Origin of the sequence: uncultured Sunxiuqinia sp. (assembly GCF_963974515.1) — a bacterium.
Taxonomy (GTDB): Bacteria; Bacteroidota; Bacteroidia; order Bacteroidales; family Prolixibacteraceae; genus Sunxiuqinia.
Genome location: NZ_CAXBDD010000005.1, coordinates 1 through 57,671, shown reverse-complemented (window position 1 = coordinate 57,671; position 57,671 = coordinate 1). Strand labels below are relative to the sequence as shown.

Sequence of the window (57,671 nt, the reverse complement as noted above, 5' to 3'; positions counted from 1 at the left end):
CTGCTGGTGCTGATGATCCTGCCGTCTTTAATATTGTTGAAGAGATGCCGGAGTTCCCGGGAGGTGAGTTGGAACTGCGTAAATTTATCGCACAGCGTGTCAAATATCCTGTTATTGCTCAGGATAACAGGATTCAGGGAAAAGTATATGTAACCTTCGTGGTTGAAAAAGACGGTTCGGTTGGACGCATTAAGATAGCCCGAGGAGTTGATCCGTCGTTGGATGCCGAAGCCATGCGCGTGGTGAACGAAATGCCAAACTGGGCGCCAGGGAAGCAGCGGGGTGTTAATGTTGCGGTGGCTTACACCGTCCCGATTGAGTTTGTTTTGCAATAGAACTTAAAGTTTGGTGTAAGCCCACGCAAAAGGTCATTCTGAACTTGTTTCAGAATCTTTCCGTGGTTTACACCAAACTTACTTTAAAACAATAAAGCCATGTTCAGAAAATTAACCGTTGCTTTTTTGCTGTTTCTTCCGGCGGTGTGTTGTGCCCAGGATGAAGTCGATTTGTTGCTGTTAAAACAGGAATACACCAAAGCAATTGATCTGATCGATCAGAAACTTCAGACTCAGCCAAGCGGGGACTTGTATTTTAAGAAAAGCCTCGCGCATAAACAACTCATGGATTATCCGGCAGCCATAGCTGATTTGGATTCGGCCTTGAGCAAAGAACCACTAACTGTGACTTATTTGTCTAATAGGGCAGATCTTTTGCAAGCCTTGGGGAACCATCACGAGGCATCGGCTGATTTTGAGCGGGCACTTTCATTGACACCTGACGATTTGCTGCTAAAGTATGCGTTGGGAAAATCCTGGTTATATCTGAATGACTACAAAAAGGCACACAGCACCTTTGCCGAAATACTGCAGGTTGATTCTACAAATGTGATGTATAAAAAGTACGGTGCATTGGCGGCTTACAAAGCGGATTCATTTAAGGTGGCAGCCAGTTTGTACGAAAACTACCTGCGGCAAAACCCCAATGACCTCACGGCCTACTTAAATTTGGCGAGTGTATACGAAAAGTTGAAGGAAAAGAATCGGATGATGATGACTTTATACCGGGCCGGTCGTCAGTTTCCAAATAACCGGACGATTCAACTGAAAACAGCCAATGCTTCCTTCGAAAATAAGGATTTTCAAATGGCTCAGCGTTTGTACCATCAATTTATGACCCGTCACGATACACTTTTACCGGTTCTTCTAAATTATGGGATTTGCCTGTACCACAATAAATACACCGAGGATGCCATTGAGATTTTGGAGAAATGCTACTCCGCGGCGCCCAATGATGTTTATGTGAATTTTTACCTCGGCGTGAGTCACAAACGGTTAGATCATTATGAGCTGGCTTCCAATTACCTGGATTTTGCCATTTATATATCTGTTCCTGAATTTCATCCGGAAATGTACCACCATTTGGCGCAGGTTTACGGTTCACTGCAGGAGTATGAAAAGTCGATTGAATGTTACCAAAAGGCCTATGATCTGGATTCACGGAAAGTTGAGGTTTTGTTTGAAATTGCTACAACCTATGAGGAATATAATTTCAATAAAACACTGGCCATAAATTATTATCGGTCGTATTTGTTGGAAGCGGGCGAAAAGGCCGAAAATGCGGACTATGCGCTCGACCGGATCCAGCGGATTAAGGAGGAATTGTTTTTTGAAGAATAGATATCCGCAAGATTACCTCATGTCATGAAAAAGTCATTCAGTTGTTATTAGGTGGTCATTCAGTGTTTTTAAATTGATCAATAACAATAAAATGATCAGGAATGACAATAATTAACGGCTATGACCAAACAAACAGGTTAAACAGACAATGCTATTCGAATAACAGCCTACGAAGCTTCAGCCAGAAGTTGAATGGCTTCCTGCTTTAGAACCGGGGGCAGTTGAATTTTGCGCCGCTCGATACTCAGCAGCCACTTGCGGATTTCTTCACTATCCAAGGTATAAAGCACATCGCGAAATTCATCAATTTGTTCGTCGCGGTATTCGCTTGGATTAACCCCTTGAAAACGGTCCAGTTCTTGATCTTCGAAATAAACAATTTCATCGGGGTTTTTAAGCATCTCTTCAAAATCACATACCTCGTGTGCGCCGCAGCAATCCAGGGCCACGTTTACTCCATCATTCGTTGTATCGCTTTCCGGGTCTTTTTTGCCAAATCGGTTCGAAAGCCAGGTTCCAACTACGAGCAACACGAAAAGCGCAACAATAATTCCTACTAAAACCAGCATAATTTTAACCCTTTCTCCATCAACCTAAACAACTCAAACCAAAGAGCGTTGAAAGCCAAGCTCTATTTTGAATGAATTGGCTGGCAAAGTTAGCATGAAAAATAAAATTCCGGATGAAATGATCTTCTGAATTAACGATTTATTTCCATGCTGGTTTTTACTGATTTTCCCGGAGATGAATCCAAGTGGAGCTTTAGAATCCTGAACGCCGGTTTAAATTAATTTTTTTAAATGAATCCAGTGTGAAAGTCAGGCGGATTCGATCTTTGAATGGCCCGGTTTCTGACTTGATGTTGTTGCTGATGAACAAGGGGATGTAAAACTCGATGAGGTTCCAGTAGCCTGTTTTTACGCCAGCTTCGAAAAAAACAGTCGGCTTATTTTGGAACTTGCCCCTGGGCTCATTCAGTAAAACCGTTAGAAAAGGTTTTATGGGGAGTTTTTCGATTTTGCGAGGCAAACTGCTTGTTAGTGTCAATGAAAACAGCCAGTTGCTGTAGCCAAGTATGCTATTGGAGGGCGAAACCAATCCTCCTTCGTTCATGGTCATTTGTCTTGACCAGAATGTTGATGGAAACGGACTGAAACGGTCGGGATAAAATCCTTGGTAAAAGTATAATTCGCTGCCACTTCGCCCGGCCGGAGCAAGGTCGTATAGCGGAGCATCTGAAGATTCCTTCAGCATCGCTCCTGAAAACAGGCGGAAGTCAAGCCCTCGATTTTCCCCATAGTAACTTAGCCGGTAATTTAATTCTGCAGTTATTTTCTGATGGAACCGGGAGTGTTCAATGCTACTGTGCAAATAAAACGGATTGATTCTGCTTTGTTTCTTCAGGTGGTATCCGAACTGTACAAAGGAATTATGTTCGGCCTTTTCCTCCCTGTTTAGCTGAGACAAGTTGGATGCTTGGACGTAATTTCCGTAAATGCTTTGGGAGAAGGTTTTTTGGGGATTTGATCTAAAAAAGAGCGCCACACCGGTTTTTAACGTTTGGAAGTGTTGGTTGCCGGGAGCTCCAAACTGACTGCCCTCAATAGAAAAGGTAGCCATTCGAACCCGCTTTTGAAAGGGCGTAATGCTGTAGGATAGTTTTGCGTAGCCAACAAGTTTGGAACGTTCAAATCCATAGAAAGGCATGATGAAGTATTCCAGCCGTTTTGGAATAACAAATCCATTGTTCAAAGCCAGTCCAAGCATCACGCCGTCTTCCCTGGTCCAACTGACTGATGGAAAATACATGAGGTTATTTTTTTCCTGATCTTCGAGTGAAAAATAAAGCTGAGGTTGAATCGGATCTGCCTTTCGGAAGAGCCCGTGGGTTCGGATGTTGTTATTTTTTCTGAATATTTCAGGCATCACATGGTTTGGATCAATTTTGATGTCAGTATAATTACCGGCAGGAAGCTGAATCCATTGTTGCCCCAGAAAACCCTCCACCCATTTTTCAAAATAAACGGAATCTTCATCCAGTCCGGAAATGGCCAACGGCGAAGCCAGTTCTCCCTTGTTCGATACAAGAAGTCTCAGGTCTTCTAAACGTTCAATTTCATAGTCGAGCCGTTTGGTCGTTCCCAGAAAATCCTCAAAGAACCAACGGAGATCTTTTTCGGTGTACGATTCCATCACCAACCGAAAATCGTCAGGTTGCGGGTGCTTGAATTTCCAACGGCGATAGTATTCATTCATGGCAGAATCAAAGAGAGAATCACCCAGGTAAGCACGCAGGTAATTCAATCCACGCGCTCCTTTGTAGTATAACATCAGACCGTAATTGGTCTCGTTCAACTCTGTTGCGCTGAGATTGATTGGTTGCTCCAGATTTTCGCGGGCCAGGCTCAGCCAGTAGTATTCTTCCGCCTCTTGCGCATGTTGTTTATCAAGACTAAAGAATTTCGCCAGTTTCTCATTTTTAATGTAAATCTCCCAGAGCTTTGTATCGGGATACTTTTCAAGCATGTATCGTGCCGTATAAGCGCTAGTGAGCGACTCGTCCAGGTAGGGATGCAGCCGTTCGTTCGAAGCGAGGGCACTGTAAAACCAATTGTGACCAATTTCGTGGGTAATGACTTCATCAAGGCTGTAGGCATCGCTTGTATTGCCAATAACTGCAAAACCCGGATATTCCATTCCAAGCCCTGATTTCAGTGTCGTTTGAACAACCGTCAAGCTGGGGTAGGGGTAATCGCCAATCCATTCGGAAAAGGTGAGCAAGGCCTCGGACACGCTGGGTAGGGCATTTTTCCAGAGCTGGGCCTGCTGCTTGGTATAAAAAACGCAGATAGTCACTGCCTTCCCGGATCCAGGCAATATTACCGTTTTTTTTTCGAGTTGAAAGTCGGGGTCGGCAAACCAGGCAAAATCGTGCACGTTTTTGCTGGTATACTGAATTGTTTTGAGTTTTGTTGAACCATGCGGTTCACCACGATCTTCGCTTGCAAACGTATCGAATTGAATGGGCTTGTTGGCTAATCGTTCTAACCGCTGTCTTTCCTCTATGGTTTTTAGCTCTCCTGTTGCAGCAACGACGTAGTCTTCGGCCAGCGTGATCGAAACCTCATAGGTTCCGAATTCAGAGTAGAATTCCCCCTGATCCAGGTAGGGCATGGGATGCCAGCCGTCTGTGTCGTAGACTGCCGGCTTTGGATACCACTGCGAAATTTGATACGATTTTCCGTTGGATCCAAATCTAGAGAGTTCGCCCCTTGGAATTTTAACCCGAAACGGAGTACTAATGGATATTGTATCGCCAGGTTTCAGAGCCTCATTTAGGTGTACCTGGCAGATGTCCTCGTGGTGCTTAAGGAAATTCCAGCGAACTTCCAGGTTGTTGGCCTTGAAGTCGATTGAATCAATCCATCCGGCTAACTCGGGATTGTCAAAGAGTGCTTGTTTGCCGTACAGTTGGAATAGCTGTTTCGCTAAAGCTGTTTCGTTATTGGAATAGGCATTTGGCCAGAGATGAAGGTAAAGAACACGAAGGGTGTCGGGTGAGTTATTGATGTACTGAAAAGTCTCGTGGCCCCGAAGGACGTGATGTTGATCGTCAAGCGTGACTTGTATTTCGAAATTCACTTCCTGCTGAAAATAATCTTGTGCAGCAGCTTTGCGGGCAGAGATAAACGAGAGGAAAATTAGAACAAAATGTCCTGTCCTGAAGAAATTTAAGATCGTCCTGAACTTGACAATTGTCCTGTATTTATGTTTCATTTCTTTGGATTGAAAATCTAGCTTTCAGGACTCGATTCCAATTTTTGCACCATGGTTTTGTTTGGATCTGAAAGCAAAGCTGCTCCAATGATTTTTCACTTCACACCTTGAAGTCAAAACACGGTAAGCCAGTGCATTGGTTCCAATGCGCGCATCGAATTCAAGTTTGAATCGACTACAAAAGAATGATCAGAAGGATAATGATCAGAAGCGTACTTCCACCGATGTAAATAGTTCCGTTATGCTTCTTTACGGTCTCCTTTATCTCTTTCACTTCTTTACGTAAAACACGTTTTTCCTTGGAGGTCATTTCCGATTTATCGATCTCGCGGATCTCTTCAATACGTTCTACCAGCTTTTTCACCTCTTCATCTGATAGTTTGTTTTCCATTTTTGCCTTAGTCGCGTCGCTTTCGGATGTTGAATTTTCTTCCGCACTATTCGCCAATACTGGGGCTGCGCTGAACGCAAGAATCAGTACAAATACAAAAAAAATAGTCTTTTTCATTTTGTTGAATTTTAAGGTTCATGAACAAATGTGTTAATAATTAACAACTTACATTCGAAATTGTTGGTTCGTTTGTTAATTGAATTGATTTTGAGCAAAGAATCTTACTACTCATAGGCATACTTTGACTTGAATATGAAACCTGATCTGGTGGAACTTTGCAGTGGACGACAGCTTCTTCAGCTTAAAATTGCCAATCTCTCCTCCTATGAAAGACAGGTGTGATAAAATATAACGAACTATTTAGCTGTTTCGAACAGAACAGCATCCTAGCATGTCCATATTTGCTAAATTTAGACATCTGTAATCTCTTTGCAAGATAAAAAATTGGACCCCATGAATAGTAAGTCTATAAAAAAGCAAGAACAGTACTTTGCGACGCAACTATCAAGCGAGGACTATCAGAACTTCAGTGAAGTAGTTCGCGAAGCCCTGCGCATGCATGAATTGTACCGCAACAAAGTATTGACGAACTACGTGCTGAGATCGCTAAGGGATGGGACAGCCCTTCAAGTAAGCGCAGCGTGGAGGACATCGTAAAAGCCAAGACGAAAGCGCATAAAAAGAATAACTCAAGTCCGTTTCACATACAGGCTTTCCCAAGAGGGCGATCGGGACTTGGAAGATATATTGAATTACACTGTTCGGGAATTCGGAATTGATCAGGCTATTGTCTATGTCAGTGGGTTTGAGAAGTTTTGTCAAAGAAAGCCATATCCTCTTCTGCCGCGTCCGGAAAAATCATATCCATATCGTCCGGATACTGCATGCTTCCGGGGATATAATTGAGTTTTTATGGTGCAGAATGGGCGGTGAGACAATCCATTAAAGAATGGAATTTTCAGCCTGTTATTAATCAAATCGTTGCGCTTTGGTTGGACTGAGATTATTGAATTAATGCGATTCCTGCCTTATACTCCGGAATGATTTCAAAATCATTAACCTTTAAATATTTGCCATCTACGAATTCCGGAATCGATTTCAAATCTTTCAGGTAAGGGTAATCTGGATACATCGGATGAAAAATCAACACCATTTTGTTGTTCTTTAGCTGTGAAGTAAAACTTTTCAAGCCGATTTCCCACTTCCGTTCCTGATAAAAATGATCCGTGATCATCCCTCCATTAATGAATGCCAGTCCTCTATCCCCGACATAGTCGATATGGATAAATACATCGTTCAGCTTCGCCATATTTGTGTTTACTTCCAAGGTATACTTTTGGGAAGTAATCTTCTCGATGATCACCTCCGGCTCCAATTTTTCGAATTTCACAGAATAGGCTTGAAAACCAGCAACCTGCGATTTCTCTTCGGCTACACTTGCCGAAGAATCGGTTAGCTTTATTTCTCCTTCTGGAAACACATGGACAATATTCTCGGCGCTTCGGCTAATCAACTGAAGGCCGTTGGAGTCTTCTAAGATCAGCGCATCAGAAATGAAAAGCTTGTCATCAATTTTCGTTGCATTCATCGCCATGTCCTCTGGGATGATCAGAAAATTAACCCCGTTGGCGGTAAAAGTGAAGGGAGCCGCTGATTTTGCTTGGACGCTTTTTATTCCACCAGCCACTCTTACGGAAGCATTCTTTAATTCTGAAATACGCACTTCCGTTGAAAAATTTAGCTCAGGTTCCATCCCGTTTACGGAACTAAAAAGGTAATAATTTTGATTGTCGCTATGTAAAACAGTGAGTGGTTGTACTGTTGCTGATTTCACCGTCGCCCGATCAAGTGTCAGATTGAACGGCAAAATGGCGCTGGTCGCTTTGGGAATGTCGAACGTTCCATTGGAGGGAAAGGAAATAGTCTCGCTGCCGGTTTCAACTTGGATAGCAACATCCTTTATTTCCTTGACTTCAACATGATCCTGAAAATTAATTACAAACAGGAAGCCGGAATCACCATACGAGCGTACCGCATATCGCAGGACATCGGTATTTGCGGGCGTAATCTCCACATTGGTCTCGGGCAAAACGGTCTTCATCGGAGCCAGCCTGTCGCTGTACGCTTCGAGAAACATATGTAGCATTCTCAAGTGCTTGTAATGACAGCGAACCTGCCCATACTGGCCAATGGGAGCTTGAAAATCGTAATTTATGCGAGGGATGCCATTGACTTCTTCGTTGTAAAACGTCCCATCAAACTTGGGCGTTGAGCCTCCGTGATACATGTAGTAGCCTATGCCGTTCGAACCGCTGCCAATAATTCGAACCATCATTGGATGCAGACTTTCGTATGGAACAATGGGCCTGCGCGAAAACTTCGCCTGAATTCCCGGGCCGATTTCTGCGGGGATCGAAGGGTACAAATCGGTTTCGTAGCTCACCGGGCTGTAGTCAGGATTTTTATGAATGTCCTTGAAAAGATAGAAAGGTGAAGGACTTGGCACTGCCCAAAACGGGTAGGCATAACCAGCCGTTACCGGCAAACTTCCTTTCTCGACAATGGTGGCGTTGCCCCATCCGGTGGCTGTATATAAAGGCACATCGATCCCGTGTTTTTTCGCCATTGCTTTCAGATTGGCCATGTGTTTCTTGCCGTATTCCGACCATGGATTTTTTCCGTCGGTAACGGTAATTTGCTCGTGTGTCAACGCTGCATCCCGGTTAGCAACGGTATATTCCACTTTGCTGCCCGGGTAAGTGAACTCCCAGGGAGCCGCGGAATGCTGGAATTCGTTTTCCAATTGAACACCCACTACAGGTCCCCCGTCCTTGTATAGCAACCCTTTGATCTGTGCAGCAATTTGCCCATACAAACGATCAACATATCCGAGGTATTCTGGATCATTGCTGCGAACTTCAAATGACCTACCGTACAACCAGTCCGGGAGTCCTCCGTTTCTCATTTCTCCGTGACAAAACGGCCCCATGCGAACGATGGCATATAGTTGATGTTTCGCCACCAGCTCGACAAACTTTCGAAGATTAAGATCACCACTCCAGTCAAATTCACCCTGTTGGCGCTCGTGGATGTTCCAAAACACATAAGATGCAATCACATTAATCCCACCGGCTTTCATTTTCAGAATTGATTCTTCCCAGTAGGCTTCCGGATATCTCGAAAAATGAAATTCACCAATGACCGGAAAAAAAGGCTTTCCATCGTGTTCGATGTAATAACTATTTACCGAAATTTCCTCACCTGCGGAATTGCTTCCTCCCAAATCAAGATGACCCCGGATAATTTCTTTTTCCGGTCTGTCAATATTGACTATGTAGCTTGTTTGCGCCTGCATGGCCAGTGATGTCAGTACTCCGATAAATACGATAATTGATCTTTTCATTCCCACTATTTTAAAATTGAAATCCATTCGTTGCTTGATCCTTGCGGCTAAGTTTTTTTCACAATCTGCTTCGTGCTGAATAGGTGATCCTGCGCTCCAACGTGCATCGCATTGATTTGAAGCACTTCAGCAAACAACTCCAAGGCTTTTGTTTTGTTTCCAAGGCCTAATTCAGCCAATCCAATTAAGTATTTAGATTCCAGCTTATTTCTTTTCTGCAGATCTTCTTCGAACACCAGCAACAAGGGGAGCGAGGTCGCAAAATAATCGATCCGGGCCTCTTGGGTTAGCTTCTCTTCACCAAACTGACGAATCTTCTTCAACAAGCCAAAAGCCTCGTCCGATTGCCCCAATTCCATCAACGACATGGCTTTATAGTACGACAATTCGGAATACGCGCTAACTGCCATATCGACAAAATCGCCTTCTTCATGGGAACTATGCAGAAAACAGTCGTTGGCTTTTTCCTGCTGGCCCAATGCTTTGCAGGCCATTCCTTTCCAATAGTTGATGTGCGCTACAGCCTGCAACGGATGATACTTTTCGCCCAGGTTGTCGGGTGTATCCAGCGATTTTTCAAAAAAGGCCAGTGCCTTCTGCGGTTCATTGTGCTGTAAAGCCTTTTGTCCAAACTTCAAACACGAATAGGTATATTGACGCAACACCTGTCCTTCACCTCCCTCCCAAGGGTGAAAGCTTTTATTCTGAAGCAATTCAAGCGCTTTCTCATGCTGCCCGGTAAAATTATACAAGGCGGCCAGTTCGACACTGAAATCATCGCGTGTCAATATCTTTTCGTTTAATGTTTCGAGGTAAGCCAAACGTTCAGCTGGATTGTCGTTCAACTTTTTCCGTAGTTGGTCGAACTCGTATTGGATGCGCATATCTTCGGGCGATAGCATCACTGCTTTTTCGAAAGCCTCTCTCGCCTTTTTGCCGTCGCCATAGGTGTTCCAATACGCAATGCCCAAGTTTCGGTACAATGTGCCATAGCGGCAACCAGCACTGGCTGCTTTTTCCCAGCTACGGATGGCATCTTCGTGGCGTTTCAGATTGAAGTAGTAATTTCCAAGCCCATAAGCTGCCAGCGAAACGGCTTCGTTTTGCTGGATGGCCCATTCCAGTACCAATTGTTCTTGAATTCGTGAAGGAAAAAAGTAATCGTAGGAAGAAGTTGAGAGTTCTTTAAGTGCGGATTCCGATTCCGCTTTCTTGCCTGCCTTTTCAAAAAGCCAGGCTAAAATAAATCGGGTCATTACCGTTTGTTTCAGCGGATTTGGCACGGCACAGTCGGCAGGCTCATGTGTATGGTGCAGTTCAATGAGCTGAATAGCCTCCTCATAAAAGCCGGCTTCACAATAGTCGAAAGCGATATCAACGATGGTTTGTCCATCATTCCTGGATGATCTTAAGAACTCATCATCATTTCCTGATAAAGTTGCCTGAACATGTTTAGCCCATTGATCCAATGAGTCTGTTTTCAGGAGTGAGGTGAGTGTTTCTCCGGCTAGCTTATCGTTGCCCAAGCGTTTGTTTATAACTGCTTTTAGTACAAAAGCTTTGTTGTTCTGCCTGTTTGTATCCAGCGAGGCTTCCAGATGTTCCAGTGTTTGTGCATAATCCTCCCGGAGGCAATCGATTAGCGCCAGACGATAATAGGCAGCTGATCGCCATTCGTAATTCCATGTTGATTTATAGAGTAGGGCATAGGCTTCATCCATTCTATCCAGATACATGGCGGTCAATCCAGCAAAATAATACGCTTCGCCCGATGCCGGGTTAGGATGGTGGCTGGTTTGGATTTCAATGGCTGCTCGAAAGTGTGCCTCAGCTTTGCTGAAATTGCCTTTTTTAAGTTCCGAACGGCCAAGAGAATAAAATGCTTTATGGTTTGCCGGGTCACGCTTGATAGCTTCCTCCCAGTAAGGTTCGGGATATCGTGTTGGATGCCTGTAAAGTTCGAGATGTTCGCCGATCAACTCCAATTCGAAGCTACTCTTCACATCCGTAGGCTGGGCAGGTTCTTTAGCCAGCTGTCGCTTGCGCTGCTTGATTGTTTCGCGATGCTGGTAGGCAATCAGTTCCCTGCCTTGTTCATTTGTAATGACGAGCGAAATCGCGTTTTCCTGTCCCGCTTCAATCCCAATCTTTTTTTCAATCCATGGATTTTCAGGTGAGACCGATAGATTTTTAAAAACGTGTTGCTGGTTGCCAATTTTCAGAATAAACTGCAGGTTGTCAAATTTCCGGCTGCTTGCTACCCCAAGATCCAGTTTGTTGCCTTGTCGAATAACCAGTCGGATGGCCAAATCGTTGTTGGCATTTTGCACCGGACCAACTTTTTTATAACTCCACCAGAATTGTGAAAATGTTTTGGTTTCGTAAGGCAACAGATAGGTAAAATCAGGCTGGTTATCGGTATAAACGCCAGCCATTAATTCGAAATACGGACCCCCCTCATCTGTCAGTTCGCGATCCCATGCCTTGCCAAATTTCTCATTTCCCCAGGTCCACTGCTTCTTGCCCGGCGCAATGTGCCTGTTGGCCACATGAATAAAGCCTCCTTCTTTTTTAAAGTCATACCCTCCAAAGAAATCATACTTTGTTTCGCAAACCATGTAGCTGGTAGGAACCGGAATATTCTGATAAAATCGCAAATCATTTTTCCCCGGACGTTCATGATAGGGAACGCCATAGTAGTCGTTTTCGGCAAAAGGAAAGCTACTCATGGCACGCACCGCATGATCGGCCACAAAATGCACATCGGGCGGAAAGAAACTCTGGTAGTCGTCGTGTACGCTTACAGCAACATTGGCCCACCACAAAAAGTTTTGGGTCAATGGAGTCCGGTTGAACAGGCGTCCCCGGAGTTCAATCAATGAACTATCCGGCCGAAGCCGAATTCCGTGCATCCCTTTCATTCGGTTCATCGGGTCATATTCCGACATCCAGATGGTTTTTACGCCTTCGGCTTCCTCTTCAATAAAAATATCAGTTGGCAAATATGTTCCGGGCCGGTGATGCTGTGGCCAGTTGAACTCAACACCTCCGCTGATCCAGGGTCCGGCAAGCCCTACCAATGCCGGTTTTATAACTTTCTGCTTGTAGAAAAAGTCATAACCGTTGTTGGTCTTATCCTGCGCCTCAAAAATCCGGCCTCCAATTTCGGGCAGCATAACCAAACGTACAAAATCGTTTTCAAGGACTACCGCATCGTACGACTGGTCTTTCTTTTCATCAAAAACCTTATCAATAAAAGGTACTGGATAGACTTTCCCGCTTGAGCCCTGGTACACTCTTTTCTCGAAGAAGAGTGGATTGATTTCGGGCTTTCCAAGTCCATAGGTTGGTATGATACGTGGCTCTTGATATGCTTTTACTATCTTGTTCATCAGTGATTTATCTTATAATCGAATTCAGCTGCGATATGCTCAACCCAACAGTTGGATCAAATTGATCGCCAGCCATATAATTTAGAATGCTCTTTTTCAATTGGATCGCTTCAATCCGGTTGTCAAGATTATTGACCAAATCGACACCACTGATAAATAGGCTGCCTTTTCCAACTTTTGCTTCGAGCAGGAGCGCTAGTCTTCTGTTGGAAACCCAGTCATCAATAATCCGGACGACAGGCCTTAATTCAGGGGTGAATGAATCAAGCTGAATCGCATCAGCATGGCTCATTGCGTCCCACCACTGCCAGTTTGAGTGGTATTCAGTTGGGAATTCAGTTAAAGCCGGATGGTCGGGATCGCATAAAATGCCAAGTGTGTGCGGCTTTTGTCCGTTAGTCCACGCGGTATTCCAGAAGATGCTGGAAAAACCGACACCAATACTGCCTCCCATATCCGGAGCAACTTTACCTTTCCCAAGACTCAGCAGGACTTTTCCTCCATCTTCCAAAAACTTGATAGTCGACTGGTCAAGCTTTTCAACAACCCGGATCGTTTGTGGGACTGTAACTTCAGACGCAGGATACACCCATACGTCCCAGGAATTTTCATACTCGTTGATGGAAACTTCGAGGGTGAGCTTTCGTGGTTTGTCCTCCGTTTGAAATTGGTGAACAACTTTTCCGAGTTTAATGGCATTGCCAAATGGAATATCTTGCTGCCCTAGTGTTCCTTCAGCGATCACCGTTTCGTTCTGATAAATTTTCCATTGCGGATTAACCCCTTTTAACTCTGATTCTCCGAAATGAGCGACTTCAATATTTGCAGTTAGTGTTTCGCCTTCCCTGAAAATTCGTTTATCCAGCCTTGCTAAAGGTACTGTTGAATTGCAAAAACGGCGATACTCTTCAGGTGTGATGTATCCCTTCTCTTCCCAGAATGGATCGAGCACACCAACCAATGCGGTTCCCTGTCCGGGAAAATCATGCAAATCAAGCAACTGGAAGCCACCGAAATTCGGGGTTCTCAGAGCCGCTTCAATATCGGCTTTATAACCAAGCGCCTGCAATTTGCCGGATGCCAGTAGAAAACTGTCGGCTAAATGTCCCATGTGGTGGGCATTCAGACTTTCTTCAAATAGTTCGAAGTTCTTCGCTTTCAACACACCCGTGTATTTCTTGATCTCCTTAAAATTTGGATAAACACACCATTGCCCTATTTCGTGACTGACAACCGGACTTTGCAGATTGGCAATACCATCGGACCAATCATAATCGCTTCGCGGAGCTTGACTGTTGATAATACTATTTAATTCTTCGCCCCAACCCTGAATGCGCACTTTGTTATGCGTCACATGAAATTCATTTTCATCAATTACCGGCCAACCAGCGCTAGAGGTGTATAACCGGCGGTTATCTTTTTCTTTCCAGTAGCTTACAAACTCCTTTAAATAGTCGACATGTCCGGGGCCGCCCGGCTCATTTCCAGATGCCATCATGACAAACGAAGGGTGGTTTCCGTAGGCGCTAACAATGCGTTCGCTCTCATCATAAATATACTGGTCGATGGGCAAGCCGCTTCCCAGTTTTGTACTTTGATTGGGCCAGGATGAACATTCGACCTGGAGATAAACTCCCATTTCATCAGCGGCTACAAAGGCTGCTTTAGGCGGGCACCAAGAGTGAAAACGAACATGGTTCAATCCATGCGCTTGAACTGCTGTGAATACTTTTTCCCATCCACTGACATCGGTTGGTGGATAACCGGTCAAGGGAAAAATGGCACACTCCAATGTTCCACGCAAAAAGATGGGGCGACCATTGATAGACAAGCCTGATGTATTGGCCGTAAAATCGCGGAATCCGAAATCGACAGACTGCTGATCTTCTCCTTCCTCGTATGCCATTTCAACAGAAAGCGTGTATACGTTTGGGTTGAATTCATCCCATGTCAGGACATCGTCGCCCAACAGATACTCCATTCGGATACTGCTTTCTCCAGAGGGAATTGAAAATTCAAACTGTTTCTTTTCTGTTGTGTTGTCCGATTTCTTAAGCTTTGCTTCAACTTCAACGCTTACGTTTGTTTTTTCTGAAGAGGTATTGTTGACAACAGCTTTTATTTCAACCGAATTTGATTCAGTCTTTGGAAAAACCTGGATATCCTCAAAATAGATTTTGTCGGCACTTTGCAACGAAAGATCCCCGACAATTCCATTCCAGTTCGACTGGGTATGGTCTGAAATACTATGCGAATTTTCACCAACATCAAGGTCTTTGGTGCGGTTGTCGATGCAAATGGAAATCAGATTTTCTCCCGTGTTCAGAAAAGATGTAACATCAAATTCGTGTGGAGTTGCGAGGCTGTTTTGCATCCCCACCTTTTCACCATTGATCCAAACGGTCGATTCCCAGTGCGGACGTTCAAGGTTAAGAAAAATATTTTTCTCGTTCCAGTCTTCCGGGATGCTTACTTTTTTCTGATACCAGGCAGCACCAGTATATTTTTTCAGCGGTTGCAGCCAAAACGGGAACCGGATATTTTCAGGGTTGTGGTAGGGCGCATAATTTGGATCATTGAACCATTCCGGGTTTTGAACTCCACCCGTCCATTCTGTTTCCATAGTAATGTCAAACCCTTTATCATTTTCAACCATCGACCCGGGAAGGGTAACCCGTTCAGTAAGATTTTGGGAATACCATTGCTCTTTGGTTCCAACATCAAGCGAATCGATCTTAAATTGCCATTCTCCACTCAGGTCCATCTTTTGTGTTGGCTCCGGGCTGCACGCCCAAATGGCCAGGATTAATACGAAAAATTGAATCGTTTTCATTGAATTTTGTTTTAGTTAGTTTATAATTTCGTGTTCGATTTCTTCCAAAGATTTTCCTTTGGTCTCAGGTAATTTTTTATAGATGAAGACCAGTCCGCCCAAACAGATCAATCCGTAAAGCCAGAAGGTACCCGATGCACCAAACGCATTGTTTAGCAGCGGGAAGGTGTAAGTCAGGAGGAAGCTGGCCAGCCAAAGCGAAACGGTAGCAACAGCCATAGCCGCTCCACGGATGCGGTTGGGAAAAATTTCGGAGAGTACCACCCAGGTAACCGGGGCGAGTGACATGGCGTAACAGGCAATAGCCAGAACAACCAGAAAAAGAAGAATTCCGCCGGAAATATGGAAATAATAGGCAGCGCCCATTAAGGCGTAAATGCCAGCTAAGCCACCGGCGCCCATGATCATCAAAGCCCTTCGTCCTAATTTGTCGACGGTGTAAATGGCAACAAAAGTAAATACCAGGTTTACACTGCCGGTAACCACAATATTGAAAAGGATATCGGAAACCCCGTAGCCGGCGGCCTCAAAAACCTCTTCGGCATAGTTGAAAATGACGTTGATTCCACACCATTGCTGAAATGCGGCAATCACGATTCCAATGAGCAGCACCTTTTTGATGCCTGGCTCAAACAGTTGCCGATAGTTTACTTTGCCGGTTTCATTGTCCAGTGTTTCCCGGATGTTGGCATATTCCTTATGTGCATAGTCGGCTCCACCAATGCGGGCCAGAATGCGTTCAACCTTGGCCTCTTTTCCGTTCTTGGCCAACCAACGTGGACTTTCAGGGACAAAGAACATCAGGATAAAAAATAAACCGGCTGGTATCGTTTCAGCCCAAAACATCCAGCGCCAGGCCATTTGCCCATTCCACGATGCCAGGATTTCGCCATCGGTTGCTCCCGGAGCAACAGGCTCAGCGATTTGCCAGTTTGCCAGTTGTGCCAGCAGGATGCCAGCAACAATGGTGAGCTGATTGAGCGAGACAAACTTTCCGCGCACAGCGGCCGGCGCCACTTCTGCAATATACATGGGCGATAAATTTGAGGCTAATCCAATACCAATACCTCCCAGGATGCGGTAAATGATGAAGATATAATATTGATTGGAAGCTCCCGTTCCAATGGCCGAAAGGGTAAACAAAAAAGCGGAGAAGATCAGTAGCTTTTTCCGTCCGTAGCGATCGGAAAACACTCCGGAAGCAATTGCCCCCATCAGGCACCCGAGCAAGGCACTACTCATCGCCCACCCTTGTAAATTTGGCGATTGTGCGATATCGAAAAATTTCTCGTAGAAGGGTTTTGCTCCACCAATCACGACCCAGTCGTAGCCAAACAATAAGCCTCCCAAGGCAGATACCATCGATATCGCAAAGATGTATTTCGTGTTTAATTTGCTCATTTTAGTTTTGTTGATTTTTAGTCTGTCTTCAGTTCGGGTTATCTTTCTAAATGCACAACTTCAAGTGTTCATCAGTCGTTCTGACTCATTAATTGTCGTAAATACTCCCTCTGCCAATATCTTTTTCACTCTCCAGTATAAGCGACTTTATTTGCTCCGGGGATATCTGCCCCGACGGGTTGAAGTCGCCGCTATTCATATAGTGCAATAAGCTGAATAAAAGCTGCTTGGCAACTATTCTGCTTTCAATATCTGTTGATAAATCCATGGTGCAAAACAGCAATTGGCCTTCGCCAACCCTGGCTTCGAAAACAGATGCCAAGCTACTGTTGCGGTTAAAATTGTCGATGTTAATCAAGATTGGGTTGGCTCCCAGAATGCTGTCCAGGAAAACGACGCGCGAGTTTTTATTCAGATCCCACCATTGCCAGTTGGAGTGAAAATCGGTTGGAAAATTGGTAAAGGCAGGATGATCTGGATCACATAGCAAGCCCATTGTTCCGGCCTGATTTGGGAAGTGTACCGGACTCCAAAACACAGGGACAAACTTGCCTTCCAAACCTTTTATTCTTTTGAAATTGGGATTATAAAGTACTTTTTCACCTTTTTGAAGTGCGTCGGTTGCTTCCTCCAAATCGCGGGTATAAATTACATTACCCTCATTGATGGCAAGTACATTTGGATAAACCCAAACATCCCAACTATTGGAATGATCGCCAACGTGCAGCGTTAATTTCAACTTAGCCGCTTTGGTAACTTCACTCAGGCTCGCAGAAATCTTTCCTAAATCAGGATTTGCACCGATACCGATTTTTGTAGTTGAAAACTTACCATTCTTCACCAAACGGCCATCAGCAGTTGCTAATTCCCATAAAACTTCCTTATTTATGAGTGGTTCCGGTGAGTAATTTGAAACAGCGACAGAGGCCTCAAATGTTTCATCGTTCAGGTAAACCGCTTTGGGAAAATTGGCAAAGGGAACCACCGGGGATGAAAATTGGGTGTATTCTTCGGGCCTTACAATTCCCTTACTATCGTAAAAAGCATCGAGCAAACCCACAAGCGCAGTGCCCTGACCGGGGAAATCGTGCAGATCGAGCAATTGGTAGCCGCTCAAGCCATCTGATTTCAGAGCTCGCTCAATTTCTTCTTTGTATAAAAGGTATGCGAATTTCCCGGTTGCCATTAGGTAATCGTCAGCTCTGTTTAGCAGTCCTTTTTGTTTCATATCGTTGCGAACCGCTATAAAGTTTAGCGGAGTAAGAATGCCTGTGTATTTCTGAATTTCTTTTAGGTCTGGGAATACAGCATACTGGCCGATCTCATGCGAAATTAACGGAACTGGCAAGCCTTCAATGGAGGAAGTGTACATTTTATCAAAGCTGGGAGCTTCGCTATCAAAAAGGCCTTGTCCGCGCACCCATCCTTTCTTGGTGATTTGTGTGGTGAAATAGTCATCATTGGGTTCTGGCCATTTGCCGTGACCTTTTTCGAAAGTATAAGCGGTAGTGCAGTAAAGGTGCCTGGGATCTTTCTTCTTCAAATCGAGCAACATCGATTCGAGAACATTGAAATCGCCTTGTAATTCATTTCCAAGTGTCCACAAAGCAAAGGAAGGATGGTTGCCATATTCGTGTATCATGCGCTCGGCTTCGGCTTTTAGAAAATCGATTGTCTGTTGGTCCTCACCAATGTCGAGTGTCCAAACCGGCAATTCTACCTGAAGGTAAAAGCCCATGCTGTCCGCCACATTAAAAGCTGCTTTGGGCGGGCACCACGAATGAAAGCGCAAGTGGTTCATTCCCCATTCTTTAGCGGTTGTAAAAACTTTGTCCCAACCTTTTTCGTCCATTGGCGGATAACCCGTAAGCGGAAAGATATTGCATTCGAGCGTTCCTCTCAAAAACAAACGTCGTCCGTTGATTTGCAATTTTGCATTTCCGTTCGTGATTTGCCGCATTCCAAAGGTGGTCGATTTGTGGTTTGAAAATCCCTTGCCTTCAACTTCAACAGCCAGTTGATAAACATTTGGGTTGAATTCATCCCAAAGTTTCATTTCATCACCCATTGGGTAGATCCGCTCAAAAACCTGCTTTCCCGGTTCGAGATTTATTTCTGATTTCAATTCAGGCAGGCTTTCTGCTCCATTCTTCAATTTTACATTCAAATTCAGTTTCCCCTTTTGCTTTTTCCCCTTGTTGTTCACGGTGGTAAGTACACGGCAAATTTTCTCCTCAATATCGGGGTACACTTGTATGTTAGCAATAAAAATGGGGTCGGTTGCAGTCAGGCTTATTTCGCCAATAATTCCATTCCAAATAATTTGAGTTTCGTTGGTATAGGCATGTCCCATTTCATTAACGCTAATGCTGTACTTTTTCCTATTGTCAACCCTGATGGTTAAGACATGCTCTCCGGGTGATAGTAGTCCAGAAAGATCATAAGAATGTGGGGTGACCAAGCTTTCCTCGAAGCCTGTTGGTTTTCCGTCGATCCACACTTGTGTTTCCCAGATTACCCTTCCGAGCTTGAGTTGAATATTCTTGTCCTTCCAGCATTGAGGGATTATTAATTTTTTCTGATACCAGGCAGCTCCACGATACGAGTTTTTACGCGTAAGTCGTAATACCTGAGGTTTTTCAAGCTTTGGAGTTAAGGTATTGGGGACTCCCAGTTCTGCGTCATCGGTAGTTCCGGGCAAGGCAATACTTCCAGATAATTCGTTCTCAAACCAATTCTCTTGAATACCTGCGTCGGCACTATCGAGTTGAAAACTCCAGATGCCCTCTAACGAAATGACATCGTTTTGTGCAAAACAGCTGCTCCATCCCGTCAATAGAACAATGATGACAAGCAAATTTTTCAGAAATGTTAATAGCTCCTTCGGTTCAATTTTCATGTTTTTACACTTTCAGATAATAATTTCTGTCAGGATCAACCTCATACAGTTTTTTACTGGCAGATAGAACTCGTCGACGTTACGATGAATAAGATAGGCAAATAAGAATAAATGGTCGGTCCAATGAATTTTAGGGAACCGACCATTTTATTCCTTTAATGCGAATTACCAACTTCCGTTTTGAGTTATGCTTGGATTATTTTCCAATTCACTCTCAGGAATTGGGTAATATTCATATTTAGACGAAAAATTTGAATATCCCTCCACTTGACTAGCTGCAATCACTTCCTGCAGCTTTCCCCAGCGCCGAAGATCGTAAAAACGTAAGCCTTCTCTGGCGAACTCCACATTGCGCTGATGCATGATCTCTTCCATCATTTGGTCTGAGCTCCATCCTGCCATTTCAGCTTGTTTGTCAACAAGATTGGCGCGTGATCGAACCCGCTGCACCAATGGTGCAGCATTGCCAACCTGTCCCTCCATGGTGTAGGCTTCGGCAAGCATTAACAACACATCCGAGTAACGCATTCCTTTTTCATTCAGCTCTGATTTCCAGTCGCCTTCATTCTCATTCCACCAATTCTGATTTTTCCTTAACCAAATAGCGTCACTCTCAAAGGAAGTGCTAAAGTCTCGCTGATAAAATACACACCCGGGATAGTTCCACGCCAAGGTAGCTGTTGCCCGTGGATCAAAATCACCTTCTGTTGTTTTTTCTTCCAGCATAGCATCGAGCAAAACACTGGTGGGGAAGAGCTCGAACCAGCCCCCGACTTCGCCAGGGGCACATTCCTGTGCGATAAAGGTAGAGCGTGATTTATTGGCAGGATTGCCGGTCCAGATGTCGGGACCTCCCTGCAAGCTGTATTGCAGTTCAAAAACAGACTCTTGATTGTTTTCGTGTTCTAAAACAAAGTTATCCGCAAAGTTGGGCATCAATCCATAACCATACTGACTTTCATTTGTGACCAATTCCCCCAGCTCAGTAATCACTTGGGGCCAATCTTCAAGATACAAATGAGCTCTTCCAAGGAATCCGATAGCTGCACCTTTTGTTGCTCTGCCTAGCTGATCATCGGGTCTTGTAACAGGCAAGGCTGCTTTAGCATCTTCCAAATCGCTAATGACCTGAGTCCAAACCTGTTCTTCTGTTGCCTTTTCATTGAAGTAGTCCTCCCTTGATTCAGCTAGACTGGTGATAACTGGAACAGCGCCAAAGTCGATTGCCAGAATAAAATACTGAAGGCCTCTGATGAATTTGGCTTCAGCCACTAACTCGGCCTTTTTCGCATCAGAAATGCCTTGAACCTGATCGGCAAAGTGAATTACCTGGTTGCATCTAAAAATACCCGTATAGCATCCTTTGTAAAAGTTAGCTGTTTCCCCGGTGCTTATCGTATTCTGATAGGTTGACACATCAAAACGCCCCCGAACGTCATTTCTAATTTGAAAGTTCTCGGTTCTGCCCTCTTTTAATTCCAGGGCGACCACTCCCCAATGACCATTGTAATCATCAACAAGGGAGTTGTAAGCTGTCGCAAGACCAGCTGCCAGATCAGCTTCGGTATTCCAATAAGCATTCGATGTTACTTTATTGGGATTGTCCAGTTCCAGAAAGCTTTCAGAGCAGGATGTCAGCCCTAAAAATGCGATCGTTAAAATACAATATACTGTTTTCATATTTCCTTTTTTAAAGTATTAGAAGTTTAATTGAAGCCCAAGGTGATACGAGCGATTCAGAGGATATACTCTAAAATCAACACCTCTGGAACTTAAGCCATTCCCGCCAATGTCCGGGTTGTAACCCAAATAGTCAGTGAGTGTGAACAGATTCTCTGCTGCCAGGTAAAGCCTCAAATTATCGAATGACATTCTATTCAAAAGTGTTTTTGGAAGGGTGTAACCCAGTTGAAAGGTTTTTAACCGAAGGTACGAACCATCTTCTAAAAAGCGATCACTGTTGTCAACTCCGTTCCCATTGGGATCGGCCATGTCAAGACGGGGAAATTCAGAATCGGGATTGAAGGTGTAGGAGTCAAGCGTAGCGCTTGAATAGTTGGTATTTACCCTGGCTGCTTCCAGGTAGGTGTTAAAACCATTGTAGATTTTATTCCCCTGCGTTCCTTGAAAGAAAAGGCTAAAATCAAAATTGCGCCAATCTCCTTCCAGTCGCAATCCATAACTGAAATCAGGAAATGGACTCCCGGCATAAACACGGTCATTTCCATCAATTCTTCCATCATCGTTGGCGTCAATAAACCGGATGTCTCCCGGGACCGCATTAGGTTGAATCAGTTCTCCGTCTTTGCTGTGAGAGGTGACCTCTTGCTCGTTACGAAACAGGCCATCGGTCTGAATCAGGAAAAACGAATACAATGGGGAACCTTCCTGAGTATAAGTAACCGCCGATCCATGATGCGAAGCAGAAGCTCCTGAAATTCGCTGTGTTCCGGTACTTAGAGCAAGCACCTCGTTTTTAACTGAAGTGAGCGTTCCTGTTACTGAAAAATTGAAATCATTGACACTTCCATTATAGATTGCAGTAGCTTCAAATCCATTATTGGCTATTTCGCCGGCATTACTAAATGGATCGGAACCAGCTCCAACCGAAAGAGGGATTGGGACCCTCAACAATACATCGGTCGTCTTTTTCCGGAAGTAGTCAAAGATAAAGTTCATCTTTCCTGACCATAAACTCAAGTCAATACCAATGTTTGAGGTGGCAGTTGATTCCCATTTCAGTCCTCCGGCAGGATAGTCGGTTTGAATGTTACCAACCCAGAGCTCACTTGGGTTTCCAGTTGTGTAGCTAATTGCGGAGGTAATCAGTCCCATGTATTGATAATCTCCAATCTCCTGGTTTCCAAGAATCCCATAACTTCCCCTGAGTTTTAATTGGGTAATTGAAGTTCCCATATTGCTGAAAAAATCTTCATTGGCAATGTTCCATGCTACCGAAAGCGATGGAAAATTACCCCACCTGTTTTCCTTGCTAAACCTTGAAGAACCATCTCGTCTATAGGTTGCAGTTACAATATACCGATTGTCATAAGAATAGATCGCTCGCCCAAGGTATGATAATAACGTGTTTTCGACTTCATAACCACCGGAATTCGCTTCGTCCGTTCCGGCGTCAAGCACATAAATGCCATCAGGCATGGCTTTCTTGGATCCGGAAATCTGACGGTACAAATCTTTATACGACGTCTGTCCAACTACCGCATTGATTGAATGTTTTCCAAATTCCTTATTAAATGAAAGTGTGTTTTCTATCTGTCCGTATTTCGACATTCCGCTTGATTCAGACAGCGTTGTTTTCTCATTTCTGAAAATACTTCCGACGACGTACCTGGGGCGGTAGTTAAACCCTTTGGTTTCATTAATCGTGGCACCCACACTAAGTTTATATTTGAGGCCATCGACGATTTCGTATTCGCCGTACAAATTGGCAAGAAGCTTATAATAATCGCTTTCGTTTTTGAATAAATTCAGTCCTGCAACCGGGTTAAATACATCCATTACCGGACCCCAGGCACCTGCGTAGCCCCCAAGAGCTGTTTCATCATAGATTTTAAACGCCGGAATCATCATCGTGGCAGCAGAAACAGCGGTACCTCCTTGTCCTCCCAAATTGCCAATGTTTCTGGTTTCTTCGGTTGAAAAGATAAACGTTTGGCCAAGCTTAAGTTTTCCTTTGGTCAAATCAGTTTTTATTCGCATATTAAGTCGCGTATAATTAGATGTTTCGACAATGCCATCCTGATTGAGGTAACCCAAAGATAAACTATACTTTAAGTTTTCAGAACCACCACTCGCGCCGATGTTATAATTTTGCGTGGCGGCATTCCGATATATTTCATCCTGCCAATCGACACCTTCACCTGGCATTTCAGGGTTTAATGCAATTGGAATCCGGTCCATGCCGCCTGCATCTCTCGCGGCATTATTTACTTTGATCCATTCGTCAGTGTTCAGCAAATCCAACTTTTTCCCAATTTGTTGAATTCCATAATCTGCATTCACATTAATCTTTATTTCTCCTAAGGAACCTGATTTCGTAGAAATAAGAATTACACCATTTGAAGCACGGGAACCGTAAATAGCTGCAGAAGATGCATCTTTTAGTACCTGGATTGACTCAATGTCCAGGGGATTTAGGTTATTCATTGATTCCACCGCAATTCCATCCACGATAATAAGTGGATTTACATTGTTCAGAGAACCTGCTCCCCGAATTTGAATACGGACTCCTGAACCCGGATCACCACTAGCAGTTTCAACAGCAACACCGGCCATTTTCCCTTGCAAAGCGGCCCCAACATTGGTGTTGGCCTGCGGATCCAGCTCGTCTCCTTTTAAGGAGCCCACAGCACCGGTCAAATCTGATTTCTTCACCGTACCATAACCAATTGCGATGACTTCTTCCAATCCAATGATGCTCTGTTCCATAGCCACGTTAATAACATTCTGGTTACCCACGGGCATCTCTTGTGTAATCATCCCAACAAATGAAAATACCAGCACAGCGTCCTGCTGCACATCGGGAAGAGTAAATGATCCATCGACGGACGTAATGGTACCTTGGCTTGTACCTTTTACGGCGACTGTAACTCCAGGCAGAGGTTCCCCAGTGTCGTCCGAAACCGTTCCGCTAATGTCTTTTTGTTGAGCCCATGCGGTGGCAATAACAAAAACTGCCAACAGACAAAGGCTCGCTTTCTTAAAAGATTTTTTCATAAATTCTTAGTTAAGGTTGTTTGTAATGAAAGATTTTCAAGAACAAAGAAAAGGAGTCACGCATCGAAAAAAAATAGACAATCAGGGTATTTATTGGACAATCCGATTATTTGTCTGTTTCTGAACACGAAAGTGATATCCAAATAAAAAAGCAAGTGAATAAATTATAAAAGATTGATATTTAAACTCTAAATAAAAGATATCGTCTGTCTTTATCTGAGCCGTTTGGTGATTTCTAGAAGAATTAAGAGCAGATAAATACCATTCAATAGACGAAACGATTGCATTGTGGGTGTCATGTCAAAAATTTAGGCTTATCTGAAATCAAATCCGACCGGGCCTTTCGCAGGAACGTTATCAACTGGCTCTTCTTCCTGCGAAAGAAATAACGATCCCGTTGAAATCAAACAGATTTCCTATTTTTGTACGCTTATTTGAAATCCATAATTTTGACTATTCAGTTTCAATCTATTGATCTTCCCGTAGCAGCTATTCTGAGCGAAATCCAGGAGAAATTGCAAGAAGCGGGCACTCTGGTGGTTCACGCTCCTCCGGGGGCCGGAAAAAGTACGCTTGTTCCACTGGCTTTACTGCAACAGGCAGACGTCAACAACCAGAAAATCATATTACTGGAGCCGAGGCGGCTGGCAGCAAGAGCGATTGCAGAACGCATGGCTTCACTACTTAACGAAAACGTTGGACAGACAGTGGGTTATCGTATTCGCTTCGAAAACCGGATCAGTGATAAAACTCGCATTGAAGTAGTAACAGAAGGAATTCTGACCCGGATGTTGCAATCCGACAATTCGCTGGAAGGTATTGGAACGGTTATCTTCGATGAGTTTCACGAGCGAAGCATTCATGCTGATTTATCCTTGGCGCTTTGTCGGGAAGTTCAGCAGGTTCTTCGACCGGATTTGCGCATGGTCATCATGTCGGCAACACTGAATCTGCCTCAGTTAACCCAGCTGCTTCAGGCCCCAGTGGTACAGTGCTCAGGGCGACGTTACCCCATCGACCTGGTTTATTCCGGCGAGAATGATCTTCGGCTCGTTGCTGAACTGACCGCCCAGGTTGTTCTTCGGGCCATCAAAGAAAAGCAAGGTGATGTGTTGGTATTTTTACCGGGCGAAGGTGAGATCAGGAAATGTGAGCGTTTACTACGAAGCGAACACCTAAAAATTGAAGTACATCCGTTATATGGTTCACTACCCAAGCAAAAACAACTGGCAGCTATTTTTCCAAACCGGAATGGAAAGCGGAAGGTTATCCTTGCTACTTCAATTGCTGAAACGAGTTTGACAATTGAAGGTGTGCAGGTGGTGGTCGATTCAGGTTATGCCCGTGTTTCTCGCTTCAACCCCAAAACGGGTTTGTCACAGCTTGAGACGATTCAGGTTTCCAAAGACTCCGCTGATCAACGTGCCGGGCGTGCCGGCCGACTTGGCCCCGGAACGTGTTACCGAATGTGGACCAAGGCCTCTCAAGAGCAGCTTGCAGAGCACCGAACCCCGGAAATATTGGAAGCTGATTTAGCCAGCTTGGTTTTAGATATGGCTCAATGGGGGATCACAGATCCTGAGGAGCTCAGCTGGTTAAACCCGCCCCCGAAAGGCACCGTTAATCAAGCAACAGCACTGCTGCACGAACTCGGAGCGCTTGAGGACGGTCGGATTTCAGCTTTGGGGAAAGCGTTGAATCGTTTGCCTTGTCATCCCCGGATTGCTCACATGCTGGTGATGGCCAAACAGGGCGGCAATGTGTCCCTGGCAACCGACCTGGCCGCCATACTGGAAGAACGTGACCCTTTGGGGAGGGAGGCAGGAATTGACATTAACCTTCGCATTGAGGCCCTGCGGGCGCAACGTGCTTCAGGCAGGATCAGCAAAAAGATGAAGCGTATAGAAAAAGTAGCAGAATCTTACCGGGAGATTGTTGGCTGCAAACCCAGCAACGACATGGTTAATCCTTACGAAACAGGCCTGCTCCTTGTTTATGCTTACCCTGAACGCATTGCTTTTGCCCGTCCCGGTAACAATGCTCAGTTTCAGTTATCAAACGGTAGTATTGCCATGGCCGGACATAAAGACGACCTTGCCCACGAAGCTTGGTTGGCTGTTGCCCACCTAAACGCCCGGCAAGGTATTGGCTCTATCTTCTTAGCTTCTCCTCTCAATCCGACTGATTTAGCTCCGTTGGTGAAAGAGCGCGAAGTGATAGCCTGGGACAGCAAAAAAGGAGGTCTTATCGCAAGTAAAGAACTTCGGATTGGCGGCATCGTTCTGCAATCAAAACCATTGCCCAATCCCAATGGTGAGCAGGTCCTCAGCGTGATTTCGGAAGCGATCAGCCGGGAAGGCGGACATTTGCTAAACTTCCACGACGGGGTGGTCCAATGGCAAAACCGGGTGCTTAGTTTGCGGCATTGGAATCCAGAAGATCAATGGCCGGATGTTTCGACCGAAAACTTACTGCAAACCAATAAGGATTGGTTAACGCCTTATCTTCAGAACGTTCGAAAAACAGAAGACCTTAAGAAGACTGATCTTGAAAATGCGCTGCACTATCATCTCAGCATCGAGCAGCAACAAATGCTTGATCAGCTGGCTCCACAAAAGCTTCAAGTTCCCAGTGGATCAGCCATAAAATTAGCTTACCAGGCTAACGGCGAACCCCCGATACTCGCGGTTCGCTTGCAGGAAGTATTTGGGATGGATAATACGCCAAGGATAAATAATGGCCGGAAGAATGTGGTGATGCACCTGCTTTCTCCGGGCTTCAAGCCAGTTCAAATTACTTCGGATTTAAAAAGCTTTTGGAATAATGCCTACTTCGAAGTGAAAAAGGAGCTTAAAAGACGTTATCCCAAGCACGCCTGGCCCGATGATCCATGGACCGCCGAAGCCTTACGCGGCATCAAACGAAAGTAAATGATTGACCAATGGCAAATATAAGCATCGTGAGTCCGGGGAAAAACGGACAATTAATAAATGAGTATGGCGAACGGGTTGTTCCACCCGAGGCTTGGAGCTTTTTGCCGGCAGGCGATGCAGGCATTACTCGAAGAGTAACCGCGCAGGGAAACTACTGGCGCGTTCAGTATAAAAAGGGACGGAAGACCATATCAAAAGGCGTTTGGGCTCCGGCCCACACCATTGCCATGGCTCAACAGGAGCTTGCTGCCATGCGGGAAACCGAAAGCTACCAAAAGAAACGGGCAAGCGACATCCAACGACGCGAGAAGAAACAACAATTGTATACAGAAGAGTTTTTGCAAGCCGTGATCAGCTACCTGAACTTCCATGCCGCATATCATTCAATTGCGGAACAAATGGCCCGGGCAATTACGCAACATGCCATTCCGGTGGGAAGTGGGACCGTTGCCCGCACACAACTTATTCCGTTACAGGAGCGAGCTGCCAAGGCGGTTATCGCCTGGATGCGCCACCAAACCACGGCATACGACAAGATGAAAATCGCTCGCATCAAAGGAGAACGAAGGGCTGTCAGGCGAGAACTGGCCCAGCAATCGCTTCGCTTATTGGTTCCTTATCGAAAAGGAGAACCCATCGCCCCCGGTTGTCCGTTAAGGAAAGCCATTCAGAAACAAGTAAAATGGAATGATCATGAATAACCTTTGTCCATGCGGTTCACAACGGTTAGCTGACGACTGCTGCTTGGCTATCATTTCAGGGAAGCGGGAAGCCAAGACCGCCCTGGAGTTGATGCGATCAAGGTATGTGGCTTTTACGATTGGTGATGGCGGCTACCTCATGCAAAGTCATCACCAAAAAACGCGTCCTGCGAAAGAACGAAGTAAGATCGAAAGCTGGGCAAAGTCCGTGCACTGGATGGGCTTACAGGTTCTCACAAGCCAGGGAGGGCTCGCGAACGACTACACGGGGTATGTCGAATTTAGAGCCCTCTATCTCGAAAACGCGCAACTTCAACAGATCCATGAAAATTCCTTTTTCAAAAAAGAACAAGGCAAGTGGTTTTATTATTCCGGCGTGCACAAACGGTAAGAGCAACTTTTTGCATTGTAGCAAACAAGACATAAAGAGTTTAAACCGCTCAGTCAATTGTGTGTAGCTAAACCAATACCTATTATCAAAGAGCCGGAAGATAGCACCCAAACGGAAAAGTTTCGATTCTTAAATCCCCCATTTCGCCACTAGGTGAAACGTCCGCAGGACAAAATTTGGCCCGGGCCGGCGTGGGCTTATGGGCGGAAGGATGAAATTTTAAAGATTTTTCCATCCTTTTCATCGACTGGAAAAGGATGTGCCTGTCCGGCATGAGGACAAAGAAGCTTTGAGGATTAGTAAACGTCTTGCGATGCGGCGTCGGTCAATAAGCCAGCCGGACTGGCATGCTGGCTGGGAGCATTCAAATACCTGTTATTGCATCATCCTCTTCCTCATCCATGCATCATCTAGTCCCCTTGGGAAACTGCTTTCTCTCTGAGAAGTCTATAAACTGATTAGTAATCGTGACCTCAGTATTTTATATGTATAAAGGCAGTATCGCCTGGAGGATATCGCCGAGACAATCAGTCTATTTATTGGACAATCCGATTATTTGTCTATTTTTAATCACGAAAGTGTGTTCCGACTGAGAAGAGCAAAACAAAAAAAAATAAATACTTGATATTGAGACTTCAAATGAAATATACAGTCTGTAGTCATCCGAATTGTAAATGGGTGTCACAAGAGCAAAGGGCAAATAAACACCATTCAATCGACGAAACGATTGCCGGACGGCCATCGTGTTAAAATTTTAGATTTTGAAAATAACTACCAATGTGATAGAGCCAGTTGAAGGAAAAACGGATAGTTTTTTTGGTGACAGAAGTGTTGTCATGACCAGGAAACAACTTAAAACGATTAGAAATAATCCGTTGATCGGTGGCCTTTATATTAGTGATATTGGTTTTTACCCCCATGCCCGAACACACTATCGCAAAAGAAAAGCGGGAATAAATGAAAATATCCTAATCTATTGCATCGACGGTGCGGGCTCAATACACATTGGGACTAACGTCTATGAACTCCAAGCCAATCACTACTTTGTCATTCCGGCCCATGAAGCACATGCTTATTGGGCCTCAGAGCGCTTTCCATGGTCTATTTACTGGATCCATTTCGGAGGTGAACGGAGTTTCCTTTTCAACGAATTCTTTGGCAAAGTAACACCGATTGAACAGTCTTCCAAATCCCGGATTGACGACCGTATCAACTTATTCAATGAGCTTTTGAGGGCACTAGAATCGGGGTTTTCAATACAAAACATGAACTACGCCAATCTGTGTTTAAACAGTCTGCTGGCTTCGTTTTTCTTTGTCGATACATTTAGGGCGGTAAAAGGTCAAAAAAGTTCTGATCCTGTAGACCAGGTTATTTTATTGATGCAGAAAACCATCAATAAGAATCTTAAAATAAGCGACTTATCCACGCATGTTAACCTGTCGGAATCTCATCTCTCAAAAATTTTCAGAAACAAAACAGGCTCTTCTCCCCTGGATTATTTTATTAACCTTAAAATGCAGGAAGCTATACGACTGTTAACTAACCAATCGCTAAAGATAAAGGAAGTTGCCTACCGTTTGGGTTACAATGATCCCTACTATTTCACCAGAATATTCACCAAGCATATAGGCTCCAGTCCTGCTTCCTTTGTGAAAGTTAGCAAGCGAAAAAGTAACAGGTAAACCTTTGAAGAAAGTGACGTGTTTGGAAGAGAAACCGCTTTAGCGGCATATAACTCAATGCGCCTACCCCGAAGCCGGTTGCAGGAAGCTTCTGGCTTATAAAAGTATGATTCCTGCAGCTTCGCAGGAGAGATAGCCCGGGATCCATTGACCGGAAGAGGTCGACAACACCCGGAAGATAGCCAAAGGACAGGCAGCAAATAGTAACGAGTAGGGGAAAGATGGTTAACAATAGGCAGCACGTAGTCAATAGGCGGCTGTTAGCTAAGGATAAGCAATACATAGCCATGAACAAGCGAAAGGTGGTTAAGAACGTGCGACTGTTAACAAAGAATAGGGGAGACGTAGTCAAGATCAGGCAGAGCATAGCAATGGATAGAAGAGACATGGTTGACGACAGGCCACACTTTCGAAGGTCAACATGGCTAAGATTATTTATAAATGGTATAAATAGCAATCAATGATTAAAATCTTCCTTGTCATGTGAAAAATAAAATCTAATTTGCGGCTGATGAAACAATCGGTCAAATATTACTCGAACCTGTATCACAAATTTGGCGTTGGCCTGTTTGAGTGCTGGATCAATTGATTCCCCTTCCTGTCGCCCGGCAGGATATCTCATAGTCTCGTAGAATTTATCCCTCGTATTCATTTTAACCTTTTTCCCATGATGGGAACGATATTCGATATCAAACGTTTTGCGGTGCACGATGGCCCCGGCATTCGAACTACGGTCTTCTTTAAAGGCTGTCCGTTGAGCTGTCAATGGTGCCACAACCCTGAAAGTATTGACAGCAAGCCGGTATGCATTAAGAAAACGTCAAAGCTGAACGGTCGAGAGTTCGTCAATGACGAAATGATCGGCTATAAAGTAAGCCCTGATGCTCTTTTTGATGAACTTAAAAAAGAGCAGGTTTTCATGGAAGAATCTTCGGGCGGAGTGACATTTTCCGGTGGAGAACCCTTACTGCAACACGAGTTCCTTTTTGAAATGCTTCAATTGTGTAAAGCCCAGGCGATGCATACAGCCGTTGATACCACCTTGTTTTCAAGCTGGGAGATTGTCGCCCGCATGGCTGAAGCAACTGATTTGTTTCTGGTCGACTTGAAATTGATCGACGATCAAATGCACCAAGTTTATACCGGAGTTTCAAATACGGTCATTCTAAAAAACATACGAAAACTTGTGTCCGGAAATGTTCCTGTGCGCATCCGCATTCCAATGATTCCGAAAGTGACTACAACCCCTGAAAATATTGCGATGAGCATTGCGTTTCTGAGTGAACTGAAAGGCGGGATTGAGGCGGTGGACTTGCTGCCCTTTCACAACACCGCCAATGAGAAATACAAACGGTTCCACCTCGATAATCAATTTATGGGACGGCATTCATTGAAAAAGGAAGAATTGACAACGATTAAAAATCAATTTCAAGAGGCTGGATTTACCGTTAAGATTGGAGGCTGAAAGAGTGGGCAGTATTAGCTATCAGCCTCAGTAATTTATATTTGAGAAATGGAAACTAACGAAGACAATTATCATTCATCATTCAATAGTAAAGGAAATGACGCCAAGAATAGAAAAACTACGGGAACAAAGCCTGAATGCCATCAACCGAATTTCGGCAGAACGGGCTGTGCTAATTACTGAATTTTATAAGAGTCACCAATCATTTGGCGATTCCATTCCGGTGCAAAGGGCAAAAGCATTTCGTTATATCATGGAAAACAAGTTTATCTGCATAAACGACGATGAACTTATTGTTGGAGAACGGGGCCCCGCTCCTAAAGCCACGCCAACCTACCCCGAAATTACCGTGCATTCGTTGCAGGATTTAGACATTTTGAACGCTCGCGAAAAAGTTTGGTTTCAGGTGGATCAAGAAACGCGCGATGCGTATGAGCATCGTATCATCCCCTTCTGGAAAGGCCATTCCAACCGCGACCGCATCATGAAAAACATGCGTCCCGAGTGGCATGACGCCTATGAAGCAGGAATCTTTACCGAGTTCATGGAACAGCGCGCCCCCGGTCATACCGTTGCCGGTAATAAGATTTATCAAAAAGGCATGCTCGATATTATTTCCGATGTGAACGAAAGCCTTTCAAAACTGGATTTTCTCAATGACTCAGACGCCTTTAACAAGCAAGAAGAGCTCAAAGCCATGCAATTGGCTGCTGAAACAATTATCTTGTTTGCCAACCGGCATGCAGAAAAGCTGGAGGAACTGTCACGCGTTGAAATAAACGCCGGGCGGAAATCAGAGCTAAAAGCCATGGCCGCTGTTTGCCGTAATGTACCCGCCAATGCGCCTCAAACCTTCCACGAAGCATTGCAATACTATTGGTTTGTCCATCTAGGCGTCGTTACAGAGCTCAACCCGTGGGATTCATTCAACCCCGGGCGCTTGGATCAGCATTTATATCCGTTTTATAAAAAAGAAATTGCGGAAGGCAAGCTCACAAAAGAAAAAGCAATTGAACTGCTGCAAGCTTTCTGGGTGAAATTTAACAACCATCCGGCGCCGCCCAAAGTGGGTATAACAGCCTTGGAAAGCAACACCTATACTGATTTTGCCCTGATCAATATTGGTGGTGTAAAACCTGATGGATCGGATGCCGTGAACGAACTGTCTTTTATCATTCTGGATGTTATCGAGGAAATGCGTCTGTTGCAGCCAAGTTCCATGATTCAACTGAGTAAAAAGAACCCGGAAAGTTTTATCAACCGGGCGGTGAAAATTGTGAAAACGGGTTTTGGTCAGCCGTCCATTTTCAATACCGATGCGATCGTCCAGGAGCTCGTCGGCCAAGGGAAAGACTTGATTGATGCCAGAAACGGAGGTGCTAGCGGTTGTGTTGAAAGCGGCGCTTTTGGAACCGAAAGCTACATTCTGACAGGCTATTTCAACTTGCCTAAAATTCTTGAAATAACCTTAAACAATGGCTTTGATCCCCGGACCCAAAAGCAAATCGGTTTGCAAACCGGCGATCCGGAAACCTATAGAAACGTGGATGACCTGATGACTGCCTTTGAAAAGCAAGTCAGGCATTTTGTTGATATCAAAGTTACCGGTAGCAACATCATTGAAAAGATCTTCATCGAGTATGTTCCGACCCCCTTTTTGTCGCTGATTATTGACGACTGTGTGCTTGCCGGAACGGATTATATCAGCGGCGGCGCACGCTACAATACCAACTACATCCAGGGCGTCGGGATGGGGACCATTACCGACTCACTAACAGTGCTGAAAAAACATGTTTTTGAAGAGAAGAACTACAGCATGGCAGAACTTCTTTCTGCCCTGAAAAACAACTTTGAAGGTGCCGAGGATCTCCATTACCAACTGGTCTATCAAACACCTAAGTACGGAAATGACGATGATCGTGCAGATGACCAGCTTCGCAACGTTTTCGAGATTTATTACAGAGCCGTCAACGGACGAAAAAGCCCGCGTGGTGCCGATTACCGGATCAACCTGTTGCCAACCACCTGCCATGTATATTTTGGCAGCGTCATGCAAGCCAGCGCCGACGGACGAATGGCGGGAACTCCGGTTTCTGAAGGCATCTCACCCGTTCAGGGAGCCGACCGGAAAGGGCCAACGTCAGTTGTTAAGTCCGCAGCAAAGATTGACCACCTGAGAACAGGCGGAACCCTCTTGAACCAGAAATTTACCCCTTCATTTTTCGAAGATGATGATGCGATTCAGAAAGTTTCGAGCTTGGTGCGAAGTTACTTCCGAATGGATGGCCATCACATTCAGTTTAACGTGGTGAATGCCGAAACCCTCCGTGAGGCGCAGAGACATCCCGAAAACTTTAAAGACCTGATTGTCCGGGTGGCCGGATACAGTGATTATTTCAACGATTTAGGAGAAGATCTTCAAAATGAAATTATAAACAGAACGGAACATGAAGACTTTTAAGACCCTATTTTACCTTTCGCTTTTGCTTCTGACAGCGTTCTCCGCGGCATCGCAAACCATTCGTGAACGCTACGAAAAAGCTGAAAGCTTTCTACCCAAGAACATTTCCAAACTGGTTAGCAACATTGAACTTCGCCCACACTGGATTGAAGAAAGTTCAGATTTTTGGTATGTTGAGGAAACCCCTGGAGGAAGCAAATACATGCTGTTCGACTCAAAAAAGGGAACAAGCCAGCCCGCTTTCGACCAACAGGCCATTGCAAAACTAGTCGGAGAAAAAATAGACCAAGCAGTCTCACCCGATTCGCTTCATCTGGACGATCTGAAGTTTGCAGCAACCAAAAAATCAATCCATTTTAGGCTGAAGGATGAACGGATTTTTATAGAACTCGCCGGATACACGATTACCAAAACAGAAAAGATTGAAGCTAAAACACTGGCATACGAATCGGTTTCACCTGACCAGAAATGGATCGTTTCGTTAAAAGACTATAACCTCTACCTGAAGGATAATGAAACAGGAGAAGAATTGGCCCTTACAACCGATGGCATAGAGAAATACGAGTATGCCAATCCGGCGAATAACTGGGAAAAGTTGATTGATGTATCGAAAGGCGACAGCTACGATCCGCATATTGACATTCAATGGTCTGTTGATTCGAAAAAATTTGTCACCTATAAAATTGATCGACGAAAAGTCGGACTGATGTACCTGTACCAAAGCATACCCGACAGTGGCTACCGGGCCAAAGTATTGGCTTACGAGCGGGCAATCCCGGGAGAAGATGCCATCATGCAGGAATTTTGCGTATTTGATCTGGAAAAGAAGAAACAAATCAAACTCGACATTCCATCAGTCCCCGATATTTGCGTGAGCTTCGGCCCGCAATGGATCGATGGTTCCGATGAGTTAGTGCTTGGAGTTTATCAACGAGGCTACCAATCACAGGATCTTTACATTGCCAACGCGAATACCGGGCAGGCAAAAATTATTCTGCACGAGCAAGCCCAAACGATGATTGAAACCCAACTGATGACCTGCCGATGGATCAAAAACAATCAGGAGTTTCTTTATACCTCCGAGCGCGACGGCTGGAACCATATTTATCGTTACAACAAAGATGGCCGGTTACTAAACCAAGTGACCGAGGGAACTTTTGTTGTGACTGGTATCACCGCTATCGATGAAGAAAATGATCAAATCTATTTCATCGCCTGCGGAAAAGACTCGAGTCTGGATCCGTACTACCGTCAATTTTACCGCATTGACCTGGATGGGAAGAACATGCAGTTGCTTACCCCTGAAAATGCCTATCACAGCATCAGTTTATCTGCTGACTTTAAAACGTTTGTTGACAATTATTCCCGCATTGACATGAAACCGGTGTCGGTTGTTCGCTCCACAAAGGCTGGCAAAGTCATCGCCCAGCCCATAACAGCCAACATCGATGCCTTACTGGCAACTGGCTGGCGATTTCCTGAGCCGTTCAAAACCAAAGCCCGCGATGGGGAGACAGATCTATACGGAGCGATCTACTTTCCGTCCGATTTCAATCCAAACAAAACATATCCTATTATCGACGGAACCTACTCCGGACCGCAAGCTGTCCGCACACCCAAAACCTTTAACAGCGCCTACCGGTCGCACGATGTGTCCTTTGCTGAGCTGGGCTTCATCGTCATCACTGTCGATGGGCTGGGAACAGCCATGCGTTCGAAGCGGTTTCATGATTTTTCATACAAAAACCTTGGAGATATCGGCGCCGAAGATCATATCAAGGCCATTAAAACACTCGCTGCAGGACGTCCGTATCTGGACCCGACAAAAGTTGGTATTTATGGCCATTCAGCAGGGGGGTACGATGCTTGCCGAGCCCTGTTGACCCATCCTGAATTCTACTCGGTAGGTATTTCATCTGCCGGCAATCACGACAATCGTATTGCCAAAGCCTGGTGGGACGAACAATACCAGGGTTTGGTCGGTGCGCATTACGATGAACAGTCGAACTTTAACCTGGCCGATAAGCTGGAAGGAAAACTATTGTTGATCCATGGCGATATGGACAACAATGTGAACCCTGTGTCAACGTTGAGGATGGCCGGTGAGCTCATCAGGCACAACAGAGATTTTGATATGCTGATCATTCCAAATAAGAACCATGGCGGCGTGTTTGCAGTACCCTATTTTCATCGGAAACGCTGGGACTATTTTGTGGAGAATTTGCTGGGCATTGATCCTCCCAAAAACTACGAACTAAAAACCTATTAAATGACGATTACAGATTTATGAGCAAGAAGGGAAACAACCATCGTATACTGAACTGCTGCTTGTTGTTGATATGCGTATTCATGCTTTTGGGATTTCAACATGAAAGTAAAGCACAAAACGATGAGCCGGTACATTTTCTGCATTACACGACAGAAGATGGGTTGCCTTCCTCTTATGTCAAAAGTATCGTTCAGGATTCAGATGGGTTTATCTGGGCGGCAACGCGATCGGCCAATGTTCGCTTCGATGGAAAAACTTTTCGCGAATTCCCGGCTTTTGATCGCGACCATCTTCCGGTTAAAATCTTTTGCAATAAACTTTTCATGACCCGCGATTCAATACTCATTGCGCGAACGAATAATGAAAAGTATTACTACTTCGACAGCGACAAGGAGTGTTTCTTCCCGCACCCGCTTTTAACCGCGCTGGGCCCGACAACTGCCATTGTGCCAACCACCAATGGATTTTGGGTTTGCCAAAACAACGAGTTGTTTTTTTTAGACCAGCATAGCGGACAACGCGAAAGTCTGCGACAGAAATTCAAACTGCACCAATTGCCTGATCAAATTAAATTTACAGGAGTTTATGAACAAGGTGACTGGCTCGCTTTTTCAACCAATGCTGCAACTATTTATGCCTATAGTCATAGCCGGCAAAAACTAAACAGATACGATCTTCCCGGTGAACTCAATCCAATTCAGCATGATTTACGTTTGATTGACTCCCACGGGAACTTGTGGATCTCCTCATTAGATTTTGGCGTTGCACGTCTACATATGGAAAGTGGCAAATCCCACTTCTATGCCAAAGAAAGAAAGAACCAATACCACATTCCCCACAACCTCGTTCATTGTTTTACTGAAGATCAAAGGGGACGGGTCTGGATTGGCACCGAATCGGGCTTGGCTATCTATAACGGGGAAACAGATCTATTGAACCTTCACAACTATAAGCTTTCTGAGCCAAACGGACTGAACACCGACCCGATTTACGACGCTTTTTGCGATAAACAAGGCAATGTTTGGCTGGGAACGTACTTTGGAGGTATTAATTTCTGGCGTGGCGAAAAACAGTTTTTTCGCACCTGGGCTCCGGGTTACGGGACATGGCAAATCACAGGCAATGTGGTCAGCTGCCTGGCCGAGGACCAGGATAAAAATCTTTGGATTGGATTGGAAGACAAGGGACTGAACAAACTCGACATTCAAACCGGAGAGATCACGCATTACGCGTCAGAAGACGGCCCAAACAACCTTTCTTACAACAACCTGCACGACTTGCTTTTTGTGAATGACCATGAGCTATGGATTGGTACCTATACCGGCGGAATTAACATCCTGAACACAAAAACCAATCGTTTCAGCCACTACTATAAAAAGAACACGCCCATCCAGATATCTAATTCAATCTACCAATTTTTTCAAGTCAATAGCTCCATTTACGTTGCCACGACGGAAGGAATTATCGTTTTTGACAAACAAAACAAAACATTTCGGAAACTCAAACCAGACATTATAGGAGGCATTCAGTTTGAGTGCATTAGCTCAATTAATGATTTGCTTTGGTTTTCTTCGGCCGCGCAAATTTTTCAGTACGACCCGAAAAACGATTCGCTATACACGTTCGATCTCGTTCCCGAGATGAGAAATATTAACTTCGTCAAAGCCGACTCGGATAACCGGATCTGGATTGGGGATTGCTATAAAGGCCTGTGTTGTTACAATCCCGAGCAGGGAACTGTCAAGCATTTCAATCCGGAAAACGGATTTCCGGCTCATTGGATCTTTAGTTTGGAGGAAGGCAAAGATGGCTGGTTCTGGGTCAGTACTGACAAAGGACTGATCAGATTCTCACCTGGGCATAATAGATATACACTTTTTGACAGTAACTCGGGCATACCGTTCAATCAGTTTAATTACCGCGCATCGTTTACCGACAGCAATGGCAACATATACTTTGGAGGTAACAACGGGATGATTTCATTTAACGAAGATGCGGAATCAACCGATCTACAAAAACTACCGATTGTATTTACGGGCATCCAGCTGTTCAACAAACCACTCCGTCCGGGCGATATCAAAAGCCTTGACAGGTCAATTAACAAACTTGACAAGCTTGTGCTGAAATATAACCAGAATGTATTTACCATTGAGTTTACCGCTTTTTGTTACTCTTCAGGCGGACGTTGCCAGTATGCGTATTTTCTGGAAGGTTTTGAAACGGAATGGAACACGGTGGGCAATAGAAATTTTGCCACTTACACCAACCTCAACCCCGGAACTTACACCTTCCGAGTAAAAGGATCGATGGGCGACAACCAAAACGAATCTGAAGAACGGCAGCTCACTGTCATTGTCCGGCCTCCTTTCTGGTTAACCAATTGGGCTTTTGCCCTTTACTTTGTATTGGCGGTTTTGATATTCATCCTGGTATTCCGTGTCGGTAAAAATCTGGAAAAATCAAAAGCGCTGGCTGAGCTGGAGCATCGCGAAAAGGTACATGCCGATGAAATTCACAAGGTAAAACTCGAATTTTTCACCAATATTTCGCATGAACTTAAAACCCCGCTAACACTGATACTGGGTCCGCTCAAAAAGATTATCGAAGAAGAAAAACTCAGCCCGGCATTCCGTAGACAGCTGGTTGGAATAGAACGTAATGCCAACAGATTGTTTCAATTAATCAATCAATTGCTGGAATTCAGGAAAATTGAAAATGGAAAAGAAAACCTGAAAGTTTCACCTTGCTCACTGCGTCCCATAATGGAAGAAATCTCTAATTCATTCGAAAACTTGGTAGATAGCAGAGACATTGATTTTCAGCTTGATTTTCCTCAAGCCGGGAAAACTGCTTGGATGGATGTCGACAAGGTGGACAAAATTATTTTCAACCTGCTGTCTAACGCCTTCAAATTCACTCCCGAAGGTGGGAGAATCCGTTTTTCAGTCGAGTTAAAAAGGCGTGCAAACCGGAGCTCCCAAGAGCTGGTTGATCTGATTGTCCGGGTTTCGGACTCAGGGAAAGGCATCACACCCGAGATGTTGGAAAAAGTTTTTGACCGTTTTTTCCAGATTGAAGACGGACAACGCCACAACAATGGATCAGGAATTGGCTTAGCTTTCGTAAAAAACCTGGTTATCTTGCATCGAGGAAACATCACCGTTGAAAGTATTGTGAACAAAGGGACAAGTTTCACCGTATGCCTCCCCGCCAGCAAAGAAGATTTTAACCAAACGGAAATATCCACTCAGCCAGCTCAATATGAGCCATGCAGGGAAGTTCCCGAAATGCAGCTCATTCATCAAGGGAAAAGTGAATTGGTCAACCCGGATGTCTTTTCTTCCAAACCTACGATTTTAATTGTTGAAGACAATCTTGAATTAATCAGCTTTATGAAGGAGACTCTTGAGTTGAAATACCAGATTGTAACTGCACTGAACGGTATGAAAGCGTTGGAGAAACTGGAATCCGTCACCCCCGATTTGATAATCAGTGATATAATGATGCCGGACTTAGACGGCTTGGAACTCACCCAACGCCTGAAATCAGACCTGAGAGTTTCACATATTCCGATCATTTTGCTGACATCGCAAAGCGGAGAGGATAGCAAACTGGGCGGATTGCGTTCGGGAGCCGATTATTACATCGAAAAGCCGTTTTTCCCCAAGATACTGGATCAAAACATCGAGAACATCCTGAATACACGGAAACGACTGATCGAACGGTTCAAGTCGGATGATTCCTTGCAGATCGAGAAAATGGCCCATTCCGAGTCAGACAAAATCTTCATCGAGAAACTGACTGCGATCATCAAAGAAAACATCAGTAACCCCGATCTTGATGTGACCTTGCTAAAACAGGCAATGGGCGTAAGCCGTTCGTTGCTTCACCTGAAACTAAAAGGGCTGGTTGGTTGCTCGAGCACCGAATTTATCCGTGCTATCCGGCTCAAAGAGGCTGTAAAACTCATTTCGTGCGGAAAGTGCAACATTTCGGAAGCGGCCTATGAAACCGGATTCTCAAGTCCAACCTATTTCACCCGGCGTTTCCGAGAGTTTTACGGTAAATCTCCGAGGGAGTATTTTAACGCCTGATTCTTTACAGCCACTCCAGAACGACACAGAATCAGGATTATGAAATACGATCAGCCAGGAGCATAAAGCGACTTGGCTGAGTACCAGACACATCATTGACCGTACTGAAACGACGCAAAATCCCTGTTTCCAATGGGTATAAACATCGTCTGGACATCTGTCTCACTTTTTTACACAATGGTGAAAGTCTGTCGCAGGAATATTCTACAATTTTCGGCTCGCATTATCGTGGTAATGGAAGTCGCAATCCCTAACCTGGTTGTGAAGTTAAGACTTAAGACATTTTGCATTAGAAATTTTCAGTTAATAATCCATTAAAAATTGTGCTTATGAAAAAAAAATGTAGCCGTGACAGTCGAAATTGTTTGTCAAAGAGACTTCTGCTAGAATTGAAGTTTACGGCCTTTCTGATCCTCTTTACAGCAGTTATCTCCAATGGAGGAGCCGTTGCAAATCAAACGTATGCCCAGCAGGGCAAATTAGTCAAAGGTCATGTTCAAACGATAAGCGGAGAGTCGATACCCGGGGCCGCCATTCTTATTAAAGGAAGCACAAGTGGTACAGTATCTGACGCGGATGGTCGCTTTAGCCTACAAGTTACTCCCAATGATGTGTTGCTAATATCATTTATCGGGTATCAATCGCTCGAAGTACCAGTAGGGGACCAAACGGAAATTCAGGTAAGCTTGCAGGAGGAATTGATTGGCATCGGAGAAGTTGTTGCCATTGGGTATGGAAGCATAAAAAAAGGCGATGTGACTAGCTCCATCGCGTCTGTTAAATCGGATGATTTTGTAAAAGGTGCAGTTAAAGATGCCGCGCAACTCATCCAAGGGAAAGTTGCTGGTTTGACGATATCAACTCCATCTGGCAATCCAACGGAAGGGGCAGTGATCATGCTTCGCGGAAACTCGTCTCTGCTAGGCACCTCTAATCCTTTGGTATTGGTTGACGGCGTGCCAGGAAATCTTGAATCAGTTGCTCCGGAAGATATTGAATCTGTTGATGTACTGAAAGATGGCTCAGCTTCGGCTATTTATGGCACTCGTGGCACAAACGGGGTTATTATTATTACGACAAAAAGCAGTACGAATGAAATGGCGTCGACCATCGATTATTCCGGATATGTTTCCATGTCTGACATAAGTCGCAGACTTGATTTTATGGACGCAACTGAATTGAGGGAGAAATGGGATCAGGGTTACTCGTTTACAGGAGCAAATTTAAAGGATTTCGGGTCTGACACCGATTGGCTTGATGAACTTACCCGCACAGCCGTCAGTCATGTCCACAATGTAATTTTTCGCGGTGGAAACAAAAACACAAACCTAACCGCGTCAATAAATTACAAAGATAATCAAGGAAATTTCATTAAATCAGACAATAAAAAATACACCGGACGTATTGATGTAAACCATAGCATGTTTGATGGGAAGTTAGTTGCCAATATTGGAACGATTGTCAGTGAACAAAAGTACTGGACAGGAGGCGACGGGTACAGTTTTAACAATTATGTATATCGCCAGGCCATTATCCGGAATCCTACCGAACCCGTAAAAAATGAAGACGGGAGTTGGTTTGAGAGAGACGTATACTTTTATGACAACCCGGTAGCTTACATTGAAGAAGCTGACGGCGAAAACCGTTACCGAAACATGCGCTTCACCGCCGGTTTAACATACAGCCCAATTGAAGGTCTGGATTTGAAAGGGATGTACACCCGGAAAGGAAACTCCAATATTCGCGGATATTACGAGACTCAGAATCACGTTTCCAATACAAAATATAGTGCCGGGGGATATGCTTCGCGAGGAACAGACAACTATACTGGCAACTATGCTGAATTATCAGCCAACTATAAAAAAGCCATCGGCAACCATAGCTTTTCAGTCCTCGGAGGATATAACCATGAAGACAATATGAATGAAGGGTTTTGGGCAAATAACAAGTACTTTCCTACAGACTCATACACCTACAACAATATCGGCATTGGAAGTGGTTTGCCAAAAGGCGAAGCAGGGATGGACTCTTACAAAAACTCAGATAAACTAATTGCCGTCTTTTCACGAGTTACCTATAGTTTTGCCAACAAATATTTGCTTATGGCCAGTATCCGTCGTGAAGGTTCATCCAAATTTGGCGATGACCATAAATGGGGTAATTTTCCCGGCGTTTCCATTGGATGGCGCATTAACGAAGAATCGTTCATGAGTAACACTAATTGGATTAATAATTTGAAACTGCGTGCTGGATATGGAGTAACAGGCACCAATGTATTGGATTCCTATAACTCGTTAAGCAGCCTAAACTACAGTGATTACTTTTATTACAATGGCGATTGGGTGCGCAAACTGGTCCCTGTCCGTAATGCGAACCCGGACCTAAGATGGGAAAAAAAGGAAGAAGTTAACATCGGCCTTGACTTTGATTTATTCGAAGGACGCATAAGTGGAGCCGTTGACTTCTATAATCGTTTGACGAAAGATGCGTTGTGGGACTACAGCGTTCCCACTCCCCCGTACTTATATGGGTCAATAGCCGCCAACGTTGGTGAAATCAGAAATCGGGGATTTGAAGCTTTATTAAATGTTGTCCCGATACAAAAATCTGATTTTACCTGGAATGTGGGCTTCACGTTTTCAACCAATAAAAACAAATTGGTCTCCCTGTCCAACGATAAGTTCCAAACAACCAACGACTTCTTCTATGCAGGTTATACTGGAGAGCCAATCCAGATTGAAACACACCGGATAAAAATCGGTGGCCCTATTGGTGAATTCTATGGCTTAAAAACGGTGGATATTACTGACGATGGAATCTGGATCATAGAAAAACCCGACGGAACACGCATTCCGGCGACCGAATCATCAACCGACGACCGTCAGGTATTAGGAAATGGAATCCCCAAATACTACCTCAGCTGGAACAATAATTTTCAATACAAAAACTTTGATCTTAGTGTGAACATGCGCGGAGCTTTTGGATACCAAATCCTTAACTTCTCCCGGATGTTTTACGAGAATCCAACCATTGGATACAATACGTTGAATCCCGCTTTCGACAAAGTATTCGGCAAAGCTGTTTTAACTGACGTCCAGCGCTTTGTGAGCTACTACATTGAAGACGGGGACTACTGGAAAATTGACAACGCGACTTTAGGGTATACAGTCAATTTAAATAATAGAAACACCGTAAAAAACCTACGCTTTTATGTGTCGGGATTGAACTTGGCAACAATAACTGATTACAAAGGGATAGACCCCGAGGTAAGACAAACCGGGCTGTCACCAGGTAACGACGACCGCGACAAATATCCCACAACCCGTACTTATACATTTGGTGTTAACGTAACTTTTTAATGAAACGACCATGAAGAAAAAATATATCGCAACAAGATCATTCCTGAAATCAGGATTTACCCTGTTGAGCTTGGGCATACTGTTCTTACTCGGGGGATGTTTTAACCTCGATGAAGAAGTATATGACGAGGTTACCGAATCTTCATTTTCGGCCACTGAAAATGATATTGTGGCACTGACCGCATCGGGCTATACACCCCTTCGCTACATTATGGGTTGGCAAGGATTGTTTGACGTACAGGAAGAGCCCGGCGACATCATTGTGACACCTACCCGCCCAAATGGTTGGGACGACGGAGGCACATACAAACGTATGCATTTTCACACGTGGGATAACCAACAATGGCAACCCCGAAATACGTGGTTGACATCATATGAAGCAATCAACAATATAAACCGGGTAATTAGCCAGGTCGATGCTGGTTCACTGCCTCTTGATGAAGATCAAATGGTGGCTATAACGGCTGAACTACGGGCTTTGCGCGCCCTGTGGTATGCTATTCTTTGCGACACGCACGGAAATATCCCGCTTGTTATTTCATACAGTGATGAAGTTCCTACTCAAAAAAATCGCGCCGAAGTTTACGATTTCATCGTCAATGAACTTATAGACGTATTGCCGAACCTACCAGCGAATGTTGATAAAAGCACTTACGGCAGATTAACTCAATGGACCGCCTGGCAGCTACTTGCTCGCATGTATTTAAATGCGGAAGTATATAAGGGAGCAGCGGAATGGACAAAATGTATCGAGGCTTGTGACAAAATTATTGCTTCGGGGAACTTTATTCTTGAACCAGATTACCGGGCACCGTTTAAAGTCAATAACGAGACCTCAAAGGAAATTGTATTTGCAGTTCCATATGATGAAATTTACGGCACTGGCTGGAACGCTCATATGAAACAATTGCTCCCCGACCATCGGTATGTATTTAACATGAGCGCCCAGCCTTGGGGTGGTTCAAGCGCAAACCCTCAATTTATTAACAGCTACGATCCTGACGACAAACGTTTTGATGCTACCTGGCTGCATGGAGATCAAATCAATGCAACTGACGGAAGTGTAGTCATGACCCTGGTGAATAAAATGCCCAGTATATACAATTGTGCATTTGAAGACGGGTACCGGGTACGGAAATATGAAATCGCAGTAGGTTGCAAAAGCAATATGAGTAACGATTTGCCCTATTTCCGTTATGCGGATGTTCTCATGATGAAAGCGGAGTGCTTACTCCGAACCGGCAAAAGTGACGAGGCAGCCGAAATTGTTTCAGAGGTACGTGAACGTAACTTCGACGATCCTAGCAAAGCCGAAGTAACAGGAGCTGAGTTGGAAGGAAATACAACTATCCAATACGGGACTCTGGCAGAGGACGGGAGCATAGATGATCCTGGAAATCAGGCATCTGTACAGTATGGTCGCTTTCTTGATGAGCTGGGCTGGGAATTTGCTGCTGAATTCCGCCGCCGTACCGACATGATACGCTTTGGTGTTTACCAGACAAAAAGTTGGTATAATCATACTCCAAAAGGTAATCATACCATACTCTTTCCAATAGGTTTGGAAGAATTAAACACAAACCCGAATTTGAAACAAAACCCGGGATATAACTAGTACTCCAAGTTATAATTTGAAAAAATTAGCAGACCTCGGAAGCGTTCGAGGTCTGCTAAACCATCTGGCTGCGCATTGGCGTGAGCTTATTTAGGGTTGCATTTTGATTTTCTATTGTCTCGTGTAAAGCTGACCAGGAAAGTATTAAATTGCTCCCTAAGCATTGATGGAAGCTAAGGTAGTTCTGTATCCAAAGGTTCAGGGCAACTCTGTCGAAAACGAATTCAACTTAAGTTCAAAACGAAATAAGATCATGAAGAAATTTTTCACAATCATTCTTTGTATCGGGTGTTTGGCAGGCAATGCGGAAGACAAAAAGGCTGCCGGATACCCGATTTCCCCAGTTCCGTTCACGGCGGTTAAGATCTCCGACTCCTTTTGGGGGCAGCGATTGAAAGCCAGTCGTGAGGTAACCATTCCGCTCGCATTTAGCAAGTGTGAGGAAACCGGACGATACGAAAACTTTGTCCGGGCAGCGCACCCCAGCGATACCATCGAAGTGAAAGGCTACTCCTTTGACGACACCGACGTTTACAAAACCATCGAGGGAGCCAGTTATTCGATTCAAACCTTCGCCAATCCCGAGCTCGAGCACTACATCGATAGCGTGCTAGCCATCGTTGCCGCGGCGCAGGAGCCCGACGGTTACCTGTACACATCGCGCACCATGAACCCGGCTCATCCGCACGAATGGGCCGGCGAAAAACGCTGGGAAAAAGAAGAAGAACTGAGTCATGAGCTATACAACCTCGGACACATGATTGAGGGAGCCATTGCCCATTACCAAGCCACAGGGAAAACTACTTTTCTTGAAATTGCAGAGAAATATGCCGACTGCGCCGTTCACGAAGTGGGTGATCAGCCCGGACAGGCCTGTGTTGTTCCCGGTCACCAGATTGCTGAAATGGCCCTGGCCAAGTTGTATGTGCTAACCGGTCAGCAGAAATACCTCGACCTGGCAAAATTCCTGCTCGACAAGCGTGGTTACACGACCATTAAAACCGAATACAGCCAGTCGCACTTGCCGGTGATTGAACAGTCCGAAGCTGTAGGGCACGCGGTGCGCGCTGCCTATATGTACTCGGGCATGGCCGATGTGGCCGCCCTCACCGGCGACACTTCTTATATTCACGCCATCGACCGTATTTGGGAAAATATCGTAGGCAAAAAGCTATATATTACCGGAGGCATCGGTGCGACCAACCACGGCGAGGCTTTTGGTAAGGACTACGAGTTGCCCAACATGTCGGCCTATTGCGAAACCTGCGCCGCCATTGGCAATGTCTACCTCAACTACCGCCTCTTTCTGCTACATGGTGAGTCAAAATACTACGATGTATTGGAACGCACGCTTTATAACGGACTCATCAGTGGTGTTTCACTCGATGGAGATGGGTTTTTCTACCCCAATCCGCTTGAATCCATTGGTCAACATCAGCGCCAAGCGTGGTTTGGTTGCGCATGCTGCCCGTCCAATATTGCCCGTTTCATCCCTTCCGTCCCGGGATACATTTATGCGGTAGATAATCAGGATTTGTATGTCAACCTGTTTTTATCAAACAAGGCCGAAATTCAAGTTGAAGGCAAAACAGTTGGGTTAAAACAAACCACCCGCTATCCTTGGTCAGGCGACATTGAGTTGGAGGTTGAACCGAAGAAGAAGCAAAATTTCAACCTCAAAATACGTTTGCCGGGATGGGTGTTGGGACAAGCAGTACCCAGTGACCTGTATAGCTTCACTGACCGGAAACAACTTTCGTATTCGGTAAAAGTGAATGGAGAGTTGGCTACAAGCGAATTGACCAACGGTTATTTCACCATTTCTCGCCTTTGGGCGAAAGGCGATAAAGTGGAAATCCACTTCGACATGGAACCACGTACCGTAAAAGCTCATCCGCTGGTGGAAGCCAACCGGGGGAAAGTGTCTGTCGAACGTGGCCCTATTGTTTATTGTGCCGAGTGGCCCGATAACGACTTCAGCGTATTAAGCGCTGTTATCCCTAAGAAACCGGTATTCACCGTTGAGCATCAGCCCGACCTGTTATACGGTATTGATATGATCCATGCCGACGCACAGCTTTTGAGCTACAATACCCAAGGTAAAATTGAGGTAAAGGATGTCGGGTTGAACCTGATCCCGTATTATGCCTGGGCGCACCGTGGAAGTGGTGAAATGGCTGTTTGGCTGTCCAACGATTTAAGTTCGGGACGCCCGGTACAGCCGGCAACAATTGCTTCGGAAAGCAAAATTGAGGCTTCGCACCCGGTGAAAGCCATCAGCGCCATTAATGACCGCCTGGTTCCGAAAGATGAAAACGACCGTTCGGTTCCGTACTACCACTGGTGGCCCAAGGAAGGAACCACCGAATGGATTTCATATGAGTTTGACCAGGCAAAAACCGTGAGCAGCACCGCCGTTTTCTGGTATGACGACGGTCCATGGGGCGGTTGCCGCGTTCCTGAATCCTATCAGGTTTACTACCGGGATTCAAATGGCAAATGGGTGCCGGTAGAAGCTACATCGCCATACACCGTAAAGAAAGGACTGGCCAACGAAGTCTCTTTCAAACCGGTAAAAACAACGGCAATTAAACTTGAAGTCATATTGCCCGAAAAACATGCAAGCGGAATTTTCGAATGGGAGGTTGAATAGAATAGGTTAAACAGCATAATTAAAGTAACCTTCAAAAGCAGGGCCACTATAATTTTGTAGTTGGCCCTGCTGCTTTTCTTTGCCATTAGCCAATATATTTCATGCAAGGGGCTTTTCATAAAGATGCCAAAAAGCACTTCATCAGTGCATGAATGGAAGGTCATATTCAGTTATTGTTGATTGTGAGTGCGGCAGAAGCAAACTTTGAACATGCGTTTGAGCTTTTTGAACAATACTACAGTTCCGCCCCTCTTAAATTTTGGTAATTTGTGTTATGCACAAGATTTCTTCCGGGGAAACTTTTGTCCCGGAAACTTCAGGCAATGCAAAAGAGATTACGAAATCATCAAGTCAATCTACAAAATGAAATACTAATGATCAGAACTAAAAAGAAAATAGCCGTATCCGGACAATTGGAGGAAAGATTGGTTTTCTTCCTTTTCATCTTGTTGATCATGGGAGGATGCTCATCTTCTTCACCCAGTGACAATGATATCCTTGTCAGTAAAGACACAAGATATCTGCCTGATTACGATAATGGCGACACCATTTATATCAATGTGAAAATTGCCATTGATGAAAGAGGCTGGAATTCAAAAACACCCGACTACTTTAAAACCGAGTTGACCAAACAGTGGCAGCAAATAAACGCTCGTTTTAACAACAGCGACAGGAAAAAACTATTAAAACGCACTTATGTGTTTCAACCAGATGTGAACGATATTATCGTGTATTCCGGCTGTTCGTATTGGGGCGAAAATGGCGCTAATGAAAAGGTAATTAAACAAATGGATACCACATTTTTCAAATTGGGAGTAATCTACGATTTCTTTTATGAAGGCGCTGAAGCCGGAGAATACGGCGGCGGTTGCGGCGATGACAGAGGCATCGGAACAATCCTCGTGATTAACGGCTCAGAGGATTTTAAAAACAAATACAACGATCATTTTGGAGTGTACACCTATCGGGCCATTACACACGAACTGGGGCACTTCCGGGGTGTAACCGATCTGTATATCGATGTCATTGAAGCAGCTAACAACCCATTGAGCCAAGAGAAATTCATGCCCGATCACTGTCTGATGAATGATTTCTGCTACACGCCTGACGAAGAATCCTACTGGAGCGATTATGCAGTTAAAATCATTAACAAAGTGGGAAACCAAAAGAAGGCTGGCCTTATCAACGACTTAATGTATGAAGATTTTGCGGATAGAATGTTGATTACAGCAACAAAAAACGGGGATCCCATTGATGCACAAGTAAAACTGTATCCAGCAGAATATGATCACACAAAGTGGTCGAGTGTAATTAAAGAAACGCCGCTGTTCGTCTATTCCCTGACAAACGGACAATTCCAGGTAAATGATCTGCGAAAACTCTTTTTCCGTTCTGATAATCATTGGGATCGATATCATGTTTTTCTATCAGAAGCAACTGTTGGAAATGAAAAGAGGTACCTGTGGATCGCAGATTACATGATGCACGAATCAGGAATGGACGAAAAGAAGACCTACGAACTGAACTTCAACTTTTAATACAAAATATGCTGTGCCAGGGAAACACCCCCTGAGAATCCTGAATAACTCCGCTCACACAAACATAGATAAACCAATTAAATGAAACCATACTATTTTATTCTTCTACTATCATTATTATCCTCCTGCAAAGAGAAAGAAGAGCAAGTAACTCCCCCGTTGAATCCGGTACCTTTTACTGCTGTGCAGCTAACCGATGTATTCTGGGCGCCAAAAATCGAAATTAACCGAACAGTCTCCATTCCGTCAGCTTTTGGCAAATGCGAAGAAACAGGGCGCCTGGACAATTTCGCGCTGGCCGGTAACTTAATTGAAGGTGAGCATCAGGGGGATTTCCCGTTTGATGATACAGACATCTACAAAGTACTCGAAGGAGCTTCATACGCGCTCGCCGTACAATACGATGGCCAACTGGACAGTTACCTCGACAGCGTCATTCAGCTGATTGCGGCAGGGCAGGAAGATGACGGCTACCTGTACACCTGCCTGACCAATGAGTGTGACCGCCTGAAGGGCTGGTACGGTGAAGGACGCTGGGACCGGCTGAACAGTCACGAACTGTATAACTGCGGTCATTTGTACGAAGCAGCTGTCGCTCATTATCAGGCTACCGGCAAACGCTCGTTGCTCGACATTGCCGTTAAAAATGCAGACCTGATCAACCAGGTTTTTGGTCCGGGTGAAGGGCAGAAAAAAGTCCCCTCGGGGCATCCGATTATCGAAATGGCGTTGGTAAAACTCTATCGGGTAACAAATAATGAAAAATACCTGAAACTGGCCCGTTTCTTTATTGATGAGACCGGAAAAGGAACCGACGGACACCAACTGAGTGAATACAGCCAGGATCACAAACCCATTGTTGACCAGAACGAAGCTGTTGGCCATGCCGTACGCCTGGGCTACTTGTACTCCGGAGTAACCGACGTGGCTTCGCTGATGCACGACCAGCCATTGTTGGAAGCCACCAAGCGGGTATGGGAGAATGTTGTTTCCAAAAAACTGTATATCACCGGCGGCATCGGTTCGCGCGCTCAAGGCGAAGGTTTTGGCCCCAACTACGATCTGCCCAACATGACGGCGTATTGCGAAACCTGTGCTGCCATTTCAAATGTGTACTGGAATTATCGTTTGTTTCTTTATGAACACGATGCCAAATATTATGACGTTCTGGAGCAATCGCTCTATAACGGTGTTATTGCAGGCGTTTCACTCAGCGGCGATAAGTTTTTCTACGACAACCCACTCGAATCGGTGAATAACCACGACCGCGCTCCCTGGTTTGGCTGTGCCTGCTGCCCCGGAAACATTACCCGTTTCATGGCTTCCGTGCCGGGCTACCTGTACACAACCGATTCCCATTCCGTGTATGTGAACCTATTCGCCGAAGGCAACGCAAAGATCCCATTTGGGCAAGATACTATTTCCATTAGCCAGCAAACCCGGTATCCGTGGGATGGGAAAGTAACGATTCGAATCGACAAAGCTCCATCCAGCCGTTTCACCCTAAAAATACGCATCCCCGGATGGGCTCAAAATCAACCAGTGCCTTCTGACCTGTATCATTTCGCCGAAGACAAGTCGGAAACCTTTTCCCTGCAGCAAAATGGCGAAGAAGAATCAACAACAGTTGAACGCGGTTACATCAGTATCTCGAAAGAATGGCAAGCAGGAGATAAACTCACCCTGAATCTCCCCATGCCGGTGCGTAGGGTAGTCGCCAACGAGCAAGTCACAAACAACCGGGGAAAACTGGCATACCAGCGCGGCCCCCTGGTTTACTGTTTCGAAGATAAGGACAACAACGACAGCTTCCTGTTCGACAATTTTGCCACACCCGATGAAAAGGTTGATGCCGAATTTGACAAGCAACTCTTGGGAGGTGTGGTCAAATTAAAAATGAAAGGAAGCCAGGTGTTGCTCCAACAGGATCAAAAAGTAATTGAACCGGTTGAGCTGACAGCCATTCCGTACTACGCATGGAACAATCGCGGCACCTCAAACATGTTGGTTTGGCTGCCGAATCAAGAAGCTACAACTGTACCAAAACCAGTGCCATCAGTAACCGACTCAGCGATTGCAATGGCCTCCAGCGGTTGGGCTCCTGGATTAAACGATGGCTTTGAGCCTGAAAGTTCAGGCGACACCGATAAATCGTATTTCTACTGGTGGCTAAAGGAAGGTTCCGAAGAGTGGGTTGAATATCAGTTTAAAGAACCAGTAAGCCTTTCCGGGGCGTCGGTTTACTGGCTCAACATGGATCATTACGATGGCAATTACCGGGTTCCGGAAAGCTGGTCGCTTCAAGTGAAAGACGGCAAAGGAATCTGGCGGGCGGTGGAAACACCTGACACTTATACCACTGCCGTCGATCAGTACAACACCGTTCATTTTAAGCCGGTAAAAACAAAAGCCATTCGCATCCAGGCTCAGTTGGGAAAGGACGTCTCAGCCGGCATTCTCGAATGGAAAGTAAAATAGGTAACCGTTTAAAATACATTTTCTCCATCCATCGGGGAAACGACTGCTGTAAATATGAGATTACGTTGAATGAAATATAAGATACTATAATGAAGAAACAACTATTATTAACCATCATGCTTTGTGCTGCCGTTTTAACGGGATGGTCGCAAAAATTTGACGAATTAGCTGCAACTCCACCCATGGGTTGGAACAGCTGGAATAAATTTGGTTGCGATGTGAGTGAGAAACTAATCATGGAAATGGCCGACGCCTTGGTTCGCACAGGCATGCGCGACGCAGGCTATGAATACCTTGTGATTGATGACTGCTGGCAGATTGGTCGCGATAGTCTGGGCAATATCATTCCAGATCCGGAACGTTTCCCCTCAGGTATGAAAGCCCTCGGCGACTACATCCACGCCAAAGGGTTGAAGTTTGGTATTTACAGCTGTGCTGGGGCTATGACCTGCCAGTCTCGCCCGGGAAGCCGCGGATACCAGCTTCAAGATGCGCGGGCCTACGCTTCGTGGGGCGTGGACTACCTAAAATATGACTGGTGCTTCGATGAAGGCCAGGATGCCAAAGCCGCCTACAAAACCATGAGCGATGCTCTGAAAGCCAGCGGACGTCCAATCGTGTTTTCGATTTGCGAATGGGGGGACAACAAGCCTTGGGAATGGGCCGAAGGAATTGGTCATTTGTGGCGAACTACGGCTGATATTCGCGATTGTTATCAATGTACATTCGATTGGGGTGGAGTTGGCGTGCTCGACATTATTGACAAGCAGGCCGAACTGTACAAATATGCAGGCCCAGGTCACTGGAATGACCCGGACATGCTGGAAATCGGTAACGGCGGGATGACCAAAGATGAATACATCACCCACTTTTCTATGTGGGCCATGCTGGCATCGCCGCTGATGGCCGGAAACGATATCCGCAATATGGACGACCAAACCCGCGAGATACTTACCAATGCCGATGTGATTGCCATAAACCAGGATGCGAAAGGCGAACAAGCCCGCAAATTCATGGACATGGGCGAACACGAAATTTGGGCTAAACCACTCGATGCCGGCGAAATAGCGATCTGCTTTATGAATCGCACCGAACAACCTTGGGTACTCAACTACGACTGGAAAAAACAAACCATGTATTTTGCCACTGAGGTAAAGCTGCACAAGCAGGACTACACAGTATACGACCTGTGGGAGCACGAATACTTGGGTGACACGTCGAAAAAACTAAAGAAAACCGTTCCTGCCCATGGCATCGTTATGGTTCGTCTGGTAGCAAAAAACAAATAAATATCTCCAATTAAATGATTATGAATAATTTAAGAAGAATTTTTGTACTATTAGTACTGGTCTATGCTTCGGCAAATTTAGCCGGGGCGCAGCATTCAAAGGCTGAGCAGGAGTACAAAGTCACCGTCCCGCCAGCAGAACTGAACCTCGACCCCTTTTATAAGAAATTCGCAGACGTCAACGGCATTGCGGTGGTTAGCTCATGGCGGGTGCCTGACTCAGCTTTTGTGCAAGCCTGCCGCATCATCGACTTTATGACTAAGGATTTGCCAGAAGAGACACTGACCCAAATGGTTAAAATGAGAGCCCGCATGGGCATCATGGCCCGGTATGAAGGCACCACCAACATTCCGGAACATGCTCACCTGGCAAACGACACGACACTGAACTGGGACTTGCGCGCCCGCGGCCTGGGTGGCGACATGGAGCTGCCACTGACCACCTGCGCCGAAGAAAACCTGCTTTGCTTTCAAATTGATAAATATCATGCTGAAGACATTGCGATTCATGAGTTTGCCCACGCCATTCATCTGATTGGCATTGCCCCGCTGGATACAACATTCAACCAACTTTTGCAGGATAAACTGGATGCCGCGATTGCCGCTGGCAAATATCAGAAAACCTATGCCGCAACCAATATTTATGAGTACTGGGCCGAAGGTGTGCAAAATTGGTTCAATGTAAACGCTGAAGTTGAGTTTCCTGACGGAAAACACAATTGGGTGAACACAAGGGAAGATATGAAAAAATATGATCCTGATTTATATGAAATAGTCAGTCGGTATTTTTCTGATTTCAAAGAAAATCCTTCCTGCCACAGCGCGACAAACCTCTTTAAAGACTAACGCTCAAAAACACGATACCGATGAAAATTATAAAATCAATACCCATTCTGTTGCTGATCCTGATTACTTGGACCATTCATTCATGCCGTAACTCTGCCGAACCGCGGATTTCAACTGAAGAAGGTGAAGTTGTTGACTTCAAAGTGTTAACCTTTCCCCTGGAGGATGTGAAGTTGCTGGATGGCCCATTTAAACATGCCACGGAGCTCAATGTCCAGTCACTGCTCAGTTATGAACCAGATCGGTTGCTGGCCAAATTCCGTAGCGAAGCCGGACTGAAACCTAAAGCCGAACATTATGAAGGATGGGAAAGCAACACCATTGCCGGCCACAGCCTTGGGCATTATTTATCGGCCATTTGCATGATGTATAAAACCACCGGTGACCAGCGCTTCCTCAATCGGGCAAACTACATCGTTGAAGAACTGGACGCTTGCCAGAAGGCAGACGGAGAAGGCTATATCGGTGCATTTCCAGATGGAAAGCGCATTCTGGAGGAAGAAGTGGCCAAAGGAGATATCCGCTCCAAAGGCTTTGACTTAAACGGAATTTGGGTGCCTTATTACACACAGCATAAAGTGATGATGGGGTTGATGGACGCCTATCAATTATGTGAGAACAAGAAAGCCTTGGACGTAAACATCCGGTTTGCTGACTGGCTGTACACAGTTGTCGAACACCTGACCGATGAACAGGTACAGGAGATGCTAGATTGCGAACATGGCGGAATCAACGAGGCACTGGCCGAATTGTACGGAGCTACCGGCAATGACAAATACCTGGAAATGTCTCATGTTTTTCATCACAAATCCATCCTTGACTCGCTGGCGCACGAAAAGGATATCCTGCCCGGCAAACATGCGAATACACAAATTCCCAAGCTCGTTGGACTGGCCCGTCGCTATGAACTGACTGCTGATTCAGCTGATCGAAAAGCATCTGAGTTCTTTTGGGACCGCGTGGTAAACCACCATTCTTACGTTACCGGCGGACACTGTGATCACGAATACTTTGGCCCTGCCGATACGCTGCGCGATCGCCTCAGCGATGGTACAACCGAAACCTGCAATGTGTACAACATGCTGAAACTCTCCAGCCACCTTTTTGAGTGGGAAGCCGAACCCGAAGTGGCGGATTTCTACGAACGGGCGCTGTTTAATCACATTCTTTCGTCGCAACACCCGCATGACGGACGTGTCATTTACAATCTCTCGCTTGAAATGGGAGGCTATAAAGTTTACCAGGATCCGCATTGGTTTACGTGCTGCGTCGGCACCGGCATGGAAAATCATTCGAAGTATGGAAAAGACATCTACTACTACAACAATCAGGAGCTGTATATCAGCCAATTTATTGCGTCGGAATTGAATTGGAAAGAGAGAGGACTGAAGCTGATTCAGCAAACCAACTACCCCGAAGAACAAGCAACCAGCCTGATGTTTTCATGTGAGCAACCGGTAGAGCTTGCCCTGCAAATCCGTTACCCTTACTGGGCGGAAAATGGCATTGAAATTCTCGTGAACGGCAAGTCGGAGCGGGTCAAACAACAACCGGGAAGCTTTATCGCCATTGACCGCAAGTGGCAAAACGGTGATGTAGTGGAAGTGAAAATGCCGTTTTCGCTGCGGTTGGAAAGCATGCCTGATGATGAGAACCGTGTTGCCCTGATGTACGGGCCACTGGTACTGGCCGGCGACCTGGGGCCGGAAGATGACCCCGACGCGTCAAAACTGCTGTATGTTCCCGTGTTGATGGCCGAATCCCGTAATCCCGAAGATTGGACCGAGCTGGTTGAAGGAGAGCCGAACACTTTCAAAACAACAGAAGTAGGCCGTCCGCGCGATATCACTTTTAAGCCATTCTTTGAGACTCACGAAAGGCGTTATTCCGTATACTTTGATCTGTTTAATGAAAAAACCTGGGACCAGAAGCAAGCGGAATACAAAGCCAAACAAGAGCAGCAGAAGGAAATAGAACGCATGACTGTCGATTTCTTTCAGCCAGGACAAATGCAGCCCGAACGTGATCACAATTTCAAAAGCGAAAAAACCTGGGCCAATGAGTTCAAGCATAGGCACTACCGCCAGGCCGACCGCGGAGGATGGTTCTCCTTTGAGATGGGCGTGCACGCAGGCCAGCCCATGTCCCTGGCATTCGAATACTGGGGAGGTTTCCCAGGATCGTTAACCTTTGACATCTTCGTCGATGACACGAAAATAGCGACAGAGAATCTCTCGAACGCTCAACCCGGAGAGTTCTTCTACAAACTTTACGAACTGCCGGACCGTCTCACGGTGAATGGTGGCAAAGTAATGGTGAAGTTGGTTCCGCACGAAGGGCACCGGACTGGCCATATATTCAGTGTCAGGACTGTGAAAAGATAGTTCTGGTTGCAAGCAAAGCGTATTTTGAAATGAGAGAGACTGGTCATGTTCCATGTGCCAGTCTCTTTTTATTATGTGCCGTGCATGGTAAATAACTTGGTGGGGAAAAAGCCAGCTGCGATCTGTCTTTTTTTACGCAAAGGAGGGAAGACGCAAAAACGTGAAAGCCCGGGTTACGCTGCACTCCTGCGTTTGGCGTCATTCCGGCGCAGGCCGGACTCTGTTGGCTGGTGTCGTCATTTCCAGAACATCAGACTTTATCATGGCGGAATAGTGAGGAGACTCTCCCTACTGTGATGAAGAGATCCTCCTCATTAGCTTTCAGACGGCTCTATCTGACCAGCGAACATTCGTTGCCATTTATTGTGGCACAATGACTCCGAAGTCGCCACTGCATTCCGCAGCTCAGCCAAATCAAAATGCCGCCTCAAGTATGGCAATGGATTTTATGAACACATTCATTTTTAGTGAAAAATCAACGCCACTATATTCACCGAAACTCCCAGAACCACGAATGTCCGTAATTACTGGAGAAGATTATATCAGCAAACGGCTTCGTCCTGAAATCAAATCCGAATTCGATAAACAGATACTGCAAGCCTTGATCTTCGCCTGGCCCGGATCCAACATGAACGCCCACAGGTTGGAAGGCGGCGAGGAAAAGAAGCCATAGGCAATTCACCCAAAGCAATCAATAAAGTCGTCTATCCCGAATTGGAACACGACAACGCCCAAGGCTCCCTATTCTTGCAATAGCAGCTGACAACTTTGCAAATGCTTCTTACAAAATAGTCAGTGTCATCGGATCAGTTCCTCTTCTTTTGGTAGTATTTAAAGATCATTCATTCTTTCCTTTTGTACAATTTGTGGATCAATATCAGCCTGAAAGTTACAGTAAGAGGCTGTCGATAATGGACAGCCTCTGTTACCAATCGCTAGATTCGACTCTAACTAACTAACTAACTAACTAATTTTTCACATATCGATACATTTCCGAAGCGG

General features: G+C 45.1%; 30 protein-coding genes (1 of these 30 running past the window's edge). 20 read left to right on the top strand and 10 right to left on the bottom strand.

Annotation, left to right across the window (positions count from 1 at the left end):
* Both AAC033_RS02680 and AAC033_RS02675 read left to right on the top strand, forming a co-directional pair.
* On the top strand, positions 1–335 hold the 3' portion of the coding sequence (locus tag AAC033_RS02680) for a TonB family protein (RefSeq protein WP_339735101.1). It extends 1,180 nt beyond the left edge of the window; 335 of the gene's 1,515 nt are visible here — the last part of the coding sequence; its start codon lies off the left edge, out of view; the stop codon is at positions 333–335.
* 99 nt (positions 336–434) lie between these two features.
* Positions 435–1,676: a tetratricopeptide repeat protein gene (locus AAC033_RS02675; RefSeq protein ID WP_339735099.1), complete on the top strand. Its 1,242-nt coding sequence runs from the start codon at positions 435–437 to the stop codon at positions 1,674–1,676.
* Positions 1,677–1,843: 167 nt separating this feature from the next.
* Here the strand turns inward: AAC033_RS02675 and AAC033_RS02670 are convergent, their stop codons facing one another.
* From AAC033_RS02670 to AAC033_RS02660, 3 genes are all read right to left on the bottom strand, one after another.
* On the bottom strand, positions 1,844–2,245 hold the full coding sequence (locus tag AAC033_RS02670; protein ID WP_339735097.1) for a hypothetical protein: 402 nt from the start codon (positions 2,243–2,245) through the stop codon (positions 1,844–1,846).
* A 193-nt stretch (positions 2,246–2,438) separates the two neighbouring features.
* On the bottom strand, positions 2,439–5,453 hold the full coding sequence (locus AAC033_RS02665; RefSeq protein ID WP_339735095.1) for a M1 family metallopeptidase: 3,015 nt from the start codon (positions 5,451–5,453) through the stop codon (positions 2,439–2,441).
* A gap of 175 nt (positions 5,454–5,628) precedes the next feature.
* Entirely contained in the window at positions 5,629–5,961 is a 333-nt protein-coding gene (locus AAC033_RS02660) for a hypothetical protein (RefSeq protein ID WP_339735093.1), read from the bottom strand.
* Between the two features lie 336 nt (positions 5,962–6,297).
* On the opposite strand from AAC033_RS02660, the gene AAC033_RS02655 reads away from it, so the two are divergent.
* Positions 6,298–6,501, top strand: coding sequence for a hypothetical protein (locus AAC033_RS02655; protein WP_339735091.1), 204 nt, complete (start codon positions 6,298–6,300; stop codon positions 6,499–6,501).
* A 346-nt stretch (positions 6,502–6,847) separates the two neighbouring features.
* Here the strand turns inward: AAC033_RS02655 and AAC033_RS02650 are convergent, their stop codons facing one another.
* The 7 genes from AAC033_RS02650 to AAC033_RS02620 form a co-directional block, all read right to left on the bottom strand.
* Positions 6,848–9,247: a beta-galactosidase gene (locus tag AAC033_RS02650; RefSeq protein WP_339735089.1), complete on the bottom strand. Its 2,400-nt coding sequence runs from the start codon at positions 9,245–9,247 to the stop codon at positions 6,848–6,850.
* Positions 9,248–9,294: 47 nt separating this feature from the next.
* Complete coding sequence (locus AAC033_RS02645) at positions 9,295–12,639, bottom strand: DUF5107 domain-containing protein (protein WP_339735087.1); 3,345 nt, start codon at positions 12,637–12,639, stop codon at positions 9,295–9,297.
* A 7-nt stretch (positions 12,640–12,646) separates the two neighbouring features.
* Complete coding sequence (locus tag AAC033_RS02640; protein WP_339735085.1) at positions 12,647–15,472, bottom strand: sugar-binding domain-containing protein; 2,826 nt, start codon at positions 15,470–15,472, stop codon at positions 12,647–12,649.
* Between the two features lie 15 nt (positions 15,473–15,487).
* Complete coding sequence (locus AAC033_RS02635; protein WP_339735083.1) at positions 15,488–16,873, bottom strand: sugar porter family MFS transporter; 1,386 nt, start codon at positions 16,871–16,873, stop codon at positions 15,488–15,490.
* An 88-nt stretch (positions 16,874–16,961) separates the two neighbouring features.
* Positions 16,962–19,772 carry a sugar-binding domain-containing protein gene (locus AAC033_RS02630; RefSeq protein WP_339735081.1) on the bottom strand — a complete coding sequence of 937 codons (2,811 nt, stop codon included), beginning with the start codon at positions 19,770–19,772 and terminating at the stop codon, positions 16,962–16,964.
* 165 nt (positions 19,773–19,937) lie between these two features.
* Positions 19,938–21,452, bottom strand: coding sequence for a RagB/SusD family nutrient uptake outer membrane protein (locus AAC033_RS02625; RefSeq protein ID WP_339735079.1), 1,515 nt, complete (start codon positions 21,450–21,452; stop codon positions 19,938–19,940).
* Positions 21,453–21,470: 18 nt separating this feature from the next.
* Positions 21,471–24,509 carry a TonB-dependent receptor gene (locus tag AAC033_RS02620; RefSeq protein WP_339735077.1) on the bottom strand — a complete coding sequence of 1,013 codons (3,039 nt, stop codon included), beginning with the start codon at positions 24,507–24,509 and terminating at the stop codon, positions 21,471–21,473.
* Positions 24,510–24,958: 449 nt separating this feature from the next.
* On the opposite strand from AAC033_RS02620, the gene hrpB reads away from it, so the two are divergent.
* The 17 genes from hrpB to AAC033_RS02535 all read left to right on the top strand — a co-directional run bounded on the left by hrpB (position 24,959) and on the right by AAC033_RS02535 (position 57,342).
* The gene (hrpB, locus tag AAC033_RS02615) at positions 24,959–27,439 is read left to right on the top strand and encodes an ATP-dependent helicase HrpB (protein ID WP_339735074.1); all 2,481 of its coding nucleotides are present in this window, start codon (positions 24,959–24,961) and stop codon (positions 27,437–27,439) included.
* An 11-nt stretch (positions 27,440–27,450) separates the two neighbouring features.
* Positions 27,451–28,143, top strand: coding sequence for a DUF2293 domain-containing protein (locus tag AAC033_RS02610; RefSeq protein WP_339735072.1), 693 nt, complete (start codon positions 27,451–27,453; stop codon positions 28,141–28,143).
* Positions 28,136–28,534: a YchJ family metal-binding protein gene (locus AAC033_RS02605; RefSeq protein WP_339735070.1), complete on the top strand. Its 399-nt coding sequence runs from the start codon at positions 28,136–28,138 to the stop codon at positions 28,532–28,534. The genes AAC033_RS02610 and AAC033_RS02605 overlap by 8 nt, the downstream gene beginning before the upstream one ends.
* A 761-nt stretch (positions 28,535–29,295) precedes the next feature.
* Entirely contained in the window at positions 29,296–30,219 is a 924-nt protein-coding gene (locus AAC033_RS02600) for an AraC family transcriptional regulator (RefSeq protein WP_339735068.1), read from the top strand.
* 667 nt (positions 30,220–30,886) lie between these two features.
* Positions 30,887–31,684 (top strand): glycyl-radical enzyme activating protein, encoded by a 798-nt coding sequence (locus AAC033_RS02595; RefSeq protein ID WP_339735066.1) that lies wholly within the window; start codon positions 30,887–30,889, stop codon positions 31,682–31,684.
* Between the two features lie 97 nt (positions 31,685–31,781).
* Positions 31,782–34,145: a trans-4-hydroxy-L-proline dehydratase gene (hypD, locus tag AAC033_RS02590; protein ID WP_339735064.1), complete on the top strand. Its 2,364-nt coding sequence runs from the start codon at positions 31,782–31,784 to the stop codon at positions 34,143–34,145.
* Positions 34,132–36,414, top strand: coding sequence for a DPP IV N-terminal domain-containing protein (locus tag AAC033_RS02585; RefSeq protein ID WP_339735062.1), 2,283 nt, complete (start codon positions 34,132–34,134; stop codon positions 36,412–36,414). The genes hypD and AAC033_RS02585 overlap by 14 nt, the downstream gene beginning before the upstream one ends.
* An 80-nt stretch (positions 36,415–36,494) precedes the next feature.
* Positions 36,495–40,508 carry a two-component regulator propeller domain-containing protein gene (locus AAC033_RS02580; protein ID WP_339735060.1) on the top strand — a complete coding sequence of 1,338 codons (4,014 nt, stop codon included), beginning with the start codon at positions 36,495–36,497 and terminating at the stop codon, positions 40,506–40,508.
* Positions 40,509–40,837: 329 nt separating this feature from the next.
* Positions 40,838–43,867, top strand: coding sequence for a SusC/RagA family TonB-linked outer membrane protein (locus AAC033_RS02575; RefSeq protein WP_339735057.1), 3,030 nt, complete (start codon positions 40,838–40,840; stop codon positions 43,865–43,867).
* 10 nt (positions 43,868–43,877) lie between these two features.
* On the top strand, positions 43,878–45,482 hold the full coding sequence (locus AAC033_RS02570; RefSeq protein ID WP_339735055.1) for a RagB/SusD family nutrient uptake outer membrane protein: 1,605 nt from the start codon (positions 43,878–43,880) through the stop codon (positions 45,480–45,482).
* A gap of 253 nt (positions 45,483–45,735) precedes the next feature.
* A complete protein-coding gene (locus AAC033_RS02565) occupies positions 45,736–48,135 on the top strand; it encodes a glycoside hydrolase family 127 protein (RefSeq protein WP_339735053.1) in 2,400 nt (799 codons plus the stop codon).
* Between the two features lie 374 nt (positions 48,136–48,509).
* Entirely contained in the window at positions 48,510–49,673 is a 1,164-nt protein-coding gene (locus tag AAC033_RS02560) for a hypothetical protein (protein WP_339735051.1), read from the top strand.
* Between the two features lie 81 nt (positions 49,674–49,754).
* Complete coding sequence (locus AAC033_RS02555; protein WP_339735049.1) at positions 49,755–52,151, top strand: glycoside hydrolase family 127 protein; 2,397 nt, start codon at positions 49,755–49,757, stop codon at positions 52,149–52,151.
* Positions 52,152–52,240: 89 nt separating this feature from the next.
* Complete coding sequence (locus tag AAC033_RS02550; protein ID WP_339735047.1) at positions 52,241–53,440, top strand: glycoside hydrolase family 27 protein; 1,200 nt, start codon at positions 52,241–52,243, stop codon at positions 53,438–53,440.
* Between the two features lie 20 nt (positions 53,441–53,460).
* On the top strand, positions 53,461–54,285 hold the full coding sequence (locus AAC033_RS02545; RefSeq protein WP_339735045.1) for a hypothetical protein: 825 nt from the start codon (positions 53,461–53,463) through the stop codon (positions 54,283–54,285).
* 20 nt (positions 54,286–54,305) lie between these two features.
* The gene (locus AAC033_RS02540) at positions 54,306–56,669 is read left to right on the top strand and encodes a beta-L-arabinofuranosidase domain-containing protein (protein WP_339735043.1); all 2,364 of its coding nucleotides are present in this window, start codon (positions 54,306–54,308) and stop codon (positions 56,667–56,669) included.
* A 514-nt stretch (positions 56,670–57,183) separates the two neighbouring features.
* Positions 57,184–57,342, top strand: a complete 159-nt coding sequence (locus AAC033_RS02535; protein WP_339735041.1) for a hypothetical protein — start codon at positions 57,184–57,186, stop codon at positions 57,340–57,342.
* Positions 57,343–57,671 lie beyond the last annotated feature (329 nt).

What these genes read in the sequence shown, in the direction of transcription:
- AAC033_RS02675 (WP_339735099.1), top strand. Translation starts at nt 435, where the DNA reads ATGTTCAGAAAATTAACCGTTGCTTTTTTGCTGTTTCTTCCGGCGGTG.
- AAC033_RS02670 (WP_339735097.1), bottom strand. Translation starts at nt 2,245, where the DNA reads ATGCTGGTTTTAGTAGGAATTATTGTTGCGCTTTTCGTGTTGCTCGTA.
- AAC033_RS02665 (WP_339735095.1), bottom strand. Translation starts at nt 5,453, where the DNA reads ATGAAACATAAATACAGGACAATTGTCAAGTTCAGGACGATCTTAAAT.
- AAC033_RS02660 (WP_339735093.1), bottom strand. Translation starts at nt 5,961, where the DNA reads ATGAAAAAGACTATTTTTTTTGTATTTGTACTGATTCTTGCGTTCAGC.
- AAC033_RS02655 (WP_339735091.1), top strand. Translation starts at nt 6,298, where the DNA reads ATGAATAGTAAGTCTATAAAAAAGCAAGAACAGTACTTTGCGACGCAA.
- AAC033_RS02650 (WP_339735089.1), bottom strand. Translation starts at nt 9,247, where the DNA reads ATGAAAAGATCAATTATCGTATTTATCGGAGTACTGACATCACTGGCC.
- AAC033_RS02645 (WP_339735087.1), bottom strand. Translation starts at nt 12,639, where the DNA reads ATGAACAAGATAGTAAAAGCATATCAAGAGCCACGTATCATACCAACC.
- AAC033_RS02640 (WP_339735085.1), bottom strand. Translation starts at nt 15,472, where the DNA reads ATGAAAACGATTCAATTTTTCGTATTAATCCTGGCCATTTGGGCGTGC.
- AAC033_RS02635 (WP_339735083.1), bottom strand. Translation starts at nt 16,873, where the DNA reads ATGAGCAAATTAAACACGAAATACATCTTTGCGATATCGATGGTATCT.
- AAC033_RS02630 (WP_339735081.1), bottom strand. Translation starts at nt 19,772, where the DNA reads ATGAAAATTGAACCGAAGGAGCTATTAACATTTCTGAAAAATTTGCTT.
- AAC033_RS02625 (WP_339735079.1), bottom strand. Translation starts at nt 21,452, where the DNA reads ATGAAAACAGTATATTGTATTTTAACGATCGCATTTTTAGGGCTGACA.
- AAC033_RS02620 (WP_339735077.1), bottom strand. Translation starts at nt 24,509, where the DNA reads ATGAAAAAATCTTTTAAGAAAGCGAGCCTTTGTCTGTTGGCAGTTTTT.
- AAC033_RS02610 (WP_339735072.1), top strand. Translation starts at nt 27,451, where the DNA reads ATGGCAAATATAAGCATCGTGAGTCCGGGGAAAAACGGACAATTAATA.
- AAC033_RS02605 (WP_339735070.1), top strand. Translation starts at nt 28,136, where the DNA reads ATGAATAACCTTTGTCCATGCGGTTCACAACGGTTAGCTGACGACTGC.
- AAC033_RS02595 (WP_339735066.1), top strand. Translation starts at nt 30,887, where the DNA reads ATGATGGGAACGATATTCGATATCAAACGTTTTGCGGTGCACGATGGC.
- hypD (WP_339735064.1), top strand. Translation starts at nt 31,782, where the DNA reads ATGACGCCAAGAATAGAAAAACTACGGGAACAAAGCCTGAATGCCATC.
- AAC033_RS02585 (WP_339735062.1), top strand. Translation starts at nt 34,132, where the DNA reads ATGAAGACTTTTAAGACCCTATTTTACCTTTCGCTTTTGCTTCTGACA.
- AAC033_RS02580 (WP_339735060.1), top strand. Translation starts at nt 36,495, where the DNA reads ATGCTTTTGGGATTTCAACATGAAAGTAAAGCACAAAACGATGAGCCG.
- AAC033_RS02575 (WP_339735057.1), top strand. Translation starts at nt 40,838, where the DNA reads ATGAAAAAAAAATGTAGCCGTGACAGTCGAAATTGTTTGTCAAAGAGA.
- AAC033_RS02570 (WP_339735055.1), top strand. Translation starts at nt 43,878, where the DNA reads ATGAAGAAAAAATATATCGCAACAAGATCATTCCTGAAATCAGGATTT.
- AAC033_RS02565 (WP_339735053.1), top strand. Translation starts at nt 45,736, where the DNA reads ATGAAGAAATTTTTCACAATCATTCTTTGTATCGGGTGTTTGGCAGGC.
- AAC033_RS02560 (WP_339735051.1), top strand. Translation starts at nt 48,510, where the DNA reads ATGATCAGAACTAAAAAGAAAATAGCCGTATCCGGACAATTGGAGGAA.
- AAC033_RS02555 (WP_339735049.1), top strand. Translation starts at nt 49,755, where the DNA reads ATGAAACCATACTATTTTATTCTTCTACTATCATTATTATCCTCCTGC.
- AAC033_RS02550 (WP_339735047.1), top strand. Translation starts at nt 52,241, where the DNA reads ATGAAGAAACAACTATTATTAACCATCATGCTTTGTGCTGCCGTTTTA.
- AAC033_RS02545 (WP_339735045.1), top strand. Translation starts at nt 53,461, where the DNA reads ATGAATAATTTAAGAAGAATTTTTGTACTATTAGTACTGGTCTATGCT.
- AAC033_RS02540 (WP_339735043.1), top strand. Translation starts at nt 54,306, where the DNA reads ATGAAAATTATAAAATCAATACCCATTCTGTTGCTGATCCTGATTACT.
- AAC033_RS02535 (WP_339735041.1), top strand. Translation starts at nt 57,184, where the DNA reads ATGTCCGTAATTACTGGAGAAGATTATATCAGCAAACGGCTTCGTCCT.